Here is a 56,778-nt window from a genome sequence, read left to right on the forward strand (position 1 = left end):
CCTGATCGGGTACCGGGCGTACTACGGCTGCGGCATGGCCTTCCGCCGGGAGGCTGCCCGCTACTTCACCCCGATTCCCGCTTACGTCCGGGAATCACACGATCTCTGGCTGGCCATCTGCGGCAATGTAGCCGGATCGATAACCCACCTTGACGAGTCGACCATTTACCGCCGGATCCACGAATCGAACCAGACGCCTGCCGGCCTGCGGTCGCTGCCCAAGATCGTCGCGGCCCGCGTGATGCTGGTCCGGCTCATGGTCGAAGCCCTCCGGAGGACCCGCCGGCGGGTCTGAGCCGGCAACGGCCTTTCGGTAAGCTGGCCTCATGCAGAAACTCCTCGTCACCGGCGGCGCCGGCTTCATCGGCTCCAATTTCGTCCACTACGTACTGGAGAACACCGACCACCACGTCACGGTCCTCGACAAGCTCACCTACGCGGGCAATGTGGAGTCGCTGGCGGGCCTGCCTGCAGGCCGGTTCACGCTGGTGCAGGGCGACATCTGCGACGCCGCCGTGGTGGAGCGCCTGGTGGCCGGGTCCGACGTCGTGGTGCACTACGCCGCGGAATCCCATAACGACAACTCGCTGCACGATCCGCGCCCGTTCCTGGACACCAACATCATCGGGACCTACACCCTGATCGAGGCCGCGCGGAAGCACAACAAGCGCTTCCACCACATCTCCACCGACGAGGTCTACGGCGATCTCGAGCTCGATGACCCGGAGCGGTTCACCGAGAGCACGCCCTACAACCCCTCCAGCCCGTATTCCTCCACGAAAGCGGGCTCGGATCTGCTGGTCCGCGCCTGGGTGCGGTCCTTCGGCCTGCAGGCAACCATCAGCAACTGCTCCAACAACTACGGTCCGTACCAGCACGTGGAGAAGTTCATCCCGCGCCAGATCACCAACGTGATCGACGGCATCCGTCCCAAGCTGTACGGCAAGGGCGAGAACGTCCGTGACTGGATCCACGCCAACGACCACTCGTCCGCTGTCCTGGCGATCATCGCCGAGGGCCGGATCGGGGAGACCTACCTGATCGGCGCCGACGGCGAGAAGAACAACAAGGACGTCGTCGAACTGATCCTCAAGCACATGGGCCAGGCGCCGGACGCGTACGAGCACGTGGTGGACCGGCCCGGCCACGACATGCGGTATGCCATCGACTCCTCCAAGCTGCGCGAGGAACTCGGCTGGAAGCCGCAGTTCTCCAACTTCGAGGCCGGCATCGAAGACACCATCGCCTGGTACCGGAACAATGAGGACTGGTGGCGGCCCCAGAAGGCCGCCACGGAAGCGAAGTACAAGGAACAAGGCCAGTAGATTATGTCGATCGAGTTCTCGAAAAAGCTCACAGCGCACGAAACCCCGATCCCCGGCGTCGTCCTCTACGACCTTCCGGTCCACGGTGACAACCGGGGCTGGTTCAAGGAGAACTGGCAGCGGGAAAAGATGGTGGCGCTTGGCCTGCCCGACTTCCGTCCGGTGCAGAACAACATCTCGTTCAACGAATCCGCGGGCACCACCCGCGGCATCCATGCCGAGCCGTGGGACAAGTTCATCTCCGTGGCCACCGGCAGGATTTTCGGCGCCTGGGTGGACCTGCGCGAAGGCCCGACCTTCGGCGCCGTGTTCACCGCCGAGATGGACCCCAGCCAGGCCATCTTCATTCCCCGCGGGGTCGGGAACGCCTTCCAGACGCTGGAGGACAACACCGCCTACACCTACCTCGTCAACGACCACTGGTCCGCCGACGCCCAGGGCCAGTACACGTTCCTGAACCTCGCCGACGAGACCGCGGCCATCAGCTGGCCGGTGCCGCTGGGCCGGGCCGAGCTCTCGGACAAGGACAAGGCGCACCCGCGCCTGGCGGACGTCACGCCGATGCCGCCGAAGAAGGTCCTTGTGGTCGGCGCCAACGGCCAGCTCGGCAAGGCGCTGCGCCGGCAGTACGACGGCGACCCGTCCGTTGAGTTTGCCGGCCGGGACGATTTTGACCTCGGCAGCGAGGACGCCTTCGCCGGACGGAACTGGAAGAACTACTCCACGATCATCAACGCCGCGGCCTACACCGCCGTGGATGCCGCCGAGTTGGCCGAGGGCCGCGCGGCCGCCTGGGCAGTCAACGTCACGGCCGTGGCGCGGCTGGCCCGCACCGCCATCGAACACGACCTCACCCTGGTGCACGTGTCCTCGGACTATGTCTTCGACGGCACGCGCGCCACGCACGACGAATCCGAGCCGGTGGCGCCCCTGGGCGTCTACGGCCAGACCAAAGCCGCGGGCGACGCCGTCGTCAGCGTGGTGCCCCGGCACTACATTGTGCGCACCAGCTGGGTGATCGGCGAGGGCAACAACTTTGTCCGCACCATGGCCTCGCTGGCCGAGCGCGGCATCGAACCGTCGGTGGTTGATGACCAGATCGGGCGGCTGAGCTTCACCGAAGACATCGCCGCCGGCATCCGGCACCTGCTGGAATCGGGCGCCGAGTACGGCGTCTACAACCTCAGCAACGACGGCGAGCAGCAGTCCTGGGCGGATATCGCCGCGGACGTCTACGAACTCTCCGGCAAGCCGCGGGAGGCCGTGACCGGTGTGAGCACCGAGGAGTACTTCAAGGGCAAGGCCGTCTCGCCGCGGCCGCTGAACAGCGCCCTCAACCTGGACAAGATCAAAGCGACCGGGTTCACCGTTCCTTCCGCGGCGGAGCGGCTGAGCGACTACCTCGGTTCCTGATTCAACGGTCTTCAACGGTCTTCAACGGTCAGTCCCAGGCACCACAACGCAGACCGGCCCCCGCATGTGCGGGGGCCGGTCTGCGTTGTGCGTGGTGCGGCGTCAGCCAGGGCCACTAATAGGTGAGCGTTTGGCACCCCAGCAAGGAGTTGTTCAAGCTCAGCATCGAGACCGCGACGCCGTAGGCGCACACCCGGTACTGGCCGCGCTGGGTGATGGGGACCGATGACGTGAAGCCGTGGTTGCCGACCGTGTCGAGGGACCGGTTGACGTCCGGGCGCTTCTGGTCGGCCATGAAGGCGTACCCCTTCCGGATCCCGTCAGGCGAGGTCACGTAGACGTGGTCCGGGATCGATGAGGCCGGGAAGGACGGATCCAGGGTCCAGCCGGATGCCTTGATGGAGGCTTTGCCGCTGATGACCTGGATCGAGGCCGCATCCAGGTAACCCATGGTGGCGGGTGTCGGGGCCGCGCTGATGGACTTGCAGCCCAGCAGGGTGTTGCCGGCCGTGACCGGGGCGATGCCGATGGCATAGGCGCACACGGTGTATTTCCCGGCACTGGTCAGCGGGACCGAGACCTGGAAACCGTGGTCACCCACCGTCTGCAGCGCGGCGTTGACGTCCGGACGCGGGCGGTTCGCGGTGAAGGCGTAGCCGGGATTGGTTCCGTTGGGCGACTGGACGTAGACGTGCACGGGCACGCTCTTGCCTGGCTGCACCGGATCCAGTGCCCATCCGCTCACCTGGAAGTTCGCGGCGTTGGGCGCCTGGGTGAGGGACACCGAATCGTAGGAGCCGAAGGGTGCGGGGTTGGCCTCGACGTTTGTGGTTTTGCAGGACAGCAGCACGTTGGCGTTTCGCCCGATCCCGTAGACGCACGCACGGTACGATCCCGGAACGGTGGCTTTGACCTGGTAGTCGAAGCCATGGGCCAGCCCCAGGCCGGTCGCGTCCGCGACATCCTTCCGGGCGACGTTGGCGCTCATCCGGTACCCGGTGGTTTTCCCGGCCGGGTCGGTGACGTAGGCGTCGGCATAGCTGGAAGCCGAGGGGTTGGCGAGGTCGGCTGCCCAGCCCTTGAACTGCAGCGTGACCTTGTCGGCCGTGCGGACCTGGCCGAAGCTGTCGAAGGACCCCGTCGGTGCCTCCACCCCGGTGGCCCGGAGCGACTTGCAGTCCAGGAGTGTGTTGCCGAAGGACCCGATGGCGTAGGCACAGACCTTGTACATGCCCGACGCTGTGATCCGGACCGTGCCGTCGAAGCCGTGCAACGGACCGTAGCCGAGGGCCTGGTCAACATCGGGCCGGGGCTGGTTGGCCTGCCAGGCGTAGCCCTTGGTGGTCCCGGACGGATCAGTCACGTAAATGTGGGTCTGGATCGAGGACGATGTCCTGGCCAGGTCTGCCGACCAGCCCCGGGCGCGCAGGGAGACCGCGGCGCCGTCGCGGGTTACGGAGAGGTCGTCGAAGGACCCGGTGGGCAGCGGCGTCCCGGCGAAGCGCTGGAGTGAGGCATAGTCGCCGTTCCAGATATTGGAGTCACCCACGAACGGCCCGGTGCTGCTGTATTGCCACATGCTGAAAACGCTCCAGCTGGAGGGGACGGGCCCGGCGTTGTCCGTGGCGGAGAGCGGGTAGGACGCGACCCACAGCGGGTAGTCGCCGAAACCCGCCGCGTTGGCCGTGCACTGGTTCCACCACGACGTGTTGGTGTAGATGACGGGAAGGCGGCCCGTGAGGGCCCGCATGGTGTTCCCGAAGTCGCGCACCCAGGACGTCAGCTGCGAGGGGGACATGCCGTAGCAGGTGTTGCCGAAGTAGAAGCCGTTGATGGTGCGGCCGGCGTAGGGGTTGAACTCGAAGTCGAGGACCGGGGGCATGGTCCGGCCGTCGGCACTCCAGCCGCCGCCGTTCTGGACGAAGAAGCGTGCCTGGTCGGCTCCCGAGGACCAGTTCGGGATCGCGAAGTGGTAGGCGCCCCGGATCATCCCGACGCTGCGGGCGCCGTCGTACTGGGCGCCGAAGGAATCATTGGTGAAGTAGTTGCCTTCGCTGGCCTTGACGTAGGCGAAGCGGGCCCCCATGTTCCACTGGCTCTGCCAGTTCACGCTGGTCTGGTGGCCGCTGACGTCCAGGCCTTTGACCCCGTACGACGGCGACCACGTGCCCTGCGTGGTAAGCGATTCAATGGCGGCGGACTCGGTGGTCGCCTTCAGAAGTGGCGACGGAGCGCTGACCCGGGCGGAGCGCTGGCCCATCTCGGCGCCACCGGGGCCGACAGCCGCGGCCATGGCCGCCCGGTCCTTGACGCCGCCCGGCGCCGCCGCGGACTGTGCCGCTGCCTGCGTTGCGGTCGGTGCCGGTGACGGGGCCTGCGTTGGGGTCGGTGCCGGGGCGGCCGGGCGGGCCGTTGCGGATGGCGCCGCCGCGGTGCTCGTGACCGTCGGCGACGGGCTGGCAGACGGCGTGGCAGACGCCGGGGGCGTGGCCGGCTGCTCGACGGCGGTTGCCGGCGACGGAACGCCGGTGATGGCCAGCAGGGTGGCGGCGAGGAGAATGGCCCCTGCCCGACGGCATCGGTGGCTGGTGGGGGGATATAGGGTGCGCTTCATGTTCCGCTCCGGGGCAATGGCACGCTGTGGGAGCCGCGCCACACGGTCTCGCGCCCGAGGGGCTACGAAGAGAGCTGGCCGGGCTGAGAGAATGTCTGACTTAACGCGCTCACCCTAACATCGGCCGACATCTGAGACCAGTGATTCAAGTGTTACTAAAGTGAAAGTTGTCATGTTGAAACCAGGCGGTTATCCACATGCACCCACGGCACCCCTTGCCGGGCCGGTTGCCCGCCCTTAGTTTTAACCCCATCGCGCCGGCACAGGGGCGGCAGTCATATGGGGGTCCAGGTGGAGGCTGTACGCATCGTTGAGGATGAGGTCCGTGAGCTGATCCGCCGGCGGGGCCTTGACCCCCTGCGGGAGTCCGGCGAAGTCCGGCGCCTGGTCGAGGCGGCTGTCAGCGACTACGACGAACGGGCCCTCCTGGCGCCGCTGCCCCCGCTGGGCCCGTTGGAGTCAGCCCGGAGATTCGTCTTCGACGCTGTGGCGGGCTTTGGTGCGCTCCAGCCGCTCCTGGACGATCCGGGCATCGAGGAAATCTGGCTCAACGCGCCGAATGAAATCTACGTGGCGCGCAACGGCGAATCGGAACTGACCTCCGTTTCGCTGACGGACCAGCAGGTCCGGGACCTTGTGGAACGGATGCTGAAGAGCTCGGGCCGGCGCCTGGACATGTCCTCCCCGTTCGTGGATGCGGCGCTCCCGGACGGCTCCAGGCTGCACGTCGTGATCCCGGACGTCACCCGGCGTCACTGGGCCATCAATATCCGCAAGTTCGTCGTCAAAGCCAGCCGGCTCGAGCACCTGGTGGAGCTGGGAACCCTCACCCCGCAGGCGGCCAGGTTCCTCGGCGCGGCCGTCGCCAGCGGCCTCAACATCCTGGTCTCGGGCGCCACGCAGGCGGGCAAAACCACCATGCTCAACTGCCTCGCCGCCGGCATCGGCACCCGCGAACGGGTCATCACGGTGGAGGAAATCTTTGAACTGCAGCTGCCGCTCCGCGACGTCGTCGGCCTTCAGTGCCGTCAGCCGAACCTGGAGGGGCAGGGGGAGATTCCGCTGCGCCGCCTGGTCAAGGAGGCCCTGCGCATGCGGCCGGACCGGCTGGTGGTCGGGGAAGTCCGGGAGGCCGAGAGCCTGGACATGCTCATCGCTTTGAATTCCGGGCTCCCCGGGATGTGCACCGTGCATGCGAACTCCGCCCATGATGCCGTGACGAAAATCTGCACGCTGCCGCTGCTCGCCGGCGACAACATCTCCAGCGCGTTCGTGGTGCCCACCGTGGCGTCCTGCATCGATCTGGTGGTCCATTGCAGCAGGCACACCAGCGGGCGCCGACAGGTCACCGAGATCCTGTCCCTGGGCCGACGGGTGGAAAACGGGATCATCGAGTCATCCATGGTGTTCACGATGTCGGACGGGCAGCTTCTGCCCAAGGCCAACTCCATGCCCGCCGCGGAAAAGTTTGCCCGCTCCGGGTACGACGTCGCGGCGCTGCTGGAGCAGCGGTGATGGCGCCGCTGGTCGGGATGCTGGGCGGCGCCGGCCTCCTGCTGATCTGGTGGTCCGCGTGGGAGACGCCTGAGAGCGTGCGGCGCAGGCCCCGGACCAGCCGGCTTGAGGACCTCTTGCGGTCGGCGGGCATCGAAAAGGTCAGCGCGGCAGGGCTGCTCGCCTCGTGCCTTGGACTCGGGGCCTTCACAACGCTCGCGTTCTTCGCGGTTACCGGGTCTTGGCCGATATCGGCATGCTTTGGCCTCTTCGGCGGCTGGCTGCCGATGGCGATGGTCCGGTGGCGTGCCAGGAAGCGCACGGCTGTCCTCCGCCAGCTCTGGCCCGACGTCGTTGATCATTTGCGCTCAGCCATCAGGGCCGGCCTGTCGCTGCCGGAGGCCCTTATCCAGCTGGGCGACAAGGGCCCCGTGGAGCTTCGCCACGTGTTTGTGGACTTTGGCTCCGACTACCGGTCGGGAGGCCAATTCGATCCCTCACTCACCCGGCTCAAGGACCGTCTGGCCGATCCCGTGGCGGACCGGATCGTCGAGGCCCTCCGGCTCACCCGGGAGGTGGGTGGTTCGGACCTCGGGAGGCTGCTGGGCACCCTCGCGGAGTTCCTGCGGGAGAGTGCCAGGACCCGGAGTGAGCTGGAGGCAAGGCAATCCTGGACCGTCAACGCCGCACGCCTGGCCGTCGCTGCGCCCTGGATTGTCCTGGTGTTGCTGGCCAGCCGTCCTGAGGCTGTGATGGCGTACAACACCCCGCTCGGCGCTGCCGTCCTTTTGGGCGGCCTTGCCGTCTCCCTGCTGTCCTATGCCATCATGCTGCGTATCGGGGCGTTGCCGGAAGAACAGCGGGTCCTCCGATGACCGGCCTGATGGCCGGCGCCACGGTGTGCGGGGCCGTGCTCGGGGCGGGCCTGTGGCTGTTCCTCGTCCGGCTCCCCTTCATGCGCCCAACGACGTTCGTCGAACGTATCGAACCGCAGCTGAGAACCCACAGCCTCGAATCCCGGCTTTTGCGCACCACCCAGCGGAATGTCACACCGTTTGGGCCGCTCGAACGGATCCTCCGCCCGGCGTTCCGGGACGGTGCCAGGTCCCTGGGCCGGATCAACCTTGGCGCGACGGCGTTAAACCGCAGGCTCGCCCGCGCCGGCAGCGCCAAAACAGCCGTGGACTTCCGGGCTGAGCAACTCCTCTGGGCGGCCGGCGGTTTCGTCCTCGCCGTCGGCGGTGTGGCGCTCGCAGGCTCGATGGGCCGCTTCAGCCCGTTCGTCGCCGTCGTGGCCGTCGTGGGCAGCGCCGTCGGCGGGTTCCTGCTCCGGGACTACCTGTTGGGCGCGCACATCAAGAAACGGGAGACGCGGATGATGGCGGAGTTTCCGAGCATCGCCGAACTCATGGCCCTGGCCGTCAGCGCCGGCGAAAGTGCCACCGGTGCCCTGGACAGGGTCTGCCGCAGCGCGCGGGGTGAGCTCTCGCAGGAATTCGGCCGTGTCCTCGCCGAGACCAGGTCCGGCAAGCCCCTCGTGGAAGCCCTCCACGAGTTCTCGTCCAGGACCGATCAAGGGCCGCTGCTCCGTTTCGTGGACGGGATGATCGTGGCCGTGGAACGTGGAACACCCCTCGCCGACGTCCTCCGGGCGCAGGCACAGGATGTCCGGGACACAGCCAAGAGGGAGCTCATGGAGTCCGCCGGCAAGAAGGAAATCGGCATGATGGTGCCGCTTGTCTTTGGCGTCCTTCCGCTCACGGTCATCTTCGCCGTCTTCCCCGGCCTGGCCGCCATCAGTCTCGGACTCTAGGAACCTGGCGAACGACGACGGCGAACGACGACGACGGACAGCCGGCGGCCCGGGCAGGACTCAAGAAAAGTCATACGAGGAGGGAACAGGATACGAAGGACGCCCTGCAGCTGGCCGGCCAGCCTGGGGCACACGGTGCACGATCTGCCGGCGACACGTCACGAACCCTCAGATCCAAAAACAGGACTCCAGAAAAACAGAAAACCAGAAAACAGAAAACCAGAGAACCAGGAAAGAGGAAACGGTGAAGAACTTCGGAACCCGGGCGGCATTGGCGGCCTGCGCGCTCAGCATATTGACCTGGTGGTCTGCTCCGTCGCAAGCGCGGGCGGGGGAGCACGCTGACGTGGGAACCGCCCATCCCCAGCGCGGGGACGTCCCCGGCTGGGTCATGATCACCCTCATGTCGGCAGTCCTCGTGGCCGCCCTGCTCGCGCTCGCCGGTCCTGCGCTTGAGGGACTCTTCAACCAGGCCATGGACAAGGTCGGACAGTAGGAAGTGGCCACCCTGGACGGGGGGACCGGGCGCCAGATCGAAAGCGGGGAAAACCGCAAGGGCGTAGAGCGGGGCGCTGCAGTGGTGGACTTCGTGCTGATCGGTGCGTTGCTCACCTTGCTCTTCCTCGCGATCGTCCAGCTCACCCTGGTACTTCACGTCCGGAATACGCTGATCGACGCCGCCGCCTCGGGCGCCAGATACGGCACGTTGGCCGACCGCAACGACGCGGACGCCAAGGAACGGACTGTCCAGCTGATCACGGCGGCGCTCAACCCGGATTTCGCGCGGGACGTGGGGGCAAGCGAATCGACGTTCCAGGGCATCCGCACACTCGAGGTGACCGTCCGGGCACCCCTGCCGGTCATCGGCTTCATCGGTCCCCGGGCGCTCTTGGAGGTGAAGGGCCATGCGGCCATCCAGCGTTGAATGGCCGGAGCACGGCGCCTCACCGGAACAGGGGAGTGCCGTGGTCGAGTTCGTCTTCCTGTCCGCGCTGCTGATGGTGCCGCTGGTGTACTTCATCATCACCGTGGGCCAGATCCAGGGCGGCTCGTTCGCAGTCGTGGGCGCCGCCGACCAGGCCGCCAAGGTCTACGTTGCCCAGCCGGACGCAGCAAGCGGCCGGGCAGCGGCAGAGCAAGCCGTGCTGCTGGCGCTCGCCGATTACGGCCAGCCGGCGGGAAACGCCACCGTCGACACCCGTTGCGAACCTGCCGATTGTCTGGCTCCCGGCTCGGCGGTGACAGTCACCGTCCGCCTCACCGTGCCCCTGCCGTTTGTGCCGTTCAGCGACGCACTGCACCTGAATGCCAGCCAGCTCAGCGCGTCGGCAACCCAGCTGGTAGGCAGGTTCCGGTGAGGGGCCGGCCCGGACCCCGCCCGCAGGAGGGGCAGGTGCTGGTGCTGAGCATCGGCTTCGTGCTGATTGCCCTGCTGGTCGCCACCGTCGTGATGGCGGCCTCCAGCGTTTACCTGGAACACAAGAAGCTGCTCTCCGCCGCGGACGGTGCCTCGGTGGCCGCCGCGGACAGTTTCACCCTCGGCCAGCTGGGCAACTCCGGCGGCACACCGTCCGCCGTCCTCAGCGGGGCGAGGGTCCGCAGCGCCGCCCTCAACTATCTGGGCCGCAACGGCGCGTTCGACCGCTTCAGCGCCCTAAGCGTGGCGCCGGCGACGGGCAGCCCGGACGGCGCCACCGCCGTCGTCGTCCTGAGTGCAGCTGTCCACCCGCCGGTGGTGAACTTCCTGGTGCCGGACGGCATCCGAATCGAGGCGACGTCCACGGCCCGCTCCCGCCTCAGCCGGTGAGCTGCTGGCCCGCCACTCCGGTTGCCCTGTCAGTAGATGCTGCCAACCAGGCCGTCAGGCAACCCAAAGTGATAGGGCAACCAGCTATCGGGTAACCCAAAGTGACAGGGCAACCGGCAGGGTCAGGGGGCTAGGACACATAGCGTAGGCTTAAAAAACCATGGCAAACATTGATTTTCCCGCTGAAATCCGCGCGCTGCGGGCCACCTACACGTCCATCGAGAACGTCTCGAACGTCGAGGCGCTCAAGGAAGACATCGCCGAGCTCAGCGAGCGGGCCGGTGAACCCAATCTGTGGGACGACCCCGCCGCGGCGCAGGTCATCACCTCGAAGCTCTCGCACAAGCAGACCGAGCTTGAGCGGCTCAACAAGCTCGTGGCCAGGATCGACGACCTCGAGGTACTCGTGGAGCTCGGCCAGGACGAGGACGACGCCGACTCCATGGCCGACGCCGCCGCGGAACTCGAATCGGTCCGCAAGGCGCTGGCCGACCTTGAAGTCGTCACCCTGCTCTCCGGCGAGTTCGACGAGCGCGAAGCCGTGGTGACCATCCGCGCGGGCGCCGGTGGGGTGGACGCGGCGGACTTCGCCGAAATGTTGCTGCGCATGTACCTGCGCTGGGCCGAACGCCACGGCTACCCGACCACCATCATGGATACCTCCTATGCCGAAGAAGCCGGACTGAAGTCCGCCACCTTCGAGGTCAAGGCGCCGTACGCCTTCGGCACCCTCAGCGTCGAGGCCGGCACCCACCGCCTGGTCCGGATCAGCCCGTTCGACAACCAGGGCCGCCGCCAGACCTCATTCGCGGCCGTGGAAGTGATCCCGCTGATCGAGCAGACGGACTCGATCGACATCCCGGACAACGAGATCCGCGTGGACGTCTTCCGTTCCTCCGGCCCCGGCGGCCAGTCGGTCAACACCACCGACTCCGCGGTGCGCCTGACCCACATCCCCACCGGCACCGTGGTGTCGATGCAGAATGAAAAATCGCAGCTGCAGAACCGCGCCGCCGCCCTGCGCGTGCTGCAGTCCCGGCTCCTGCTGCTGAAGAAGGAACAGGAGGACGCCGAGAAGAAGGCGTTCGCCGGCGACGTCAAAGCCTCGTGGGGCGACCAGATGCGCTCCTACGTCCTGAACCCGTACCAGATGGTCAAGGACCTCCGCACCGAGCACGAGGTCGGCAACACCTCGGCCGTGTTCGACGGCGAAATCGACGACTTCATCGACGCCGGCATCCGCTGGCGGACGGACAACCGCAACGCCGAGAAGTAGGCCCGGCGCCGGGCCGGGCGCCTCCACTGGGAGGTCCCTGACAATCGCGCGACACGCCCCGCCGTTCCGGCGGTTCCGCCGTTACCCGTGCGTATAGTCGAGGGGCCGGAGCTCTACTTCCCCCAAACGAAAGCCCTTGCGCCGGCAGCAGAACCGGGCCCTCGCGGCCATGTCCTGCAGGGTACTAAGGGCCATGATCCGTTTCGAAAATGTCACCAAGGTCTATGACCAGAAGGCGCGGCCGGCGCTGGATTCGATCAACCTTGAGATCGACCGTGGCGAATTCGCCTTCCTCGTCGGCGCCTCCGGCTCCGGCAAATCGACCTTCCTGCGCCTGGTCCTCAAAGAGGACCGCGCCTCCTCCGGCGCCGTCTACGTGGCCGGCCAGAACGTCGCGAACATCTCCAGCTGGCGCGTGCCGCGCCTGCGCCGCGGGATCGGCGTCGTCTTCCAGGACTTCCGCCTGCTGCCGCAGAAGACCGTCTTCGCCAACGTCGCCTTCGCCATGCAGGTCATCGGCAAGAGCCGCAGCGTCATCCGCGACACGGTCCCCGAGGTCCTGAAGACCGTCGGCCTGGAAGGCAAAGAAAACCGTCTCCCGCACGAACTCTCCGGCGGCGAACAGCAGCGCGTGGCGATCGCCCGCGCCGTCGTGAACCGCCCCGGCATCCTGCTGGCCGACGAGCCGACCGGAAACCTGGACCCCACCACCTCGATGGGCATCATGGGCGTGCTGGACAAGATCAACCAGAACGGCACCACCGTGGTGATGGCCACGCACGACGACGACATCGTCAACGAAATGCGCAAACGGGTGGTGGAACTGAAGAACGGGGTCGTCATCCGCGACGAGGCCAAGGCCCTCTACACCTCCATGATTCCCGTCGTGGGCCAGTCGCGCCGCCTGCGCGACGCCAGCGGACGGGACGAACAGCCGCAAGTTATCCCGCCCCGGGCCGGCTCGCGCGCCGAAGCCCGCGCCGAGTTCCGCACCGCAGGGGAGGGCCAGGCGTGAGGCTTGCATTCGTCCTGGGCGAGATCGGCAGCGGCCTGCGCCGCAACCTGTCCATGGTGATCTCCGTGATCCTGGTGACCTTCGTGTCGCTGACCTTCGTCGGCGCCGCCGGCATGCTGCAGCTGCAGATCAACCAGATGAAGGGCTACTGGTACGACAAAGTCCAGGTGGCCATCTTCCTCTGCAGTGACGGTTCGACGGCGCCCGGCTGCGCCACCGGTCCGGCGACGCCGGAGCAGGAGGACAACCTGCGCACGCTGCTGAAATCGCCCGCGGTGGCGCAGTACGTCAACGACTTCCAGTACGAGTCCAAGGACGATGCCTACAAGCACTTCAAGGAACAGTTCTCCAATTCCCCGATCGTTGACTCCGTGACCCCGGACCAGCTGCCGGCGTCCTTCCGGATCAACATGAAGGACCCGGAGAAGTACGAAATCATCAGCGAGACCTTTTCATCCCAGGCCGGGGTGGAGACCGTGATCGACCAGCGGCAGCTGCTGGAGCGGCTGTTCTCGGCCATGAACGCCGCGTCCCTGGTGGCCGTGAGCATTGCCGGCGTCATGATCATCTGCGCCATCCTGCTGATCGCAACCACCATCCGGCTCTCCGCGTTCAGCCGCCGCCGGGAAACAGGCATCATGCGCCTGGTGGGCGCGTCCAAGATGGTCATCCAGCTCCCGTTCATCCTCGAAGGCGTGATCGCCGCGGTGATCGGTGCCGCCCTGGCCTCCGGCACCCTGTGGGCCGTGGCCCGTTTCTTCCTCGAAGGCGTCCTGTCCAAGCAGTATCCGGACACCGCGTTTATCTCGCCCGGGCAGACCCTGATCCTGGTACCTGCCCTGATTGGCCTGGGCGTTGTCCTGGCCGGAATTTCCTCCCTGCTGACCCTCCGCCGGTACTTGCGGGTCTAGCTTTGCGCAACGAAAAGGGAATGCTTATGACACCGATGGCCCGCCGCCCCCTCCGGCAATCCCTCCGGCTCCGCCTGGTGGGGCGCCGCAGCCGGATGATCAGCGCCACCCTGGCGCTGGTCCTGGCCGGGACCATGGGGGCCTCGAGTCCGGCGGCATTCGCCGACGACCTTGAGGACCAGCAGGCCGCGCTGCGCGAGGAGGCGGCCCGGGTCCAGCACTCCCTCGAATTCGTGGACGGCAAGATCGCCCAGGCCGCGGCAGACCTGGTCCTGTACCAGGGCCAGCTCCCCGGCGCCCAGCAGGCGCTCACGGACGCCCAGGGCCGGGTGGCCGGAGCGGTCCAGGAAGTGCAGGCCCTCGCGGCGCGTGTAGACCTGGCGCAGCAGAACAAGGCAAAAATCACGCAGCAGCTGGAAGCCGACAAACAGAAGATCGCGGACACCCGGAAACTGATCGGGCAGATCGCCACGCAGGCCTACAAGTCCGGCGGCGTCCCGTCCAACCTGTCCCTGTTCTTCGGCTCAAACCAGGGCAGCAGCCTGACGGACACCATCGACCTCGCGGACCAGGCCCTGCGCAGCCAGAACTCCGCGATGGACAAGCTCACCCAGCAGAGCGCCACCAACGTCAACGCGCAGGCCCGGCTGGCCGCCGTCGAGGCTGAAATCACCGACCTCAAGGCCAAAGCCGACGCCGCACTGGCCCGGGAAAAGGCCGCCCGGGACGAGGCCGCAGCCAAGAAGGCCGCCGTGGACAAGCTGATTGCCGACACCACCCGGCTCGACGCCCAACTCCAGGCCGCCAAGCCCGGCATCCAGAACCAGCTCGCCCAGGTCAAGGCCCAGCAGGACGCCGTCGCCGCCGAGATCGCCGAACGCGACCGGAAGCTGCGTGAGGCCTGGCTGGCCGAGCAGCGGCGCATTGCCGAGGCCGCGGCGGCCGCCGCCCGGGCGCAGGGACAGGCGGTCCAGCCGTATGTCCCGCCGGCCCAGGGCTCGCCGTCGGCCTTCGGGCTGCAGCACCCGTTCCCCGGCAATATTCCGATCACCTCCGGGTTCGGCTGGCGGGCGACGCCGCCGGGCACGATCGACTTCTACGGCCAGGGCGGCTACATGCACACCGGCATCGATTTCGGCGCCGCCTGCGGCACACCCGTCTACGCCGCGGCTGCCGGCACCGTCTTCTCGGCCGGCTGGGCCAACGACGGCGGCGGCAACAACGTGAAGATCTCCCACGGGGTGGTCCAGGGCAACTCGCTGACCACGATTTACTACCACAACACTTCCGTGGCGGTCTCGGTCGGCCAGCACGTCAACCAGGGGCAGCTGATCGCCTATTCAGGCACCACCGGCAACTCCACCGGCTGCCACTCGCACTTCGAGACCTGGCTCAACGGCCGGGCCGTGGACCCGATGAACCTGCTGTAGTCCGGCCCGGGCGGTCCGGCCCGGGCCATCCGCTGAGGCGGGCGCACTGCCGTAAACTGGAAAGACTCCGCACCACCTGGCCGGAGTGAACCACCAACAAACCGAGGAGTCCTACCGTGCCCAAAGAAAGTGGCCGTAAGGTAGTGGCCACCAACCGCAAGGCCCGGCACGACTATCACGTCCTTGACACCTATGAGGCCGGCATCGCGCTGATGGGCACGGAAGTGAAGTCCCTGCGCGAGGGCCATGCCTCGATGGTGGACGGCTTCTGCACGTTCTACAACGACGAGCTGTGGATGGAGGGCATCCACATCCCCGAGTATCACCAGGGGAGCTGGACGAACCACGCCGCACGCCGCCGCCGCAAGCTGCTGCTGCACCGCGAAGAGCTCACGAAGATCTCGCACAAAATCCGCGAGTCGGGCTTCACGATCGTGCCGCTGCAGCTGTACTTCGTGGACGGCCGCGCGAAGGTCGAAATCGGCGTCGCCCGCGGCAAGAAGGAATACGACAAGCGCCAGACGCTTCGCGAGCAGCAGGACAAGCGCGAGGCCCAGCGCGTCATGCGCGAACGCAACCGCCGCTAGCGCGCCGCAGGCTGTCACGGTCCCCGGGAATGTTTCCCGGAGGCGGTGCGTTATGATTGGTAGTCCGGGAAGGATCCGAAAGTATCCGGCCCGGGTTTGATAAAAAAATACGGGGATGATCGGTTTCGACGATGTTAGTCGCGACAGGTGAAGCGGGCCGAGGATGCAGAATTATCTCGTAAACGCTGTCTGCAAACCAATAAGTGCCGAATCAAAACGCACTGACTTCGCTCTCGCTGCCTAAGCAGTAAGACAGTCCGTCAGCCCGAGGTTGCTATTGCCCCGGATCCTGGCGTCATTTAGATAGCCACTGCTGTTTACCTCCGTCATCGGGGTAAACGGGACTCTTAGATGACTGGGCCCGGATCAGCCAGCTGTTTGCAGCATGGCTGGGGCCGAGAAAATCCAACGCAAACTGCGCCCGGAGAAGCCCTGACAACACGACATCGGACGGGGGTTCAATTCCCCCCATCTCCACATAGGGGCCCGGCAACGGCGCTCCACCCCGTATTGGGTTCACGAAACTCCCCGCCGGCTTCTGTCGGCGGGGAGTTTTGTGCTTAAGGCCAAAGAGGAGGGAAGCGTCTTCCGACACTTCCCTCCTCCTTCCAGTTGTTTGGCACTACATGCCGAGGATCTTCGCCTTCTGGACGCCAAACTCTTGTTCCGTGAGAATCCCTTGATCCTTCAGCGCCCCGAGCTGCTTGAGCTGTTCGAGGGCTTCGTTTGAGATGCCGCCGGCAGCCGGGGGAGGGGGTGGTGGCTGCTGGTAGACCGGCTGCTGGTAGGCCTGCGGCGGTGGTTCCTGCTGGGCCATCTGCGAATCGTAGGCCTCCTGCTGCTTGGCCGCGGTCGCGGCGTCCTTCTCGGCAAACTTGTTGGCCTGGCGGCGCTGGACCCGGCCGCTGACTGCACTGGCCGTTCCGGCAACGACTGCCGTCCGTGCCACACCCCTAAGAAGTCCCATAATTCTCTTCCTCTCACATCTCTTGTTCTGCGTCAGGTCTCAGGCGTCGGCAACCGGAGGTGCGGCGGCGTCAAGTGCATCAAGTGCTTCCATCACGTCCGGAGCAGGGATCCGCGTGCTCGCGATGAGTTCGCCCCCGCTGTCCCGAACGGCCGCCACGAACGGTGCCGCCCAGGTGTTCTCGTAGACGATCAGCGCGGCCACCGTCCCGGGGAGCAGCGCGGCCGAGGCCTCGGCGATGTCATCGTCGCCCAAAAGCCCGGTCCGGGCCCCCTCGAAGTAGGAGAACCCCGCCGCGGGACCGCCTGGGTCGGTGAGTTCGAGCACCTCGACAGATCCGTCGTCATTCTTCATGACGACGAGGAGATCGAAGAGGCGGATCACGCCCTGCTCGACGAGCTTAACGAGTTCCTCACTCGCCCGTCCCGTCAGTCCCGATACGGGGAACTCCAGGAGTACGAAGTCGACCGGCCCGTGGGCCTCAGTCTCCGGTGTGGTTGTCACTGGTATTCCTCCGGTCTGTGTCGAGCACGCTGTCTGGCGCACTGGTCTTAGTGTGGGCGGTCCCCGCCGGGCCGTCACCACCCGCGTCGAATGATTCCGATGGGCCCCGCGCCGCTCAACGGTTGGAACTGCCCCGCGGACATGGCCCCGGAACAGGACCTCTCGGTCGGATCCCAAGACCACTCAACCGCCAACGGGAGATTGTCACATCATCCATTTCGGGTGAGCCCCCAGCCCGACGGAACGTGTCAGGGCACCACGACAAGAGGCCGGAAGCAACGGCTTCCGGCCTCTCGATTATTCAGCGCTTCTTGATGTGTGCCACTGGGTCGGTGTGGGCATCAACGATGTGTTTCGCCTTTTTCTCTGCCCGTTTTTCCTTGATGGTTTTAACCGACTTCTTCGACACGCTCTGGTGCGGCGTCTTGTCAGGCATGGTGCTCTCCCTCACGGCAGGGGCCAGGGGTAGCCCCGTCTTTTAAGCTACGCCTCGGGAACGGCGGCGTCCACGATCCCTGCGAAACGGCTGCCGACGCCGTCGTACACACTGCGCACGAGCCCGGGCCCGAGCACCGGGATCTCGCGTGCCTCGTGGTGCGCGCAGCAGACGTAAGTGAACTCCGGCCACCATTTTTTGGGCCGGGCCGCTTCGGAGAATCCGCAGACGGCACAGGTGAGCTGGACCCAGACGGGCCGCTTGCCGGTGCGGTTTGCCCTGGACTGGACCAGCCACGCCGGCGGGTTGTCCAGCAGCTCGCCCAGCTCGGCCTCGGACAGCCGGGGCGGGATGCCGTGACGGTGCGCCATTTCCAGGGGAATGTCGAGGGTCTGGGCTGCTTCACGTCGGGTAACCATCCTTCAACGATACGGGAACGACGGCGGCCCGAAGCCACCAGGGCGCCCCGGTGTTACCCTCGACACACCGGCGGCGGGCTAAGGTTTTCAGCCCGCGAGGGCAAGCCCAAGCGCGGCGGCCGCGAGCCCCACGAGAAGGTTCGCGCCGATGTTGAGCGCCGCCGCCCGGTACCGCTCTTCGCTGACCAGGCGGACCGTCGCGGTGGTCCATGAGCTGAAGGTGGTCAGGCCGCCGGCGAGACCGGTTGCGATCGCGGCGTGCCAGTCGGTGCCCAGCTCCAGGTGGCCGGTCAGGCCGACGGACCAACCGATGATGAAGGATCCGGCGACGTTGACCGTGAACGTCGCCCAGGGCCAGTGCGGTCGGGAGCCCTGATGGTGCGCAAACCAGGAGTCGACGGCGAACCGCAGGAGTGCTCCCGCCACCCCGCACGCCCCGACCAGGAGCGCGGTCATCATTGGGCACCGCCGCGGAGGTCTGCAATCGCCTTGCCGGTTTTCCAGCCGGCCGCCGCCGCCCCGAGGCCCAGGACCAGCGAGAGCCCGAGGTAGGCCAGCCACGTGGCATGGAAGCCGCCGCGGATCTGCTGGTCAATGGCAATCACCAGCGCCGAAAAGGTGGTGAAGGAACCCAGGAGGCCGGGGCCGATGCCGGCCCGCAGCCAGAAAGCCGTCTGCGGCCGCGCGATCCAGAGGGTGGTCAGGGTGGCCAGAACGAAACTCCCGGAGACATTGATCGCCAACGTGGTCCACGGCACCGCGCCGGCGCTTTCGGGAAAAATCAGGCCGGCGCCGAAACGCAGCTCGGTTCCGATCAGCCCGCCGACGGCGACGGCGGACCAGGCCTTCCACCCCGGCACGCCGGGGCGCGGCACGGCCCGGCGCTCGTCCAGCGCACCCTTCACTCAGCTCTCCGTGACGCTGCAGCCGGCGTGCCCAGCATCGCTGTGGACCCAGAGGGCCGAGGCGACCTCGTCGGCGAAATCGAATTCGCGCGGTGCCGCGGCGGAACCGATCCGCACTACCATGGGGCCACCGAAGGGACGCCGGCCCACCACCTCCACTTCGGCGTCGAGGTCGATGTCCTCTGCGGCGAGATAGCGCAGGAGCTCCGGGTTCTCGTCGCTGATCCGGGTGATCCGGCCGGTGTGGCCGTCGTCGAGTTCGCTCAGGCGGTGGGCGGCGGGCATCAGCACCGAGCCGTCGGCTGCCGGAATGGGATCGCCGTGCGGGTCCCGGGTGGGGTTCCCCAGCTTGGCCGCCATGCGTTCAATAAAGGTGTCCGAGACGGCGTGTTCCAGGAGTTCGGCTTCGTCATGGACCTCGTCCCAGCGGTACCCCAGCTCGCGGACGAGGAAAGTCTCGATCAGCCGGTGCCGCCGGACCATGGACAGGGCGAGCCGGACTCCATCGCTGGTGAGCGTGACGGCGCTGTAGGGCTTGTGGTCCACGAGGCCCTGGTCCTTGAGCTTGCGGACCATTTCCGAAACCGAGGAGTTGGCGACGCCCAGGCGCTGCGCCAGCTGCGTGGAGGTGATGGGCTTGCGCTGCCACTCGGTGAACGAATAGATGACCTTGACGTAGTCCTCGATCGAGGAGGAGGGCGTACTGGTCTTCACAGACCTAAGCCTACCGTCAGCTGCTTCCGGAGAAAGTGAGCCACAGCAGCACCAGGTTGAGAGCCACTACGAGCACCACGCTGATGATGGCGGCGACTCGGAGGGCCGGGCCGTCGGCGAACCGGCCCATCAGGGCTTTGTTGCTGGTCAGCACCACCAGCGGGACCAGGACAAAGGGAATCCCGAAGCTGAGGACCACCTGGCTCAGGACGAGCGCCCAGGTGGGGTCGAAGCCCACCGCCAGCAGCACGACGGCGGGGATGAGGGTCACGACGCGCCGGGCCATGACGGGGATCCGGATCTTGAGCAGGCCCTGCATGATGGTGCCGCCGGCATAGCAGCCCACCGAGGTCGATGCCAGGCCTGAGGCGAGCAGCCCGACCGCGAAGATCACGCCGACGATCGGGCCGAGGTTGGCGGTGATGGCGGCGTGCGCGCCCTCGATCGTGTCCGTGCCTTCTTCGCCGCCGAGGGTGGAGGCGGCCAGGAGCAGCATGCCGATGTTGACCAGTCCGGCGATCGCGAGGGCGGCCACGACGTCGAACCGGGTGGCCCGGACCAGGCGCGCGATGGCCGCCGGGGGAACATGCAGGTGTTCGTCCGGCCGGTGCCGGTCCCGGGACAGGGCCGAGTGGACGTAGATGGCGTGCGGCATGACGGTGGCCCCGAGCATGCTGGCGGCCAACAGTACGGTGTCCGGTCCCTGGAAGCCGGGCATGAGCCCGGCCAGGGCGGCTCCCGGATCGGGCGGGCTGATGAACAGCCCGGCCAGGAAGCCGACTGTGATGATGCCGAGCAGGAACATGATGATGAATTCGAACGGCCGCTGTTTCTGCCGGGCCTGGACCGCGAGCAGGAGCATTGACACGGCGCCGACAATCAGGGCGCCAAGGGGGAGGGGCAGGCCGAAAAGCAGGTACAGGGCAATTGCGCCGCCCACCACCTCCGCGAGATCGGTGGCGGCGGCGACAACTTCGGCCTGCACCCAGAAGGCGCGGCGCCAGAACGGCTTGAGCCGTTCACCAAGGATCTCCGGAAGGCTCTTGCCCGTGACGATCCCGAGCTTGGCGGACTGGTACTGGACGAGCACGGCCATGACGTTGGCGGCCACGAGGACCCACACCAGCAGGTAGCCGTACTGCGCTCCGGCGGTCAGGTTGGCGGCCACGTTTCCGGGGTCCACGTAGGCGATCGACGCCACGAAGGCCGGTCCCAACAGGCCGATCAGCGCCCTCCGGGCACCCGGGTGTTTGTAAGTGGGGGCGTCCTGCGCCGGTTGCCCGTGTCCCGTTAGCTCCAGCACTGCCAGCTCCTGTGATTGGCGCGTCGGCGTTGACGCGATGATCGGCGCCGGCCGGAAAACAGCCGGTGTCAAAGTTTCGTGTGCCTATAAGAATTTATTAGGCATACCGAAACAATAAGCCCGGCGGGCGCTGCGTGCAATCCGGGGCAATCCGGGGTGAGCGTGCATCAGGCCCGGAAGGCCCGCCACGTCTGGGTCAGGTAGGGCAGCCGGAGCACCTCGCCTGGGGTGTGTCCCAGGTGTTCGTGCAGATACCAGGCGAGGTTGGCTGTGACCTTGGCCCGGGTGGAGTCCGATGCCGCGAGATAGTAGCTGCGGGACTTGGCCAGCTCCTGGATGTCCTCCGTCGTGACGGAATCCTCCCAGCGCGTCAGGTGGCTCTCCAGCCCGGCGAACTCGGGGCCCACGGCCGGACGGAAGTGCGGCTTGTGGACGTCCCCGGCGTGCATGATCCGGGAGAGCCGGTGCACCCAGGGCACGCTGGTGTCCAGCTGGTTCCAGATCAGGCCCAGCACGCCGTGCGGCCGCAGGATCCGGGCAATCTCGGCGCTGGCCAGGCCCGGGTCGCACCAGTGCCACGCCTGGGCAACCGTGACCAGGTCAAAGGACTCCGGCTCGAGACCGGTGTCCTCGGCGCTGCCCTCGATGGCGGTGACGTCCGGCAGGGTCCGGCGCAACTGCTCAAGCATGTCGGCAGAGGGGTCCACGGCCACCGCGGCCAGTCCGCGTTCTGCCAAAAGGGAAGTGAACTTCCCGGTGCCCGCGCCAATGTCCGCGGCGTCCCTGGCTCCCGCCGGGACCAGCCAGTCGGCCGACTCCTGCGGATAGCCGGGGCGGACGCGTTCATAGTGCTCGCCGCCGTCCTGGAAGCTTTGTCCGAGTTCCTGGCGCCGCTCGCTGTGCAGCTTCGGTCCGCTGTGGAGCCTAGCTCCGCTGTGCAGCCTGGGGCAGGCGCTTGCCACGTGCGATCTCCTTCGGGAAGGTCCTGCTGGTTTCAGATACCTTTCGAATTTACCGCACCCGCGCCGGGCCCTGATCCTGCGCTAGTCGAGGGTGCAGGGCGCAGCGCCGGCGGTGCCCGGGGTGTTCGGCGCCCAGTGGGGGTAGCTGCGGGTATCGTTGGCCGGCACCCAGCGGCCGGCATCCACCACGTAATCCCAGCCGAGTCCGTTCTGCCGCAGCTGCTGCAGGCCGGCCAGCAGGCGTTCGGCGTCCTCCAGCCGTGAGCCGAGGCCGAAGCTGGCCCGCAGGGAGCCGGCGGGCAGGCCGAGCCGCTTGAGCAGCGGGTGGGCACAGAAGCGGCCGTCGCGCAGGCCAATGCCGTGTTCGGCCGACAGGTAGGCGGCCACCAGTCCGGCGTCGTAGCCTTCCACGGAAAAGTTCACGACGCCGATCGTGCCGGTGTCCGGCTGATCGCCTCCAGTGGAAGAAGCGGAGGAAGAATCGGAAGCTGAATCGGCAAAGATCCGGTGCACGGTTACCCCTTCGATGCCCTGGAGGCCCTCGACGAGGAAGGACCGGATGGCGTCCTCGTGGGCCTGCCACTGCTCCGGGTCCAGGGCTGCAATGACCTGGGTGGCGCGGGCGAGGGCCGCCGCACCGAGGACGTTCGGCGAGCCGCCCTCGTGCCGGGCAGGTCCCGTGGTCCAGCTGACGGAGTCGAGCCGGGCATCGCGGACCGCGCCGCCGCCGGCCAGGTGCGGGGTGCCGGCGTCGAGCCAGTCCGTCCGCCCCACCAGCACGCCGGCGCCGAACGGGGCGTACAGCTTGTGCCCCGAGAAGGCGAGGTAATCGACGTCGTCCGCGGCGATATTGATCCGCCGGTGCGGGGCGAGCTGCGCGGCGTCGACAACGATCCTGGCGCCGTATTCGTGCGCCAGTGCGGCCAGGGTCCGGATCGGGAGGATCTCCCCGGTGACGTTGGAGGCGCCGGTGACGGCCAACAGACTGACGCCGCCGCGGGCGAGTTCGTCGCGCAGGCGGTCCACGGTGGCCGCGAGGGTGGCGGCGGCCACGACGCTGCGGTGCGGGACATTCTGCCAGGGCAGGAGGTTGGCGTGGTGTTCGATGTCGAGGTAGAGGACCTCGCCCGCGGGCCGCCCGTCGCGCAGCGGCAGGCAGCCGGCCAGCAGGTTCAGGGAATCGGTGGTGTTGCGCGTGAAGATCACGGAATCGCCGGGCCGGCCGCCCACGAAGTCCCGCACGATGTCCCGGGCGTTCTCGTAGACGGAGGTGCTGATCTGCGATGCGTAGCCGGCCCCGCGGTGCACGCTTGCGTAGTACGGCAGGATTTCGTTCAGGTAGGCCGAGACCACGGACAGGGCCGGGGCGGAGGCGCCGTAGTCGAGGTTGGCGTAGCGCGCGTGGCCGCCGGTGATCAGCGGGGCCTGGATTTCGGCCCCGGTGACGGCTGCCAGCGGGCGGGCCGCGAGGGCAAGCCGTGCATGGAATTCAGGGGCAACGGGGAAAATGGCAGTTGTCATGGGACCTCACTCGAACAGGACCCCACACCGTGGGAATCCGCGCTTGCCGGGTCCGTTCCGGACCGGCCAGGTCGTCACCCGGGGCACCCCACCGCGACTGGAGGGTTGCCGGCCAGCAAACCGGGGTTTAGCGCTGGCACTCGTGACCTGCATCGAGCGTAGGACATCGGCGCAGCCGGGGAAAAGGCGGCCGCCGATTGTGAAGCGGATTATTACGGGCGCGGATCAGTTGTTCGGGTGGGCCTGAAAGAGGTCGTCGAGTCCGGGGTTGAGCCGCTTGAGCACTTCCGAGTGCAGGATCGAATTGGTGGCCAGGGCGTTGCCGCCGAAGGGGCCGTCCTCGCCTTCGAGCGAGGTGAAGCGGCCGCCGGCCTCGGTCACGATCGGCACCAGGGCGGCCATGTCGTAGAGGTTCAGCTCGGGTTCGCAGGCGATGTCCACGGCGCCCTCGGCCACGAGGCAGTACGACCAGAAGTCACCGTAGGCGCGGGTCCGCCACACTTCCTCGGTCAGGCCCAGGAACTCGTCCAGGTTCCCGCGTTCCTTCCAGCCGCCAAGGCTGGAGTAGGACAGCGAGGCGTCCTCGAGATTGGAGACGTTGGATACCTTCAACCGTGTGGCGGCGGCGAGCGAGCGGCCCGTGTAGGCGCCTGCACCCTTGGCGGCCCACCAGCGCTTGCCCAGTGCCGGCGCGCTGACGAGGCCGACCACCGGCTCGCCCTCATCGACGAGGGCGATCAGGGTGGCCCAGACCGGGACGCCGCGGACAAAGTTCTTCGTGCCGTCGATCGGGTCGATGATCCACCGGCGGGAACCGTGGCCCGAGCTGCCGAACTCTTCGCCCAGGACCGCGTCACGCGGACGTGACCGGGAGAGCTGGCCGCGGATGGCCTCTTCCGCGGATTTGTCGGCATCGGTGACGGGTGTGAGGTCGGGCTTCGTCTCGATCCGAAGGTCGAGCGCCTTGAAGCGGCTCATGGTCTGGGAATCGACCGAATCTGCCAGTACATGGGCAAGGCGCAGGTCATCGTTGTAGCTCGAAGCGGGTTGGCTCATGGTTCCAAACTACCGTCAAACCGGGCCGCCGGGCGGGAGGCCGCGGCTCGGCGCCGCCGCCCCGCTGCCGGTCCGGCTAGGAGACGGTGCCCAGTTCCTTGGTTTCCTGCGCTTCCATCCGCGGGTCCGTGCCCAGCAGCCGGCGCAGGGACGCGAGCCTGGCCGGTCCCGAGGGCCCCGCGTGCCCGGCCGCAACCCACTTGTCGACGCCGCAGTTGACGGCGGTGGAGTCATGCTTGCAGCCGCGTTCGCAATCATCGGTGCCGGGTTCCAGGTCCGGGAAGGAACGCAGGATCCGGTCCGGGTCCACGTGGGCCAGGCCGAAGGACCGGATGCCGGGGGTGTCGATGATCCAGCTGCCGGCCGGGGCATCGTTGACTTTGAGCGCCAGTGCCGAGGAGGACGTGTGGCGGCCGCGGCCGGTTACCGCGTTCACGCCTCCTGTGGCCCGCTCGGCCCCGGTCAGGGCGTTGACCATGGTGGACTTGCCGACGCCGGAGTGGCCCAGCATCACGGTGACCTTGCCGTCGAGGTAGTCGCGCAGCTGGGATACCGCGTCCTTGTCGAGCCGGGCGGAGAGCCCGTCGTCGGAGCGGGCGTCGATGCCGGAAGCGGCGGAGTCGGCGGTCTTGGAGATGATGACGGGGAAGTCGAGGTGCTGGTAGTTGGACAGCAGCTCGGCGGGATCCTTGACGTCGGCCTTGGTGACGAGCAGCAGCGGCTCAATGCCGGCGTCGTACGCGGCCACCAGCGCGCGGTCGATGAAACCGGTCCGCGGCTCGGGGTTGGCAGCGGCGACCACCACCACCAGCTGGTCGGCGTTGGCCACGACGGCACGTTCGATCGGGTCCGTGTCGTCGGCGCTGCGGCGCAGCAGCGTCTTGCGGTCCTGGATCCTGACCAGCCGCGCCAGAGTGTCGGGCTCGCCGGTGACATCCCCGACCAGGGAGACGAAGTCGCCGGCAACCACCGGGTTGCGGCGCAGTTCCCGGGCCCGGGCCGCGATGATCTTGCGTTCGTCCGCGGTCCCCTCGCCGACGACGGCGGTGTAGCGGCCGCGGTCAACGGTGATGATGCGTCCGGTGACGGCGTCGTCGTAGCTGGGCCGGTCCTTGGTGCGGGGCCGTGTGCCCTTCTTGTTCGGCCGGATCCGGACGTCGGACTCGTCCCAGGAATCAGTGCTGCGTGCCACCGGCGGTGTCCTCATCTGCGGCGGGTCCCTGGGCCAGCATCGCTTCCCAGAGTTGCGGGAAATCGGGCATGGTCTTGGCCGTGGTTGCGATGTCCTCGACTTCCACGCCGGGTACGGCAAGGCCGAGGATGGCGCCGGCGGTTGCCATGCGGTGGTCCGCGTAGCTGTGCACGACGCCGCCGTGCAGCGCGGCCGGGCGGATGATGAGGCCGTCGGGGGTTTCTTCGGCGTCGCCGCCGAGGCGGTTGATTTCGGCGACGAGGGCGGCGAGCCGGTCCGTTTCATGGCCTCGGAGGTGGGCGATGCCTCCCAGCCGTGAGGGGCCGGTGGCGAGGGCGCACAGCGCGGCTACGGTGGGGGCGAGTTCGCTGGTTTCGTCGAAGTCGCCGCCCTTGATCTCCGGGCCCCCGCTGACGGTCAGGGTGCCGCCGTCAACCGTCACCGTGGCGCCCATAGCGGTCAGGATTCCGCGCCAGAGATCACCCACCTGGGTGGTTTCCGCGGGCCAGTTCGGGATCCGCACGGTGCCGCCGGTGGCCAGGGCCGCCGCGAGGAAGGGGCCGGCGTTCGAGAGGTCCTGCTCGATCCGGACGTCGAAGGCGCGGATCGGGCCGGGGGAGACAACCCAGTGGTTCGGCACCGAGTCGTCGACCGCCACGCCCACGCCGCGCAGCACGGCCACGGTCATGTTGATGTGGTCCAGGCTCGGCACGGGCTTGCCGACGTGCTCCAGGTGGAGTCCCTCGGTGAAGCGCGCCCCGGCCAGCAGCAGGGCGGAGACGAACTGGGACGAAGCGCTGGCATCAATGACCAGGTGGCCGCCGCGCACCTCGCCCGAGCCGTGCACCGTGAACGGCAACGACGACGCCGGACCGCCGTCGGGTGCGGTGACTGCCACACCCAGGCCGGCGAGGGCCTCGATAATGGTGCCCATGGGGCGTTTGCGGGCGTGCGGGTCGCCGTCGAAACGGGACTCACCGCGGCGCAGCGCGGCCACCGGCGGGACAAAGCGCATGACCGTGCCGGCCAGGCCGCAGTCGATCGCCGTGTCAGCCGCCGCGGTGTCCATGCTGATCGGGACGATTTCCAGGTCGGGGCCGAAGGCGCCGTCGCCGGGCACTTCCGTGACGGTGGCCCCCAACTGCCGCAGGGCCTCAATCATCAGCGCGGAATCCCGGGAGTGCAGGGGAGCCCGCAGCCGGGAAGGTCCGTCCGCGAGGGCGGCGAGCACGAGGTACCGGTTGGTCAGGGACTTGGATCCGGGAACGGTGACAGTGGCATCGACCGGCCGGGCGGCGAAGGGGGCGGGCCAGTGCGGACCGGCGTCGGCTGCATGGGGACCGGCTGCATGGGCGCCGGCAGGGTGGGACGGGGCAGCTGCAGAGGGGGTGGTGCCAGTCATTACCGTCTTAGGCCCCGGCAGAGTGGTCTACGGCCTTGCGGACGACTTTGTCGGCCTTCTTCAGCTGCTTGTTGGTGGTCTTGCGGGCATCGGCGGCGAGGTGTCCGGCGCTCTTCTTGGCATCGGCGGCCAGGTGTCCGGCGCGCCAGGCCAGGCTGGGCTTGCCGGCGGTATCGACCGCGGCGAGGAGCACGCCGCCGGTGAGGGAGACGTTTTTCAGGAGCTGTTTGCGGCGGGCGTCGCGGGCTTCCTTCGAGGAGATGTCCGCGCTGCGCCATTCGACGTAGCCGTTCAGGAGCGAAATGACGGCGAGCAGGGTGGCCGCCAGCCGGGCGGACTTGCCGAGGGCGAAGCAGACGCCGGCACCGATCTGGGTGCCGCCGATCACGCGTGCCACGACTTTTTCATTTGGCTGGAACGGCAAGGCGTCGGCCGCACGGCGCAACAGGGGGGACAGCTGGGCCGCAGTGTCATCCGCGTTCTTGAGCTTGTCCATGCCGGCGAGGACGAAACTGGAGGCGAGCATGGGCCGGGCGAGAAAGCGGACAAACGACATGAATTTCCTCCTGGATGGACGAACAGCGGCTTCACTGCGGGAGAACCGGTTCTAGTCTTGCACTTTTGCGGAATATTTGCCCGCAGGACGTGGTTGTGAAAGGCAGATCCCAGCAGGCTAACGAAGGCGGAGATTTGACTCTGGTCAAAGACAGGGCGGAACCGGAAGCCGGTTCCGGGCAATCATGGAGCCTCGCGCTTCCGGCGGTTCCGGGTGCCCGGCGGAAGGTGACAGTAGACTTGAACGCAATGAGCACCATGGACCCGGCCGTTGTGGCCATGCACGAGGTTGCCGGAAACGACGCCACGCCCACCAAGACACCTGATGCCGGCACGCCCGCCGCTTTGGAGACCGAGGTGGACGGGAAGCCCCTTGATGTCTCCACCGAGTCCGCGGAAGAGCGCCGGGCGCGCTTTGAGCGTGACGCCATGCAGTACGTGGACCAGCTGTATTCGGCGGCCATGAGGATGGCCCGGAACCCCTCCGACGCCGAGGACCTGGTCCAGGAGGCGTATACGAAGGCGTTTTCCGCGTTCCACCAGTACAAGCCCGGAACCAATCTGAAGGCCTGGCTGTACCGCATCCTCACCAACACGTACATCAACCTGTACCGGAAGCGTCAGCGCGAGCCGCTGCAGTCGAATTCGGACACGATTGAGGACTGGCAGCTGGCCCGCGCCGAGTCGCATACGTCCTCGGGACTGCGTTCGGCGGAGGCTGAGGCCCTGGACCACCTGCCCGATTCGGATGTGAAGCGCGCCCTCCAGTCGATTCCGGAGGAATTCCGGCTGGCCGTGTACTTCGCCGACGTCGAGGGGTTCGCGTACAAGGAAATTTCGGACATCATGAACACCCCCATCGGGACCGTCATGTCGCGGCTGCACCGCGGCCGGAAGATGCTGCGGGACATGCTGGGGGACTATGCCGCCGAACGAGGATTCAGGGCCGCCACCGAGTCAAGCGCCGCGGCCGACAGCAACAAACAGGAGAACAGGAAATGAGCGACTGCCAGGGACTGGGCGATTGCGATGACGCCCGGATGCAACGTATCTATGAATATCTGGATGGTGCGCTCACGCGTGCAGACATCGCAGAGATCAAGGACCATCTGGACAGTTGCCCGGAGTGCCTGGAGCAGTATGACCTCGAATGTGTCATCCGCGTGATGGTCAAGCGTTCGTGTACCGAAGCAGCTCCGGAAAACCTCAAGAACTCCATCCTGGACCGGATTCACTCGATCCGGACGGTGGAAGCCTGAGCCGACATAAACGAATGACCCCGGAATCCGTGAGGATTCCGGGGTCATTCGTTTAAAGCTGTCATTCCAAGCTTTGCTTAGGCGTTGGGGCGCTTACCGTGGTTCGCGCCGCCACGCTTACGGTCACGACGTTTGCGTGCACGTTTGCTCATAGCTGGCCTCCTTAATCTTGGTACTCAAAAGAGCTGCCCTCAAGTCTCCCACATCGCGGCACCCGCCGCGAACCGGAGGCCCGTGCTACGCGCCGCGGCCGGTCGGTCCCGGCCTCAGCCCTCCAACGAATTTCGGATCGAGATCCGGGCCTGGTCCAGCACGGTCCTGACCGTTTCGAGCGTGACGGCGGTGACCGGACGGCTCCCGGCATGACGCCGCAGTTCCACCCGCATGTCGTCGCGGAACGCCTGCACCAGCATTTCCGCCTCCTTCAGCCGCCGTTCGCCCTCCGGGGAGTACCGAGGGCTTCCCGCGGCGCCGGCAGTGCCCGTCCCGCCGGCAGAACCGGCGGCGCGGGCCGAGGTCCGGGCCGCCTCGGCCGTGGCCGCAAGGTCGGCCCGGAGGCCGCGCATGTTGACGCGGATGTCCTGGCGCAGGTTGTCGGCGAGCCGGCGGACCGACGCCGAGATGTCGTTCTCGACGCCGGCGAGTTCGTCCCGCCGGCGGTTCAGTTCCGTGAGGCCGGCCGGAGTGATGCTGTAGTTGGTGCGGCGGCCTTCCGTGCGGGTGGCGACGAGCCCTTCCTCTTCGAGCTTGCCCAGGCGCGGGTAGATGGTTCCGGCACTGGGGGAGTACGTTCCGCCGAAACGCTCGCTGAGCGCCTTGATCAGCTCGTAGCCGTGCTTGGGGCCCGATTCGAGCAGGGCGAGCAGGTACAGCCGCAGCGCCCCGTGGGCGAAGACGGGAGGCATCAGAGGGCCGTTTCGGTGTCCGGGCTGGGCTGGCCGTGGAAGAGCGACGTCTTTCCCGAGACCGAGTTGGTCCGGACCAGCATCAGCTTGGCGTCTGGTCCCGCGATGGTCTGCACCGTGCCGCCGGGCTGGACGTACCTCGTGTCATCGATGACCACCGCGCCGCTGGCGGACTTGGCAACGATGTCCACCCCGACGTCGTGCGGCAGCCGGATGGTGACGTCGCCGGAGACCGAATTGGCGCCAAAGTCATGGGTGAAGCCGTGCAGGTCGAAGTTCAGGTCGCCGCTGACGGTGTTCGCCCGGATGTTGCTGAATTCGCCCGAGGCCGTCACTTCGCCGGAGACGCTCTTGGCGGTCAGGACGCCGTGGTGGTTGCGGGCAATCACCTCGCCGCTGACCGTGTTGACGGACAGGTTCCCGGCGGTGCCGTCGGCCAGTACGGATCCCGAGACGGTGTTGAGCCGGGTGTGGCCGCTGAGCCCGGAAACCATGCCGTCGCCGCTCACCGTCCCGGCCTCGACCTCGACGCCGGCCGGCAGGGCGATGCTGATGACCACCGAGTTGCTGCTGCCGTTGTTGACGGTGCTCATCAGGTTCTTGAACCAGCCCTGCGGGCCGTGCAGCTGGTGGCGGACTTCCAGGCGGCCGTTGACGATCGAAACCGACAGCGGGTCGCCTTCGATTTCCGAGACCTCGATCCTGGCAACGTCCTCGTCATGGGTGACGATGTCGAAGCGGCCGCGGACAATCCCGAGTTTGAGGGAGTGGACGCCGTCGACGTCGATGGTCTGCGGGCCGGTCACGGTCCACGTGTTCTCTGACATGGTTCCTCCGGAAAAGGCGAAAGGGCTGGGGCAACTAACGATATATCGCGACTATGAAGTCACGATATATCGCGCTTGACGGCAGGTCAAGATATATCGCGAAATCCCTGGAGGGTGGGGTCCCGGCGCGGCCGGTTGCCTGCTTGCCCGCCTATTCCGGGGTGTCCAGGCCCAGCCACTGGAACCAGCCGCGGTGCAGCACGAGCCAGGCCATGAGGCCATAGCCGGCCTGGCCGGGCGTGCCGCCGTTGGCCGCGAGGTCCTGGCGCCACTGCTCGTGGTTCAGCAGCGGCGAGAACGTGTCGACATAGAGGTGCTTCCGGCGCGTCGTGACGTCGGCGAAGGCGGTGTTGAGCTCGCCGAGCCTGCGGTTCTGTGCGGGGTCAAGCGTGGGCGGCGGGCCCACGACGAAGACCTCGATCTTGTTCTGGGAGGCGGAGTCCAGGATGTTGGCCAGGTTCAGGCGGCTGCGGGCCGTGGACAGGCCGAACTCAATGTCGCGTCCTGACAGGCCGATCACCAGGCGGTTTTCGTGGTGGTTGCCGAATCGTCGGCCCGCCTCCTCGAGCCAGCGGGCCGCAATGCCTTCGGTGCCCTCTTCAGGGCATGGCAGGGAGTAGCACTCCAGGGCGACGCTGTCCTGCGGCGTGCGGGCCAGGACCCGGCCCAGCCAGCCCAAGGCGCGCGGATCACCAAGCCCAGCCAACAGCTCGTCCCCAACGGCTGCGATCCGCAGCTTCCGATCTTCCACGACTACCTCTTCACTTCAACGCTGTCCATCAAGCTGACCACTAATAGTCCATTAAACAGAACCGCCCGGCCGGAGTGTTGTTGTTTCAGTCTCCGGCCGGGCAGCAATGCCGCTATTTACGAGCGAATGCCTGCTTGAGCAGGGCGTCCTGTTCTGCCGCGTGGCGCTTCATCGACCCTGCCGCGGTGGAGGCCGAGGCGGGGCGGGAGATGAGGCGGACCCGGCGGTCCAGGGCGTCCGGCAGGTTCAGGCCGATGAACGGCCACGGACCCTGGTTGGCCGGTTCGTCCTGCGCCCAGACCACTTCGGCGTTCGGGTATTTGGCCAGCTCCGCGGCGATCTCGTCGGCCGGCAGCGGGTACAGCTGCTCGACGCGGACAATCGCCGTGGTCTTGTTCTCGGTCTTCTGCCGGGTGGACAGCAGATCGTAGTACAGGCGCCCGGAGACCAGCAGCACGCGTTCGACGGCGTCGGCCTGCAGCTGCGCGTGTTCCGGAATGACCGGGCGGAACGAGCCGGTGGTGAAGTCCTCCACGGAGGACGCTGCGGCCTTGAGGCGGAGCAGCTGCTTGGGCGTGAAGATGATGAGCGGCTTGCGCGGCCTGCTGTACGCCTGGCGGCGCAGCAGGTGGAAGTGCGAGGCCGACGTCGTGGGGTTGGCGACGATCATGTTCTCTTCGGCGCACATCTGCAGGAAGCGCTCGATGCGGGCGGAGGAGTGGTCCGGACCCTGGCCCTCGTAGCCGTGCGGCAGCATGAGGACCAGCGAGGACCGCTGGCCCCATTTCTGCTCGGCCGAGGAGATGAACTCATCGATGATGGTCTGCGCGCCGTTGACGAAGTCACCGAACTGCGCTTCCCAGAGCACCAACGCATCCGGGCGTTCCACCGAGTACCCGTATTCGAAGCCCATGGCGGCGTATTCGGAGAGCAGTGAATCGTAGATCCACAGCTTCGCCTGGTCATCCGAGAGGTGGGACAGCGGAAGCCACTCGTCGCCGTTGGCGCGGTCGTGGAAGACGGCGTGGCGCTGCACGAAGGTGCCGCGGCGCGAGTCCTGGCCGGCGAGCCGGACGGGGACGCCTTCCATGATGAGCGAACCGAACGCGGCCAGTTCACCGAAGCCCCAGTCGATGCCGCCTTCACGGGACATCGCCTCACGCTTCTCCAGCAGCTGCTTGAGCTTGGCGTGGACGGTGAAGCCGTCCGGGATATCGGTGTGGGCCTTGCCGATGCGGGCCAGGGTCTCCGCGGAGATCGCGGTGGATACCGGCGCGCTGACGCCGGAATCGGACTGCTGGGCCATCGGGCGTTCCAGGTCCGACACCGCGGCCGAATCGGCCGTGATGATCGGGATCGGGGACGTCTGGGCCGCGTGGGTTTCCGCGAAGACGCGTTCCAGGCGTTCCTGGTAGTCCCGCAGCAGCTGCTCGGCTTCTTCCTCGGTGATGTCACCGCGGCCGATCAGTGATTCGGTGTACAGCTTGCGGACCGAGCGCTTGGCCTCGATCAGGTTGTACATCAGCGGCTGGGTCATCGAGGGGTCATCGCCCTCGTTGTGGCCGCGACGGCGGTAGCAGACCATGTCGATGACAACGTCCTTGTGGAAACGCTGACGGAACTCGTAGGCAAGCTGCCCGATGCGGACCACGGCCTCCGGGTCGTCGCCGTTCACGTGGAACACCGGTGCCTGGATCATCTTGGCGACGTCCGTGGAGTACGTGGAGGAACGCGAGGACGACGGTGCGGTGGTGAAGCCGACCTGGTTGTTGACCACGATGTGGATGGTGCCGCCGGTGCGGTACCCGCGCAGCTGGGAGAGGTTCAGCGTTTCCGCGACCACACCCTGGCCCGCGAAGGCGGCGTCGCCGTGCACCATGATCGGCAGCACGGGGAACGCCTCGCCCTGGTCCAGGCGGTCCTGCTTGGCACGGACGATTCCTTCGAGGACGGAATCGACGGCCTCGAGGTGGGACGGGTTCGCGGCGAGGTAGACCTTGGTCTCCTTGCCGTTGTCCGAGGTGAAGGTGCCCTCGGTGCCCAGGTGGTACTTGACGTCGCCGGAGCCCTGCACGGAGCGCGGGTCCTGGGTGCCTTCGAATTCGCGGAAGACCTGCGCGTAGGTCTTGCCCGCGATGTTGGTCAGCACGTTGAGCCGGCCACGGTGCGCCATGCCGATCGCCACTTCGTCGAGTTCGTCGTCGGCGGCGTCGGAGATGATCGCGTCCAGCAGCGGGATCAGGGACTCGCCGCCCTCGAGCGAGAAGCGCTTCTGGCCGACGAACTTCGTCTGCAGGAAGGTCTCGAAGGCCTCGGCGGCGTTGAGCTTGGAGACGATGCGCAGCTGCTCGTCGCGGCTCGGCTTCGAGTACGGGTGCTCCAGCTGGTCCTGGAACCACTTGCGCTCGGCCGGGTCCTGGATGTGCATGTATTCGATGCCGGCGGTGCGGCAGTAGGCATCACGGAGGACGCCGAGGATGTCGCGGAACTTGAGCATCGGCCTGCCGCCGAAGCCGCCGGTGGGCCACTCGCGGTCCAGGTCCCACAGGGTCAGGCCGTAGGTCAGGACGTCGAGGTCCGGGTGCTTGCGCTGGACGTACTCGAGCGGATCGGTGTCCGCCATGAGGTGGCCGCGCACGCGGTAGGCGTGGATCAGCTGCTGGATCCGGGCGACCTTGTTGATCTCGTCGGCCGGGTCCACCTGCAGGTCGGGGCTCCAGCGCACGGGCTCGTAGGGGATACGCAGGGACTCGAAGATCTCGTCGTAGAAGTTCTGCGCGCCCAGCAGCAGCTGGTGCACGAGCTTGAGGAACTCGCCGCTGCCGGCACCCTGGATGACGCGGTGGTCATAGGTGGAGGTCAGCGTGAGGACCTTGCTGATCGCGTTCTGCGCGATGATCTTCTCGCTGGCACCCTGGAACTCGGCCGGGTAGTCCAGTGCGCCGACGCCGATGATGGCGGCCTGGCCCTTGGACAGACGCGGGACCGAGTGGACGGTGCCGATGCCGCCGGGGTTGGTCAGGGACACGGTGGTGCCGGAGTGGTCGTCCGCGGTCAGCTTGCCGTTGCGGGCACGCTTGATCAGGTCCTCGTAGGTGTGCCAGAACTCGGAGAAGTTGAGGGTCTCCGCCTTCTTGATGTTCGGGACCATGAGCAGGCGGGTGCCGTCGGGCTTGGGCATGTCGATCGCGATGCCGAAGTTCACGTGCGCCGGCTGGACAGCCACCGGCTTGCCGTCGATCTCGTCGTAGTAGACGTTCATCGACGGGAACTGGGACAGGGCGCGGATGACGGCGTAGCCGATCAGGTGCGTGAAGGAGACCTTGCCGCCGCGGGCGCGGGCCAGGTTGGAGTTGATGACCACGCGGTTGTCGATCAGGAGCTTCGCCGGGATGGCGCGGACGCTCGTGGCTGTCGGCACTTCCAGGCTGGTGACCATGTTCGAGGCGATCGCCTTGGCCGGGCCGCGCAGGACCGAGACGACGTCTTCTTCGGGAGCCGTCGGGGCCTTGAGGTTCTTGGGCAGCTGCGCCGGGATCGGCGCGGTGCCGGGGCCGGCGTCGGAAGTCTTGGAGCCGTCCCGGGCGACGGTGGCCGGGGCTTTCTTGGCGGCGGGCGCAGTCGGTGCGGGCGCAGCCGTGGCGGCGGGAGCTGCGGGGGCGGCGGGCGCAGGTGCTGCCGGAGCGGCGGCGGGCGCTACAACGGGAAGTTCACGGGTGGCAGGATGCACAGCTGTCGCGGTGCCGGACGTTCCGTTGGCGGGAGAGGCGTCACTAGCTTCAAAGGATTCGAACAGGGGCCACCACTTGGAGTCGACCGTGTTCTTGTCCTGCTGGTAACGCTCATACAGTTCGTCAACGAGCCACTCGTTTCCGCCAAATTCCTCTGGTAGACGGTGGCTAGGCTGCTCTGGCACTTGAAATACGCCTCTTCCGTGAGTTTGATTCCCTCTGGCTTCCACGGTGCCTCGGCACAACGATTGAGCCAGTCTCTGCGTCCAGTGAACCCAGACCCATGCCAGTCTAGTGAGGATTCTTGCCAAACCGCCAATAAGCGTGACCCAAATCATGATCCGCCCCGGCAGCCGCCGAATTGCGGTGAAGAAGAGTTGCAGAATCGGCCCCGGATGCGGCCCACATGCGGTGCCCTGCGCGAGGCCGGACGCGGTGCTGGACGGGGTGCCGGCCCTGCCGGAAACCGCCCTAGAATGCAGTGAGAACCCGTTTGTCGCCGACGGTGCCAGCTGCGGGTGCCAGCAAAGGAGCAGCAGTGCGTTTCCTGAATGAGCCCACCACCGATCTGACCTACTCGGACCTCTTCCTGGTCCCGTCCCGGTCCGATGTCACCTCCCGCCTGGACGTCGACCTCGCGGCCGACGACGGGACCGGCTCCGCGATCCCGCTGGTGGCGGCGAACATGACGGCGGTCACGGGGAAGCGGATGGCCGAGACCATGGCCCGCCGCGGCGGCCTTGGAGTCCTGCCGCAGGACGTCCCGCTCGACGTCATCCGTGACGTCACGGCCTGGATCAAGGGACGCCACCCGGTCCTGGAAACCCCCGTCACGCTCGCGCCCACGGACACCGTCATTGATGCCCTCCACCTGATGGGCAAGCGGCCGCACGGGGCCGTTGTGGTGGTGGACGACTCCGGCGCGGTCACCGGTGTTGTCCGGGCCGCCGACTGCGAGGGCCAGGACCGTTTCGCGTCACTGGCCTCCGTCATCCGCCACCAGCCGCTGGTGCTCGACGCCGGACCGCTCGCCGGTGGATTGTTTGGGGGCGGGTCGGCGGCCGATGCTGCGCAGGCCCTCCGCCGCGCCTTTGAAGCGATGGACGCCGCCGGAACCGACTACGCGCCGGTGCAGCAGGGCGGGGTCCTGGCCGGCGTGCTCACCCGTAAGGGCGCCCTGCGCTCCACGCTCTACAGGCCGTCCCTGGACGACGACGGCAGGCTGAAGGTCGCTGCCGCCGTCGGAATCAACGGTGACGTGGCCGGGCGGGCCGCCGAATTGCTGGCGGCCGGCGTCAACGTGCTGGTCCTCGACACCGCGCACGGGCACCAGCAGAAAATGTTCGACGCCCTCGCCGCCGTGAAGGGTCTCAACCCCGGCGTGCCGGTGGTCGCCGGCAACGTCGTCACCGGCGATGCCACACGTGAGCTCATCGAGGCCGGGGCGGACATCGTCAAGGTCGGGGTGGGCCCCGGCGCCATGTGCACGACGCGCATGATGACGGCCGTGGGCCGCCCCCAGTTCAGTGCCGTCCTCGAATGCTCCGCCGCGGCCCGGGAAGCCGGCGGCCGGGTATGGGCCGACGGCGGGGTCCGCTACCCGCGCGACGTCGCCCTGGCCCTGGCCGCCGGGGCCAGCCAGGTCATGATCGGCTCCTGGTTTGCCGGTACGCACGAGAGCCCCGGGGACCTGCAGCTCGACGCCTCGGGCCGGCAGTACAAGGAGAGCTTCGGCATGGCGTCCGCCCGGGCGGTGCAAAACCGCAACCAACGCGAGGGCGCCTTCGAAAAGGACCGCAAGGCCCTCTTCGAGGAGGGCATCTCCACCTCCCGCATGTACGTCGATGCGGCCCGGCCCGGCGTTGAGGACCTGCTGGACATGATCACCGCGGGCCTGCGCAGTTCCATGAGCTACGCCGGCGCTGCCGATCTCGCCGCTTTCCGGGAACGCGCCGTGGCAGGCATCCAGTCGGCGGCCGGGTACGAGGAGGGCCGGCCCGTCCCGCAGAGCTGGTGAACCCGGCGCGGCCGGTGACGCGGGCGGTCCGGGGCTGGCAGCGGTTGCTCCTGTAGACTGAAATTCTTATGGACAGTAAATCTAGGTGCCGGCCTGGGGGCTGTCAGCGGAGTACGGAAACCGTTCCCGCCCAGTCCACCCGCAGAGCCGGCAAACCCCGTTCACGCGCCCATCACTCTCCGGCCGCACGCCATTCCGGAGCTATCCAGGAAACAGGGTCGGCCGCCGCCGACCATCCTCCGCCAGGCCGGGCCTTCCCGCATTTGCGTCCCCTGACGCGGCACGTGCCATGCGCTGCTGCGGAAGCAGGCCGCTGACATGGAATGGCTACTCCTCGCAGCAGGTCTCCTGCTCATCCTCGGCACCGGCTTCTTTGTCGCCGTGGAATTTTCCCTGGTCGCCCTGGACCAGGCCACCGTGCAGCGCGCCGTTGACACCGGCGACACCGCCGCCGAGCCGTTGCTCAGATGTCTCAAGTCACTCTCCACCCAGCTTTCCAGCTGCCAGCTGGGCATCACCATGACCACGCTGCTGACCGGCTATGTCATGGAACCGTCCGTGGGCAAGCTGCTCGAAGGCCCGCTCACCGCGCTCGGTGTCCCGCCGGCGGCGGCTGCCTCGCTGTCCCTGGTCCTGGCAATGGCGGTGGCCACCCTGCTCTCCATGGTGATCGGCGAACTGGTGCCCAAGAACATGGCCATCGCGCTGTCGTTCCCGATCGGCAAGGCCGTGGCCCGGCCCCAGCTGGTGTTCACCGCCATCTTCAAGCCCGCCATCGTGGTGCTCAACGGCTTCTCCAACAAGGTCCTCAACGTTTTCGGCCTGGAGGCCAAGGAAGAAATCTCCGGCGCCCGCACCCCGGCCGAGCTGGCCTCGCTTGTGCGCCGCTCCGCGGCCATGGGCACCCTCGACGCCGGAACGGCCAACTTCATCGCCCGAACCCTGAAGTTCTCCGGGCGGACCGCCGCGGACGTCATGACCCCCCGCATCCGCGTGGAGACCATCGACGCCGACCAGCCGGTCTCGGATATCGTCGAGGCCGCCAAGCGCACCGGATACTCCCGGTTCCCCGTGATCGGCGAGTCCTCCGATGACATCCGCGGCGTGGTCCACATCAAGAAGGCCATTGCCGTGCCCGCGGACCGCCGCGCCAAGCTGCAGGCGGGGGCCATCATGACCGACGTGCTCCGGGTCCCCGAAACCATCCACCTGGACGCCCTCCTCGCCGAACTGCGCGAGGGCAACCTGCAACTGGCCGTGGTCCTGGATGAATACGGTGGAACCGCCGGCATCACCACGCTGGAGGACCTCGTGGAGGAAATCGTCGGGGAAGTGGCCGATGAGCATGACAAGGTCCGGCCCGGCCTGCTCCAAAGCGCCTCGGGGGACTGGTACTTCCCGGGCCTGCTCCGGCCCGATGAACTCTCCGAACAGATCCCGGGCCTGACCGTGCCCGACGAGGCTGCCTACGAAACGGTGGGAGGCTACGTCATGAGCCAGCTCGGCCGCATCGCGGCAGTCGGCGACACGGTCGACGTCGTCGGCGGGACACTCAGCGTGACCCGCATGGACGGCCGCCGGATCGACCGGATCTGTTTCCGGCCCATCCGCGTGTCCGGCGACGGCCAGCCCGCCAGCCAGGCAGGTGCCGCATGAGCGACTGGGCCGGAATCCTCTGGCTTGCGTTCCTCCTGGTGGGCAACGCCTTCTTCGTGGCCGCCGAATTCGCCGTCATGTCGGCCCGCCGGAGCCAGATCGAGCCGCTGGCCGAGGCAGGTTCGAAGCGCGCGCAGACCACCCTGCGGGCGATGGAAAACGTTTCCCTCATGCTCGCCTGCGCCCAGCTCGGCATCACCGTCTGCTCGCTGCTGATCCTGCAGGTGGCCGAGCCCGCGATCCACCACCTCCTGGCCGTGCCGCTGGAAGCGGCGGGCGTCCCCGTGGAGGTCGCGAACATTGTGGCCTTCGCCGTCGCCCTGCTGTTGGTGACGTTCCTGCACGTCACGTTCGGCGAAATGGTGCCCAAGAACATTTCCGTGTCCGTCGCGGACAAGGCTGCGCTGCTGCTGGCGCCGCCGCTGATGTTCATCGGGCGGCTCGTCAAGCCCGTCATTGCGGCGCTTAACTGGTCCGCGAACCACATCCTGAAGCTGATGCGGATTGAGCCGAAGGACGAGGTGACCTCAACCTTCACCCTTGAAGAAGTGCAGTCGATCGTGCAGGAATCCACGCGCCACGGACTCGTGGACGACGACGCCGGACTTATCACCGGAGCGCTCGAGTTCTCCGAACACACCGCGTCGCGTGTGATGGTTCCGCTGGGCAAGCTCGTCATGCTCAAGGCGGCCACCACGCCGGTCGAATTCGAAAAGGCCGTGAGCCGGACCGGGTTCTCGCGCTTCCCGATGCTCGACGACGACGGCATGCTGGCCGGCTACCTCCATATCAAGGACGTGCTGTCCATTCCGGACGCCGGGTACCACCAGCCGATTGCGGAAAGCCGCATCCGGTCGCTGGCGAACCTCGCCATGGACGACGAAATCGAGCAGGCCATGTCCGTCATGCAGCGCACGGGTTCGCACCTGGCGCGCGTGATCGGACCCGATGGGCTGACTCAGGGAGTGCTGTTCCTCGAAGACGTGATCGAGCAGCTCGTCGGCGAAATCCGGGACGCGACGCAGGCCACCGGCTACCGCAGGCTGGGCCAGGACCAGTAGGGGCGGCCCAGTAACGGGCAGCCAAGTAACAGCCGGTCCAGTAACGGGCAGCCCAGCTGCGGCCGGGCACCGGCGGGGCACGCCGTGTATCCCTAAATAGGAATGATTCCTATTTAGGGATACACTCGGGCTGTTGCTATTGCTCCTGATTCTCAATAACAGATCCGAGGTTTTCCGTGCGTCGTCCCGCTGCCCGAGTCCTGCTGGCTGGTCTTGCCGGCCTGGGCCTCCTGCTCACCGCGTGCAGTCCGACGTCCGGCAGCCCGCGGGGGACCGCGGGGGACGGTGTGGTCAACGTCGTCGCATCCACCAGCGTGTACGGCGACATCGTCTCCAGCATCGGCGGCGACAAGGTCCGGGTCAGCTCGATCATCAACCGCACCAGCCAGGACCCGCACTCCTACGAGGCCACCACGCAGGACAAGCTGGCTGTCTCCAAGGCCGAGCTGGTGGTGGAGAACGGCGGGGGATACGACGCCTTCATGGACACGCTGGCGACCGACACCGGCCTGGACCGCGGCAGCGTCATCAGCGCCGTGGATGTTTCAGGCCTTGTCTCCGAAAGCGCTGCCAGCGAAAGCCCGGCAGCGGCGAGCCCCGACTCCGCCGGCCACACCCACGGGTCCACGGGGCTGAACGAACACGTCTGGTACAGCCTGCCTGCCATGTCCCGCCTCGCGGACGCCGTGGCCGAGAAGCTGGGCTCGCTGGAACCGGCCTCGGCGCAGACGTTCCGGAGCAACGCGGCGGCCTTCAAGGACTCGCTCGGCGGCCTGGAAACGAAGCTCGCCGCCATCAAGTCCTCGGCGGGCCACGCGCCCGTGGCCGTCACCGAGCCTGTACCGCTGTACCTGCTCGAGGACGCCGGACTGGAGAACGAGACCCCGGCCGAGTACACGGCGGCGATCGAGGAGGACGCCGACGTCCCGCCCGCCGTGCTCAAGACCACCGTCGATCTCGTGGCATCCCGGGGCGTAAGGCTGCTGGCCTACAATACCCAGACCGAGGGACCGCAGACGGCGGCGGTGAAAAAAGCCGCCGAGAACGCCGGCGTCCCGGTCGTGAACTTCAGCGAGACCCTCCCGGACGGCCAGTCCTACCTGCAGTGGATGACCGGAAACGTGGAGAGCATCGGCAAGGCCCTAGGATGATCGCAACAGCGGGAGCAGCCATCTCCGCGGAAAATCGAGGAAACCCCTTTTGACACCGGTAGTGAGCCTGCGCGGCGCCTCCCTGGCGTTCGGCCAACGGACTCTCTGGGAGGGCCTGGACCTGGACATCAACCCGGGTGAATTCTTTGCCGTGCTCGGGCCCAACGGCAGCGGCAAGACCACCTTCCTGAAGGTCCTGCTGGGATTGCAGGAACTGAGCACGGGAACGGCCGTGCTCGACGGCCACCCCGTTGAGCGGGGAAGCCGCCGGATCGGCTACGTGCCCCAGCAGAAATCATTTGACCCCGATACGCCCCTGCGCGCCCGCGACCTCGTGGCCCTCGGCGTCGACGGCCACCGCTGGGGCATCCGCCTCGGTGGTGCCAAGGTGAACCGTAAAGTCGATGAACTCCTGGAGCTTGTGGGCGCTACCGACTACGCCAAGGTGCCGGTGGGGCAGCTTTCCGGCGGTGAGCAGCAGCGCCTGCGCGTGGCGCAGGCCCTCGCGACCGATCCCAAGGTGCTGCTGTGCGACGAGCCGCTGCTCTCCCTTGACCTTCAGCACCAGCAGGGCGTCAGCGCGCTGATCAACAGGCAATGCCGCGACGCGGACAGTGCCGTGGTGTTCGTGACCCACGAGATCAACCCGATCATGGACTACGTGGACCGGGTCCTGTACCTGGCCGGCGGAAAGTTCCGGGTGGGCACACCCGCGGAGGTCATGACCACCGAGGTGCTCTCCGATTTGTATGACAGCCGTGTTGAGGTCATCCAGGCCAACGGCCGGCTGATCGTCGTCGGGCTGCCGGACGCCGCGACGCACCACCATCTGGACGCGCACTCAGTCGCGGGCGAGGTGGGCTAAGTGGATCTGGGCGACCTGCTGCACTCAATCTTCAACTTCGAAAACTACGGCGAGCTGCTGGTCCTGGTGCAGAACTCCATCTGGGCCGGCGCCGTCCTCGGGCTGCTCGGCGGAATCATGGGCACCTTCGTGATGAAACGCGACCTCGCCTTCGCCGTCCACGGGATCTCGGAGCTCTCCTTTGCCGGCGCGGCGTTCGCGCTGTTGATCGGCGCCGACATCATCCTCGGCTCGCTGGCAGGATCCGTGCTGGCAGCCCTGGTGCTGGGCGTGATGGGGGTCCGCGCACGGGACAAGAACTCGATCATCGGCGTCATCATGCCCTTCGGGCTTGGCCTGGGCATCCTCTTCCTGTCCCTGTACGAGGGCCGGGCGGCCAACAAGTTCGGCCTGCTCACCGGGCAGATCGTGTCGGTCGGGACCGTCCAGCTGCAGGTCCTGGCGGTCGCCGCCGTCGTGGTGATGCTGGCGCTGGCCGCCATCTGGCGGCCGTTGACCTTTGCCAGTGTCGACCCCGACGTCGCCACCGCCCGCGGCGTGCCGGTGCGGGCCCTCGCCCTTGGTTTCATGGTGCTGCTGGGGATCAGCGTGGCGCTGTCCATCCAGATTGTGGGCGCGCTGCTGGTGCTGGCCCTGCTGATCACGCCCGCGGCCGCCGCCATGCGCGTCACGTCCTCGCCCCGGCTGGTTGTCACGCTGAGCATCGTCTTTGCGATGACGGCGACAGTCGGAGGCATCCTGCTGGCCCTCGGCGGCCGGCTGCCGATCAGCCCCTATGTGACCACGTTGTCCTTCCTGATCTACGTGGCCTGCCGGATGATCGGTGGCGCACGGGCCAGACGGGGACTCAACGGCCGGGTGGTGCGGAGCGCCGCTGCGTCGGCTTAACGCTCTCACGCCACAGTGGCGGAATTTCCCCAGGTTTGCCGTCGGCCGCCGGCGGGTCCCTGCGCCCCGCCGGTGATTTCCGGGGTCACGAGGTCAAAGGTGGGGAATTTCAGCAGCTCCGGCTATTCGCCGGGCTGACTGGCTGTGCATTCGGGGCACAGGCCGAAGATTTCCACGGTGTGCTCCACCGCGGTGAAGCCGTGCTCATTCGCGATCCGCGCGGCCCAGGCCTCGACCGCCGGTGCTTCCACTTCCACGGCCTTGCCGCAGTTCCGGCACAGCAGGTGATGGTGGTGCCCGGTGACGGCGCAGCGCCGGTACACCGCTTCGCCGTCGGCGTTGCGCAGGACATCCACCAGCCCGTCGTCGGCGAGGGACTGCAGGATCCGGTAGGAGGTCGCGAGGGACACCGCGGTGCCGCGCTCCTGGAGGATGCGGTGCAGTTCCTGGGTGCTGACGAAGTCCGCCAGGTCGTCCAGGGCGGCACTGACGGCGAGGCGCTGCTTGGTGACGCGCTGTTCCTTGCCCTGCACGGGTGCCGAGGCCGGAGTCCGGCTGCTGCCGGTGGTAGCGCCTTGGGACATCGTGGAACTCGCTTCGTCAAAAGAATTCGCGGGTGGGACTCGCTGAGTGTGGCAATGTCCAAGATTACCAGCGCCCAAGATTGCCAGCGGCGCTTCGTGGACACTGTGACGGCTGGTGCCTAGGCTGGCCGGATGAAGCTGACCAAATTTACTCACGCCTGTGTCCGCCTCGAACAGGACGGCCGGGTGCTGGTGTTTGACCCGGGCACCTTTTCGGAGACGGACCAGGCCCTGGCCGGAGCACATGCTGTGCTCATTACCCACGAGCACGCGGACCATGTGGACGTCGACGCCGTCGCCGCGGCGTTGCAGTCGAACACCACCCTTGAGCTTTTCGCCCCGGAGGCCGTGGCCGCGACGCTCCGCGGCAAGGCGCCCGACGCCGGAAGCCGCATCCATGCGGCGGGTGCAGGCGAGGAATTTGAAACGTCGGGCTTCGCCATCAGGACCTTTGGCGGCCAGCACGCCCTCATCCATCCGCAGATCCCCGTGGTGGCCAACGTCGGCTACCTCGTCGACGGCAATGTCTACCACCCGGGGGACTCCTTCGCGATCCCCGACGGCGTCGACGTCAAGACGCTGCTTGTACCCATCCACGCCCCGTGGAACAAGGTGGGCGAAGTAGTGGATTTTGTCATCGGTGTCCGCGCACCACGGGCCTTGCCGATCCACGACGCGCTCCTGAACGAGCTGGGCCGCGGCCTGGTGGAGGGGCACGTGACCAGGATCGGCGCCAAGTACGGCACCGAGTACCGGCACCTTTCCAGCGGCGATACAGCGGAGGTTTAGCCGCCGCTGGCGCCTTGGCGGGCTTAGGCCGGCCTGCTGACGGGCGGGCTGGCCGGCTGGTTTAGGCCGGCCAGGCGCCGGTCCGGAAGAACTCGCGCAGCACGGCCTCGTGGGGTTCGGGATCCAGGCCGTGGGCCTCCAGCCACTCCGGGTTGTAGTAATTTCCGGCGTAGCGGTCCCCGGCGTCGCACATCAGGGTCACAACACTGCCCCGGCGGCCCTCCGCGATCATCCCGGCGATGAGCTGCCACGCGCCCCAGAGGTTGGTCCCGGTGGACGGACCCGCGTGCAGACCGGCGTGGTCCCTCAGATGCCGCATGGCCGCCACCGACGCGGCGTCGGGAACCTGGATCATGTGGTCGATCACGGCGGGCACAAAACTCGGCTCCATCCGCGGCCGGCCGATGCCCTCGATGCGGGAGGGCAATCCCGCCGCGGGTGCGGCAGCTGCAGTCCCCCCGCCAGCTGTCCCGCCGTCGGGCCGGCTGTTCCGCCAGCCCGGATAGAACGCGGAATTTTCCGGGTCGACGACGGCGAGGCCCGTCTCGTAGCGGTGGTAGCGCAGGTACCGGCCAATCGTGGCGCTGGTCCCGCCGGTGCCGGCCCCGACCACCACCCAGCGGGGGACCGGGTGCTCCTCCAGCGCCAGCTGGCCGAAGATCGATTCGGCGATGTTGTTGTTCCCGCGCCAGTCCGTGGCCCGTTCGGCGTACGTGAATTGGTCCATGTAGTGCCCGCCCGTGCTGCTGGCCAGATCCGCGGCGGCCTCGTAGACCTCGGAGGCGTGGTCCACCAGATGGCAGGAGCCGCCGAACTGTTCGATCAGGGCGATTTTCTCGCGGCTGGTGGTCCGGGTCATCACGGCGATAAAGGGCAGCCCCAGCAGCTGCGCAAAATAGGCTTCGGAGACGGCGGTGCTGCCGCTGGATGCCTCCACGATCGTGGTGCCTTCCCGGATCCAGCCGTTGACGAGGCCGAAGAGGAACAGGGACCGCGCCAGCCGGTGCTTGAGGCTGCCGGTGCGGTGGGTGGATTCATCCTTCAGGTACAGCTGCACGCCCCAGTGCTCCGGGAGCGGCACCGAGTACAGGTGGGTGTCGGCTGAGCGGTTGTTTTCGGCGTTGATCCGGCGGACGGCCTCGTCGGCCCAGGCCCGGTCCTGCAGGTGCGCTGTGTTCACCGCTACAGCCTACCGGGGGCGGCGGGACGCCAAAGATAGAGTGGGGAAATGGACACCCTTTTCGATGCTGCCGCCCTCAAGGACCGGATGGACGACGCCGGCGCAGCCGGCCAGCGCACAGTACTCCTCGACGTTCGCTGGGCGCTGGGGGATCCCCACGGTCACGATCACTACCTGCGCGGACACATCCCCGGGGCCGTCTTCGTGGATCTCGCCACTGAACTTGCCGGACCGGCGGAACCGGAACGCGGCAGGCATCCGTTGCCGCCGTCGGAGCAGTTCCAGGAGTCCGCGCGCCGCTGGGGCATCAACGACGGCGATGTGGTCGTAGCGTACGACGACAGCGGCAACATGGCTGCGGCCCGGCTGTGGTGGATGCTGCGCAACGCCGGCTTCAGTTCTGTGTACCTGCTCGACGGCGGCCTGGCCGCGTGGCGGGCTGCCGGGTTCGGGCTGGCGGCCGGACCCGAACAGCCCGCACCCGGAAACGTCACCCTGTCCGACGGCGCCATGCCCGCGATCGACGCCGGACAAGCCGCCAGTTGGGGCCGGCGGGGGTTGCTGTTGGACGCCCGGGCGGGGGAGCGGTACCGCGGCGAAATCGAGCCCGTGGATCCCCGCGCTGGCCATATTCCGGGGGCCGTCAGTGCCCCTACCACCGGGAACCTGCGCGCTGACGGGCGCTTCCTTGCCCCGGCGGAGCTGCGGGAGCGCTTCGAACAGCTCGGTTACCGGGACGGCGTTCCCACTGCCGTGTACTGCGGGTCCGGAGTGACAGCGGCCCATGAAATCGCCGCCCTCGAGATTGCCGGCTTTTCCGCTGCCCTCTATCCGGGGTCCTTTTCGGAGTGGTGCCACGGTCCCGCGAACGATGTTGTCACCGGGCCGGAACCGTACGGCGAGGACGCAGCTTCACACTAAGGGCCAGCCCGAGCGCCGGACGGCCCGCGCAGGCTGCTCAGAGCGCCTCCAGTTCATCCCCAGGCAGACAATGATTCCTATGCTGCGGCTGCCACTTTGGGCTTTCCACGCCTGAGCGTTTTGGCTTGGTGCCGGAGCTGGCGCCGGCGGCGGGAGCCCGGCTGGGCGCCTGGCTGGTCTGTGGCTGATGGCCGAAGCGGTGTTCCGGGCAGGGGCGGCGCTGTGGAACGGTACGTGTGGCCGGTGGGGGTGGTGAGTTCGAGGGTGTGCCTCGCGCCGATGCTCGAGGCGGATCCGGGTGCGGCTTCGGGGCTGGGGCGTGCTTTCCAGCCGGGGGTTTCTTTGGTGTGGTTGCAGGCTTCGCAGAGGCCGGCGGCGTTGTCCGTGGTGGTCGGGCCGCCGGTGTGCCAGGGAATGATGTGGTCCAGGTGGCGGATGGGCGCGTCGCCGTACGGGGTGCGGCAGGTGTCGTCGCGGGCCCGGATGAAGCGGCGGTGCCCGGGCGGGAAGAGCCGGGCGCGGGAGTCCATGGCGATGAGCTCGCCGGCGCCGGGGTGGGTGTAGACCCGGCGGAGCCAGAGGTTGAAGTTCCGGTCCTCGGCGTTCGTCCCGGCGCCGATGCGTTCCCGGGCCCAGCCGGCGGGGACGGTGCCGTAGCCGGGCAGGACGGCGGGTTCGGCGTTGCCCTGGAAGAGGGTGCGGTCGGTGATGACGAGCTGGATTTCGACGCCGGTGATCCCGCCGGGGGTGCCGGTGGTGCGTTCGACCAGGGCATCGGCCATCAGCTGCCCGCGGCCCCTCGGGTCCCCGGCGGCGCGGAGGGTGTCGGCGTGCCCGGTGAGGGCCTTGTAGACGGCGACGCCGGCGGTCACGGGCAGCAGGGCGGTGAGGTGGCACATGGTGTCGGGGGCCGGGCGGAGGCTGACGTGCCGCTCGGTGGCGGCGTGCGCGGCGCGTTCGGTCACGGAGCGGGGGTCACGCCGGTACGCGGCGGCCCGGGCAGCGGCGACCAAGGACCGGTCACCGGCCCCGGCGAACGTCCCGGCATCGGCGGCGAGTTCGGCGTCGACGGCGGCCCGGTCGGCCGGGGTCAGGCACGCGGTTTCGCGCACGAGCAGGGTGGCGCGCCATTCGTTCAGCTGCCCGGTTTCGAGCGCGGTGAGGGTGTGCGGCATCTCGGTCATCAGGGCTTTGGCCAGGCCCAGCAGCCGGCCGCCCCTGGCGGGGGATTCGTGCCGGGCCAGGGCGATCTGCGCGCCGATCCCGGCGCCGAGCTTCTCGGCCGGGACCCCGAGCCGGCCTTGTTCGCGGCGCTGGAGCAGGTCGAAGGCCACGGCGAGCCGGGCCTGTTCCGCGGACGCGGCGGTCTTCCAGTCTTCCAGTTCCCGGATCCGGTCAATGATCCCGGCACTGTCCGTGGGCGGACAGCCTAAGCCCATCGGCCCGGCGTCCAGCCGGCCCGCCACCTCCGCGGAGGCTGCCTCCGCGGTGCCCGGAATGGTGGCCGCGCCGCTCCCGGCGCGACTCGGGCCATCGTCGCCGTATCCTGCCGGAGCCACTTCGGGCCCCTGATTGCCGTCCAAGAATCCAGTGTTTCAGGGACCCCCGACAATGATGGCCGCAGGGGTCCGCCCCGGGTGCCAACTGCCCGGCGGCGGCCAATTCGTTAGCGAATGATGGCGGCTGTCGGTGCGGAAGTCTTGGACGCAGTTGAGTATCCGGCCTTCCGTCCAGTTGCTCGTACGGCGTCCCCAGGGTGCCCCCGGTTCGTTGACGCACGACCAGTTGGGCAACGTGCCCGACCTGAGCGACGAGCCGTCGCCAGCGAGCCACCCCAAAGTGGAATAGATGCCGGGACCGGGGGTAGCGTCAACGTATGACACCTGGACGTCCCGTACCCCCGCCCCTTGCCAAGCCGTTGCCGGATTTGGACACCACAAACACCAAATCTGCCACCGCGGACAGCGCCGCGCAGAACGCCGGCCCCACACTCGCTGCTGCGTACGGTGCCACCTCACCGGACAGCGGGCTTGTTCCCTTGACCGTGTCCCGACGGGCGCCGAAGGCGGACGACGTCGAGATCGCCGTCGAATTCTGCGGACTGTGCCACTCGGACGTGCACGCCACCCGGGGCGAATGGGGCGGCGACACCTACCCGTTGATCCCGGGCCACGAGATCGTCGGCCGGGTCACCCGGCTCGGTTCCGCCGTCGACGACTTCACGGTGGGTGAGCGCGTGGGCGTGGGCTGCATCGTGGACTCCTGCCGCGAGTGCGACAGCTGCCTGGACGGCCTCGAGCAGTACTGCGAAAACGCCGCGGTGGGAACCTACGGGGCGAAGGATGCCCGCAACGACGGCGCCATCACCCAGGGCGGGTATGCGACGTCGATCGTGGTGGACCGCCACTATGTCCTGCGGGTGCCGGAAGCACTGGACCCCGCCGCCGCGGCGCCCCTGCTGTGCGCCGGCATCACCACGTATTCGCCCCTGAACCACTTCGAGGTCGAGGAAGGCGACGTCGTCGGCGTCGTCGGACTGGGCGGTCTCGGCCATATGGCCGTCAAAATCGCCAAGGCCATGGGCGCCGAGGTCAAGGTCTTCACGACGTCGGAGAACAAATTCGCCGCAGCGCGCGAGCTGGGCGCCGACGACGTCATCCTCTCCACCGACCCGGCCGCGATGGAAGCCGCGAACCGCAGTATCGACGTCATTATCGACACTGTCGCCGCACCGCACGACCTCAACCCCTACTTCCGCACGCTGGGCCTGGACGGTGTGCTGTTCCAGCTGGGCCTGCCCGCCGAAGTGATGCCGCCCGTCAACCCCGGGGTGCTGATCCGGCGCAGGATCGCCTATGCGGGTTCGCTGATCGGCGGCATCGCCGAGACGCAGGAGATGCTGGACTTCTGCGCCGAGCACGGCGTGGTGTCCGACGTTGAGGTGGTCGGCGCGGACCAGCTCAACGAAGCCTACGACCGCATGGTGGCAGGCGACGTCAAGTACCGTTTTGTCCTGGACGTCAGTACCCTGGGGTCCCCGGCAGAAAAGGCGGACGCATGAGCACTCTCTTCACCAAAATCATCAACGGCGAGATCCCGGGCCGCTTCGTCTGGCGCGAGGACGACGTCGTGGCGTTCCTGACCATGGGCCCGCTGGCCGACGGCCACACCCTCGTGGTGCCCACCGAGGAAGTGGACCGCTGGACGGATGCCTCGCCCGAGGTCCTCGGCCGGGTCATGGAGGTTGCCCGCAAGATCGGCGCGGTCCAGGTGGAGGTGTTCGACGCCGCCCGGGCCGGGCTGATCGTGGCCGGCTACGAAATCAACCACATGCACGTCCACGTGTGGCCATCGAACTCAATGGCGGACTTTGATTTCGGCTCCGTGGACCAGCACCCGGATCCGGCCAGGCTGGACGCCAACGCGGAGAAGCTCCGCCAAGGCCTCCGCACGGCCGGCCACGCGGAGCACGTCCCGGCCGCCTAGGTCCCGCCCGGACAGGCCCGGCCGCCAGTGCTGGCGCCGGCGCAGCACCCTCAGGGGTCTACGCCGGCGCCAGCACTTTGTTAAGGGCGGCCCGGATACGCTTTTCGGACACCGAATAGGCGGTCCCGAGTTCGACGGCGAAGAGGCTCACCCGCAGTTCCTCGATCATCCAGCGCACGTGGGTTAACTCCGCGCCCGCCCGCCGCCCGGGCAGCAGCGCGGACACGGCGTCGTCGTAGTCGTCCTCCAGGGCCTGGACCGCGGCCATGTGCTGGGCGTCCCGCTGCACGTTGCCCGGCAGCTTCTCGAGGCGCTTTTCGATGGCCGTGAGGTAGCGGGGCAGCTGGCTGAGCTGGGCGTAGCCCGTGCGTGCCACGAAACCCGGATACACCAGCTGCTCGAGCTGGCTCTTGACGTCGTTGAGCGCGCTGATCAGGGCCAGGCTCGTGGTGCCCTTGAGCTGCTTTTCGATCCGCCGGGTGCTGGCCAGGATGCGCTCGACGACGGCGGTGACAGTGAAGACGGTGTCGATCAGCTCCGCCCGGACGCCCTCGTAGAGCGCCTTGAACGATCCCTCGTCCCACGGCAGCGGGGCCGGCGTGAGTTTGTCGATGGCGGCCAGGGCGCAGTCGGCGATCAGCGCGGCCACGGAACCATGCGGGTTCTGGCTGAACGTCAGTTTCTCGGTGTTGTTCAGGTGCTCCAGGACATAGCGGTCCGGCGGCGGCACTTTCAGGGCCAGGAGCCGGATGACCCCGCCGCGCATGGCTTCCTGCTGTTCCGACGGCGTCTGGAACAGCCGCAGCGCCACGGACGTTCCCTCGTCCACCAGGGCCGGATAGCCGGTGACGGTGTGCCCGCTAACGGTTCCCTGGACCTGGCGTTGGACGGTTCCAAAGGTCCAGTCCTTGAGCCCGGACATTTCGGTGAACCCGCCCGGCGCCGCGGCTGCGGCAGCGGCCAGGGCGGCCGACGGGGACGTGCCGGCCCGTGATGAACGCGCGCCATCCTTGCCGTTCGCGCCGGCTTTCGCCTTCGCCGCGGCATTTCCCTTGGATTGGGGTGCCGTGGTGCCCGGGGTGGCACCGAGGGATTCCGCGATGGCCCGGCGGGTGGCCGGGGCCAGCCGCTCCTGCAGCGCGTTCAGGTCCTTGCCCTCATCCAGCAACTTGCCGCGGGAATCCAGCACGCGGAAGCTGACCCGCAAATGCGACGGGACGGCGTCCCAGTTCCAGGAGCCCGGCGGAATGACCTGTCCGCGGATCCGGCGCAGCACCAGTTCCAGCGACGGTTCGAGCTCGTCCGTGGCGGGATCGAAGTCCGCTTCCAGTGCCGCGACGGCCTGGCGGGCCACGTCCGGGGCAGGAACGAAGTTCTTGCGGATCTGCTTGGGCAGCGACTTGATGAGCGCCGTGACGAGTTCCACGCGCTGCCCGGGGATCAGCCAGCGGAACGCGGCGTCGTCGAGCTGGTTCAGGAACAGCACCGGGACCTCGGCGGTGACGCCGTCGGACGGATTTGGCGGCGAACCGGGCGTCACGGGGTGGAACTCGTAGCTCAGCGGCAGCTCGAAGCCTTTGTGCAACAAGGTCTTGGGATAGGCCGAATCGTCCAGGGCCGCGGCGTCCTCGCTGATCAGCAGGGACTGGTCGAAGTCGAGCAGCGTGGGATCCTGCTGCCGTGCGTCCTTCCACCACTTGTCGAAGTGCCGCTCCGAGACGACCTCCGCGCCGATCCGGGCGTCGTAGAACTCGAACAGTGTCTCGTCGTCCACCAGGATGTCGCGGCGCCGCATCCGGGCCTCGAGCTCCTCGACTTCGTGCAGCAGCGCGCGGTTGCGGTGGAAGAACTTGTGGTGGGTCTGCCAGTCGCCTTCAACCAGGGCATGGCGGATGAAGAGCTCGCGGCAGAGCTCCGGATCCACCTTGCCGTAGTTGATCCGCCGGCTCGGGATGATGGGCACGCCGTACAGCGTGACCTTTTCGTGGGCCATCACCGCGCCCATCTTCTTTGACCAGTGCGGCTCGCTGTAGCTGCGCTTGACCAGGTCGGGGGCCACCTGTTCGGCCCAGAGCGGATCGAACTTCGCCGCGACGCGGGCCCAGAGCCGGCTCGTCTCCACGAGCTCGGCGGCCATCACGAACGTGGGTGACTTCTTGAACAGTGCCGAACCCGGGAAGATCGCGAAGCGGCTGCCGCGGGCGCCGGCGTACTCGCGCTTGCGCTCGTCGAGGATGCCGACGTGGCTCAGCAGCCCCGAGAGCAGGCTGATGTGGATGCCGTCGTGGTTGCCCACCGGATCGGCAAGGCGCTTGTTGTCCAGGCTGATGCCCAGCGGGCGGGCCAGCTGGCGGAGCTGGGCGAACAGGTCCTGCCACTCCCTGACCCGCAGGTAGTTGATGAATTCGTTGCGGCAGAGCCGGCGGAACGCCGTTGAGGACAGTTCTTGCTGCTTCTCCTGCAGGTAGTTCCACAGGTTCAGGTAACCGGTGAAATCCGAGTTCTCGTCCCGGAAGCGGGCGTGCTTCTCCGCGGCGAGCTGCTGCTTGTCTGTTGGACGCTCGCGCGGGTCCTGGATGGTCAGCGCTGCGGCCAGGATCATGACCTCCCGGACGCAGCCCCGCTTTCCGGACTCCACGATCATCCGGCCGAGCCTGGGGTCCACCGGCAGCTGGGCCAGCTGCTGCCCGACGGCGGTGAGCCCGCTTCCGGGACGGCCGGAACCGCGGCGCTGCCCGCCGTCGCGTTGCCCGCCGTCGTCCGTTGGCTCCTGCCGCGCGGCGGTCAGGGCGCCGAGCTCGCGCAGGAGACTGACGCCGTCGTTGATGGCGCGCGAATCCGGCGGCTCGACGAACGGGAAGTTCTCCACGTCCTTCGGTCCGCGGGCCACGCCCATGGCGGTCATCTGCAGGATGACGGCCGCGAGGTTGGTGCGCAGGATCTCCGGATCCGTGAACAGCGGCCGCGACTCGAAGTCCTCCTCGGAGTACAGCCGGATCGCGATACCGTCGGAAACGCGGCCGCAGCGGCCCGAGCGCTGGTTGGCCGAAGCCTGGGAGACGCGCTCAATCGGCAGGCGCTGGACCTTGGTCCGGTGCGAGTAGCGCGAGATCCGGGCCGTGCCGGTGTCGATCACGTACTTGATGCCGGGGACCGTCAGCGAGGTTTCGGCGACGTTGGTGGCAAGTACGATCCGGCGCTTGCTGCCGGGGTGGAAAACCTTGTGCTGCTCCTGCAGGCTCAACCGGGCGAAGAGGGGAAGGACCTCGGTGCCCGCGAGGCGCCGGTTGGACTGGATGCGGGCGTTGAGGGCCTCCGCCGCGTCGCGGATTTCGCGCTCGCCGGAGAAGAAGATCAGGATGTCGCCGTGGGCTTCCAAGGCGAGCTCGTCGACGGCGTCGCACACCGCATCGAGCGGGTCGCGGTCCTCCTCGAGTTCGTCGTCCGCCGCGGCACCTTCTCCGGCTCCATCTTCTGCGCCGCCGGCCGGCTGGGAAAGCGGCCGGTAGCGGATTTCCACCGGAAAGGTCCGGCCCGACACCTCGATGATGGGGGAGGGCTCCTCGTCGCTGCCGAAGTGCTTGGCGAAGCGCTCCGGATCGATGGTGGCCGAGGTGATGATGATCTTCAGGTCCGGGCGCTGCGGCAGGATGCGCTTGAGGTAGCCGAGGATGAAGTCGATGTTGAGGCTGCGCTCGTGCGCCTCGTCAATGATGATGGCGTTGTACTTGCGCAGCAGCCTGTCGCGCTGGATCTCCGCCAGCAGGATGCCGTCGGTCATGAGTTTGACCTTGGTGGACCGGCTGACCTCACCGGTGAAGCGGACCTGGAAACCGACTTCCTGGCCGATTTCGACGCCGAGTTCCTCCGCGATGCGCTCGGCCACGGTGCGGGCCGCGAGACGGCGGGGCTGGGTGTGGCCGATCAGCCCGTTCTCGCCCAGGCCGAGCTCAAGGCACATCTTGGGGATCTGGGTGGTCTTACCCGAGCCGGTCTCGCCGGCGATGATGGTCACCTGGTTGGCCGCGATGGCGGCCATAAGATCTTCGCGGCGCTCGGAGACCGGCAGCTCGGCGGGGTAGGAAATATGCAATGTCATGGCTGGAGACAGTCTACTGGGGTGGACTGTCCGCTGGGGTGGCGGCGGCTGTGCGGTCCTATTATCGGGTCCGGTTGCTGCAGCCGGGCTGTTCCGTTGCTGCTTCCGGCCCGGCGCATAGTGAGGGCCCGGCTTGATGAGCCGGGCCCGATGGGCGTGTGGGCAAAACGTGCGCGGACTTAGAAGTTCCGCAGGGTGTAGTTGACGCTCGGCAGGTCCCGGGCCATCCAGTACTCGTCCGAGCGGACGGGCGGGGTGTGACCGAGGCCGTCCTTCCGCAGGGCGGAGATGGTGGCTGCGAGGCCGGCGATGATCAGGACGATGACGGCGATTCCGAGGAGTTCCATACCTCTATGGTTCTCCGGTCCAAGAACTAAAAGAAGTGGCAGAAATGCCCAAAAAGCTATAATTTCTGCCACTGTTCTGTCAGGATGAAGTCATGATCAAATCAGTGGCAATGATCGTGGTTCCCAACTTCTCGATCTTCGAGTTCGCGACGGCTTTCGAGGTCTTCGGCATCGACCGCTCGGACCGCGGAAACGGCGTGCCCGCGTTCGATTTCCGCGTCTGCGCGCCCGAGCCGGGCGACGTCCCGCTCAAGTCCGGCCTGTCCATGCACGTCGGCCTCGGGCTGGAAGCAACTGCGGACGCCGACCTGGTGGTGATGGCGCCGTACGGCCGGGACGAGGACGTTCCCGAATCCGTCCTGGAGGCGCTGCGGGCGGCCCATGCCCGGGGCGCCTGGGTGATGTCCATTTGTTCCGGTGCCTTTGCCCTGGCCCGGGCAGGCCTGCTCGATGGCCGCCGATGCACCACGCACTGGCATTACTCCCAGGAACTGGCCAGCCGATACCCGGCCGTGCTGGTGGATGAAAATGTCCTCTACGTCGAGGACGGCCGGATCATCACGAGTGCCGGCACCGCCGCGGGGATCGATGCCTGCCTGCACCTGGTCCGCGTGGAGTTCGGCGCCAAGGTGGCCGCCGCCATCGCCCGGGACATGGTGGTCCCTCCGCACCGGGACGGCGGCCAGGCCCAATACATCGACCGGCCCATTCCGCAGTGCGGCTCGGAACCCATGGAGCAGCTGCTGCAGTGGATGGTCCGGCACCTGGACGAGGAACACGCAGTCAACGAGCTGGCGGCCAGGGTCCATATGTCGCCGCGGACATTTGCGCGGCGCTTCCGTGCGGAAACGGGGGCCACCCCGGCGGCCTGGCTCAATTCCCAACGGGTGCTCCGTGCCCAGGAGCTGCTGGAAACCACGGAGCTCAATATCGACGAAATCGCGAGGGAATCCGGCTTCGGACATTCGGTCCTGTTGCGGCACCACTTTACGAAGGCGCTGGACACCAGCCCGCAGTCCTACCGGCGCACGTTCCGCGGGCACCTGGCCACGGCGTAGCGGGCCCCGGCCCGGCAGGAGCGTCTAGGCAAAGCCCGGCGGCGCCGATTCCTCGGCCGCGGCCCGTGCGCATTCGACGAGGTCGCGCCACGGGCCCGTCAGTTCACGCTCGGGCAGGACCGCCCGCCGTTGATCGGCCCGGATGCTGTACATGAACCGGTCCGGCTGGCCGGATGTCCCGCTGGTCCCGGCGACGTCGTCCCAGGGGCAGGCCTCAATCAGCGGCTGCCACCGGTCGGTGTCCTCGGGCGGCTCGGGCCGGACGGTCCACGTCCTTTTCATTCCGGCCACGCCGCCACTGCGCTGGACAGTTATCTTCATCGGACTCGGACCTTCATCGGACTCGGATCTGCAGGGGCCTGGGCTTATCGTCGGGCTCCCGGGAGCTTGACCTTCACAGTTTCCCACGCGGAGCGCACGGCGTCATGTTCCTTGGAATCCTCGCCGAAAAGCTCCTTGGCAGAGGCGGCTGTGGCCTTGGCGAAGGCACCGAACGTGGCGGTGGGGGACAGCTTGCCGCCCGTCAGGGTCTCGTACCAGATCTGTGCCGGTGCGTCCCAGGCATTGCCGCCGAGGGCGGTGGCCACCAGGCAGAACGCGCGGTTGGGGATGCCGGAGTTGATGTGCACGCCGCCGTTGTCCGCGCTTGTGCGCACGTAGCCGTCCATCGAGTCCGGCTGCGGGTCCTTGCCGAGCACGTCGTCGTCGTATGCCGTTCCCGGAGCCTTCATGGAACGCAAGGCGGCCCCCTGCACCTGGTCGGTGAAGAGACCTTCGCCGATCAGCCAGCTGGCCTCCGCCGTCGACTGCTTCCGCACATACTGCTCAACGAGGGCCCCGAAGACATCGGACATCGATTCGTTCAGGGCGCCGGCCTGGTTGCGGTAGACCAGCCCGGCCGAGTACTGGGTCACGCCGTGGGTGAGCTCGTGGCCAATGACGCTCAGGGATTTCGTGAACCGCCCGAAGACCTGGCCGTCACCGTCGCCGAAGACCATTTGCTGGCCGTCCCAGAAAGCGTTGTCGTACAGGCGGCCGTAGTGGACCGTGGCATCGAGGTGCAGGCCTTTGCCGTCGATCGAATTGCGTCCGAAGGCCTCGGCGTAGAGGCGGTGGGTGTGCCCCAGTCCGTCATAGGCCTCGTCGGCGGCGGGATCGCCGGTGGGCGGTTCGCCTTCTTTGCGGACCACGCTTCCGGGCAGCTTCTCGGTGGACTTGGCGTCGTAGACCGTCCGTTCCGGCGGGGACGGCTTGAGTTCCCGCAGGCCCGGACGGCTGCCGGGCCCGGGCACTGCGCGGGAGGCCTGGAACCCCGGGACGTGTTGCAGGGCCTGCTTTGCCCCGTGGGCGGCCCTGGAGAGCTCCGGCTTTTGCTGTGCGGCCAGCCTGCGGAGCAAATAGGGCGGAACGATGGAACAGTACACAGTTGAGAAGAACATTTGAGACCCCCTTCATGCTTCGGAGCCGGCAGGGTAGCCCGCCACCGATGAAAACAGCCTACGAGGGAGCACCGACAATCGGCAGGGGCAAAGCCGCTGGATTTCCGCGGTCTTTTGGCGGGATTCAGGGCACAAAAAACCCC

At 67.5% G+C, this 56,778-nt stretch carries 55 protein-coding genes, 1 other RNA gene and 1 riboswitch (1 of these 57 running past the window's edge); of the genes, 29 read left to right on the top strand and 27 right to left on the bottom strand.

Annotated elements, in window-relative coordinates:
- The 3 genes in view from AC1DDH_RS07835 to AC1DDH_RS07845 are tightly spaced (at most 31 nt apart) and all read left to right on the top strand, a layout consistent with a single transcriptional unit that may run on beyond the window.
- A protein-coding gene (locus AC1DDH_RS07835) for a glycosyltransferase family 2 protein (protein WP_476856699.1) crosses the window boundary here: on the top strand, positions 1–295 show its end. Its footprint begins 461 nt before the window's first position; the window shows 295 of its 756 coding nt (coding positions 462–756); its start codon lies beyond the left edge, outside the window; it ends in the stop codon at positions 293–295.
- Positions 296–326: 31 nt separating this feature from the next.
- On the top strand, positions 327–1,325 hold the full coding sequence (gene rfbB / locus AC1DDH_RS07840; protein ID WP_476856700.1) for a dTDP-glucose 4,6-dehydratase: 999 nt from the start codon (positions 327–329) through the stop codon (positions 1,323–1,325).
- Between the two features lie 3 nt (positions 1,326–1,328).
- Complete coding sequence (locus AC1DDH_RS07845; RefSeq protein ID WP_476955187.1) at positions 1,329–2,738, top strand: sugar nucleotide-binding protein; 1,410 nt, start codon at positions 1,329–1,331, stop codon at positions 2,736–2,738.
- A gap of 115 nt (positions 2,739–2,853) precedes the next feature.
- Here AC1DDH_RS07845 and AC1DDH_RS07850 read toward each other — a convergent pair whose 3' ends face one another.
- Positions 2,854–5,352, bottom strand: a complete 2,499-nt coding sequence (locus AC1DDH_RS07850; RefSeq protein WP_476955188.1) for a lysozyme — start codon at positions 5,350–5,352, stop codon at positions 2,854–2,856.
- A 291-nt stretch (positions 5,353–5,643) separates the two neighbouring features.
- Here AC1DDH_RS07850 and AC1DDH_RS07855 point away from each other — a divergent pair, with 291 nt between their 5' ends.
- The 13 genes from AC1DDH_RS07855 to ssrA all read left to right on the top strand — a co-directional run bounded on the left by AC1DDH_RS07855 (position 5,644) and on the right by ssrA (position 16,165).
- Positions 5,644–6,867, top strand: a complete 1,224-nt coding sequence (locus tag AC1DDH_RS07855; protein WP_476955189.1) for a CpaF family protein — start codon at positions 5,644–5,646, stop codon at positions 6,865–6,867.
- Entirely contained in the window at positions 6,867–7,721 is an 855-nt protein-coding gene (locus AC1DDH_RS07860; protein ID WP_476947062.1) for a type II secretion system F family protein, read from the top strand. The genes AC1DDH_RS07855 and AC1DDH_RS07860 overlap by 1 nt, the downstream gene beginning before the upstream one ends.
- Positions 7,718–8,659, top strand: a complete 942-nt coding sequence (locus AC1DDH_RS07865; RefSeq protein ID WP_476955190.1) for a type II secretion system F family protein — start codon at positions 7,718–7,720, stop codon at positions 8,657–8,659. Before AC1DDH_RS07860 ends, AC1DDH_RS07865 begins: the two co-directional genes overlap by 4 nt.
- Positions 8,660–8,951: 292 nt before the next feature.
- Positions 8,952–9,155: a hypothetical protein gene (locus tag AC1DDH_RS07870; RefSeq protein WP_476947063.1), complete on the top strand. Its 204-nt coding sequence runs from the start codon at positions 8,952–8,954 to the stop codon at positions 9,153–9,155.
- Positions 9,156–9,167: 12 nt separating this feature from the next.
- Positions 9,168–9,584 (top strand): TadE family protein, encoded by a 417-nt coding sequence (locus AC1DDH_RS07875; RefSeq protein WP_476955249.1) that lies wholly within the window; start codon positions 9,168–9,170, stop codon positions 9,582–9,584.
- A complete protein-coding gene (locus AC1DDH_RS07880; protein WP_476887402.1) occupies positions 9,565–10,017 on the top strand; it encodes a hypothetical protein in 453 nt (150 codons plus the stop codon). Before AC1DDH_RS07875 ends, AC1DDH_RS07880 begins: the two co-directional genes overlap by 20 nt.
- Positions 10,018–10,052: 35 nt before the next feature.
- Entirely contained in the window at positions 10,053–10,466 is a 414-nt protein-coding gene (locus AC1DDH_RS07885) for a pilus assembly protein TadG-related protein (RefSeq protein WP_476955191.1), read from the top strand.
- A 160-nt stretch (positions 10,467–10,626) separates the two neighbouring features.
- A complete protein-coding gene (gene prfB / locus AC1DDH_RS07890) occupies positions 10,627–11,742 on the top strand; it encodes a peptide chain release factor 2 (RefSeq protein ID WP_223916104.1) in 1,116 nt (371 codons plus the stop codon).
- Between the two features lie 193 nt (positions 11,743–11,935).
- A complete protein-coding gene (gene ftsE, locus AC1DDH_RS07895; protein ID WP_043435207.1) occupies positions 11,936–12,757 on the top strand; it encodes a cell division ATP-binding protein FtsE in 822 nt (273 codons plus the stop codon).
- Entirely contained in the window at positions 12,754–13,668 is a 915-nt protein-coding gene (gene ftsX / locus AC1DDH_RS07900; protein ID WP_028276034.1) for a permease-like cell division protein FtsX, read from the top strand. The genes ftsE and ftsX overlap by 4 nt, the downstream gene beginning before the upstream one ends.
- Positions 13,669–13,694: 26 nt before the next feature.
- The gene (locus tag AC1DDH_RS07905; protein ID WP_243181320.1) at positions 13,695–15,098 is read left to right on the top strand and encodes a M23 family metallopeptidase; all 1,404 of its coding nucleotides are present in this window, start codon (positions 13,695–13,697) and stop codon (positions 15,096–15,098) included.
- Positions 15,099–15,214: 116 nt separating this feature from the next.
- On the top strand, positions 15,215–15,685 hold the full coding sequence (gene smpB, locus AC1DDH_RS07910; RefSeq protein WP_026266743.1) for an SsrA-binding protein SmpB: 471 nt from the start codon (positions 15,215–15,217) through the stop codon (positions 15,683–15,685).
- A 111-nt stretch (positions 15,686–15,796) separates the two neighbouring features.
- Positions 15,797–16,165: a transfer-messenger RNA gene (ssrA, locus tag AC1DDH_RS07915) on the top strand.
- 142 nt (positions 16,166–16,307) lie between these two features.
- On the opposite strand, the gene AC1DDH_RS07920 is transcribed toward ssrA, so the two are convergent.
- The 14 genes from AC1DDH_RS07920 to AC1DDH_RS07985 form a co-directional block, all read right to left on the bottom strand.
- A complete protein-coding gene (locus AC1DDH_RS07920; protein ID WP_230007703.1) occupies positions 16,308–16,652 on the bottom strand; it encodes an SHOCT domain-containing protein in 345 nt (114 codons plus the stop codon).
- Between the two features lie 39 nt (positions 16,653–16,691).
- Positions 16,692–17,156, bottom strand: coding sequence for a DUF6325 family protein (locus tag AC1DDH_RS07925; protein ID WP_223916098.1), 465 nt, complete (start codon positions 17,154–17,156; stop codon positions 16,692–16,694).
- A 301-nt stretch (positions 17,157–17,457) separates the two neighbouring features.
- Entirely contained in the window at positions 17,458–17,592 is a 135-nt protein-coding gene (locus AC1DDH_RS07930) for a hypothetical protein (RefSeq protein ID WP_018775274.1), read from the bottom strand.
- A 47-nt stretch (positions 17,593–17,639) separates the two neighbouring features.
- On the bottom strand, positions 17,640–18,011 hold the full coding sequence (locus tag AC1DDH_RS07935; protein WP_230007704.1) for a hypothetical protein: 372 nt from the start codon (positions 18,009–18,011) through the stop codon (positions 17,640–17,642).
- Positions 18,012–18,098: 87 nt separating this feature from the next.
- On the bottom strand, positions 18,099–18,467 hold the full coding sequence (locus AC1DDH_RS07940) for a fluoride efflux transporter FluC (protein ID WP_476856730.1): 369 nt from the start codon (positions 18,465–18,467) through the stop codon (positions 18,099–18,101).
- Complete coding sequence (locus AC1DDH_RS07945; RefSeq protein ID WP_476858860.1) at positions 18,467–18,916, bottom strand: fluoride efflux transporter FluC; 450 nt, start codon at positions 18,914–18,916, stop codon at positions 18,467–18,469. Before AC1DDH_RS07945 ends, AC1DDH_RS07940 begins: the two co-directional genes overlap by 1 nt.
- Positions 18,917–19,630, bottom strand: coding sequence for a metal-dependent transcriptional regulator (locus tag AC1DDH_RS07950; RefSeq protein ID WP_079553023.1), 714 nt, complete (start codon positions 19,628–19,630; stop codon positions 18,917–18,919). It lies immediately after the preceding gene.
- Positions 19,631–19,646: 16 nt separating this feature from the next.
- On the bottom strand, positions 19,647–20,933 hold the full coding sequence (locus AC1DDH_RS07955) for an Nramp family divalent metal transporter (protein WP_476856711.1): 1,287 nt from the start codon (positions 20,931–20,933) through the stop codon (positions 19,647–19,649).
- Positions 20,934–21,100: 167 nt separating this feature from the next.
- A complete protein-coding gene (locus tag AC1DDH_RS07960; protein WP_476955192.1) occupies positions 21,101–21,895 on the bottom strand; it encodes a class I SAM-dependent methyltransferase in 795 nt (264 codons plus the stop codon).
- Positions 21,896–21,976: 81 nt separating this feature from the next.
- Positions 21,977–23,416, bottom strand: a complete 1,440-nt coding sequence (locus AC1DDH_RS07965) for an aminotransferase class V-fold PLP-dependent enzyme (RefSeq protein ID WP_476858858.1) — start codon at positions 23,414–23,416, stop codon at positions 21,977–21,979.
- 34 nt (positions 23,417–23,450) lie between these two features.
- Positions 23,451–23,564, bottom strand: a riboswitch (SAM riboswitch).
- A 77-nt stretch (positions 23,565–23,641) separates the two neighbouring features.
- Entirely contained in the window at positions 23,642–24,472 is an 831-nt protein-coding gene (gene hisN, locus AC1DDH_RS07970) for a histidinol-phosphatase (protein WP_476955193.1), read from the bottom strand.
- A gap of 76 nt (positions 24,473–24,548) precedes the next feature.
- Positions 24,549–25,664 (bottom strand): ribosome small subunit-dependent GTPase A, encoded by a 1,116-nt coding sequence (gene rsgA / locus AC1DDH_RS07975; RefSeq protein WP_223916089.1) that lies wholly within the window; start codon positions 25,662–25,664, stop codon positions 24,549–24,551.
- On the bottom strand, positions 25,648–27,066 hold the full coding sequence (aroA, locus tag AC1DDH_RS07980) for a 3-phosphoshikimate 1-carboxyvinyltransferase (RefSeq protein WP_476955194.1): 1,419 nt from the start codon (positions 27,064–27,066) through the stop codon (positions 25,648–25,650). Before aroA ends, rsgA begins: the two co-directional genes overlap by 17 nt.
- Positions 27,067–27,073: 7 nt before the next feature.
- Entirely contained in the window at positions 27,074–27,622 is a 549-nt protein-coding gene (locus AC1DDH_RS07985; protein WP_028277492.1) for a DoxX family protein, read from the bottom strand.
- 248 nt (positions 27,623–27,870) lie between these two features.
- On the opposite strand from AC1DDH_RS07985, the gene AC1DDH_RS07990 reads away from it, so the two are divergent.
- Together AC1DDH_RS07990 and rsrA are read left to right on the top strand one after the other, a co-directional pair.
- Positions 27,871–28,623, top strand: a complete 753-nt coding sequence (locus tag AC1DDH_RS07990) for a sigma-70 family RNA polymerase sigma factor (protein ID WP_476955195.1) — start codon at positions 27,871–27,873, stop codon at positions 28,621–28,623.
- The gene (gene rsrA, locus AC1DDH_RS07995; RefSeq protein WP_018775287.1) at positions 28,620–28,880 is read left to right on the top strand and encodes a mycothiol system anti-sigma-R factor; all 261 of its coding nucleotides are present in this window, start codon (positions 28,620–28,622) and stop codon (positions 28,878–28,880) included. Before AC1DDH_RS07990 ends, rsrA begins: the two co-directional genes overlap by 4 nt.
- A gap of 77 nt (positions 28,881–28,957) precedes the next feature.
- On the opposite strand, the gene AC1DDH_RS08000 is transcribed toward rsrA, so the two are convergent.
- The 5 genes from AC1DDH_RS08000 to AC1DDH_RS08020 all read right to left on the bottom strand — a co-directional run bounded on the left by AC1DDH_RS08000 (position 28,958) and on the right by AC1DDH_RS08020 (position 35,279).
- Positions 28,958–29,032, bottom strand: coding sequence for a 50S ribosomal protein bL37 (locus AC1DDH_RS08000; RefSeq protein ID WP_104061284.1), 75 nt, complete (start codon positions 29,030–29,032; stop codon positions 28,958–28,960).
- 114 nt (positions 29,033–29,146) lie between these two features.
- Positions 29,147–29,785, bottom strand: coding sequence for a PadR family transcriptional regulator (locus tag AC1DDH_RS08005; RefSeq protein WP_476955196.1), 639 nt, complete (start codon positions 29,783–29,785; stop codon positions 29,147–29,149).
- A complete protein-coding gene (locus AC1DDH_RS08010) occupies positions 29,785–30,612 on the bottom strand; it encodes a DUF4097 family beta strand repeat-containing protein (protein WP_476858855.1) in 828 nt (275 codons plus the stop codon). The genes AC1DDH_RS08005 and AC1DDH_RS08010 overlap by 1 nt, the downstream gene beginning before the upstream one ends.
- Positions 30,613–30,763: 151 nt before the next feature.
- Positions 30,764–31,363 (bottom strand): GDSL-type esterase/lipase family protein, encoded by a 600-nt coding sequence (locus tag AC1DDH_RS08015; protein ID WP_079553040.1) that lies wholly within the window; start codon positions 31,361–31,363, stop codon positions 30,764–30,766.
- Positions 31,364–31,475: 112 nt separating this feature from the next.
- Positions 31,476–35,279 (bottom strand): multifunctional oxoglutarate decarboxylase/oxoglutarate dehydrogenase thiamine pyrophosphate-binding subunit/dihydrolipoyllysine-residue succinyltransferase subunit, encoded by a 3,804-nt coding sequence (locus tag AC1DDH_RS08020; RefSeq protein ID WP_476955197.1) that lies wholly within the window; start codon positions 35,277–35,279, stop codon positions 31,476–31,478.
- A gap of 353 nt (positions 35,280–35,632) precedes the next feature.
- Between AC1DDH_RS08020 and AC1DDH_RS08025 the strand changes: the two genes are divergently transcribed.
- The 6 genes from AC1DDH_RS08025 (at position 35,633) to AC1DDH_RS08050 (ending at position 42,732) form a co-directional block, all read left to right on the top strand.
- Positions 35,633–37,111 carry a GuaB1 family IMP dehydrogenase-related protein gene (locus tag AC1DDH_RS08025; protein WP_476931226.1) on the top strand — a complete coding sequence of 493 codons (1,479 nt, stop codon included), beginning with the start codon at positions 35,633–35,635 and terminating at the stop codon, positions 37,109–37,111.
- A gap of 318 nt (positions 37,112–37,429) precedes the next feature.
- A complete protein-coding gene (locus tag AC1DDH_RS08030; RefSeq protein ID WP_028277498.1) occupies positions 37,430–38,767 on the top strand; it encodes a hemolysin family protein in 1,338 nt (445 codons plus the stop codon).
- Positions 38,764–39,828, top strand: a complete 1,065-nt coding sequence (locus tag AC1DDH_RS08035) for a hemolysin family protein (RefSeq protein WP_476946911.1) — start codon at positions 38,764–38,766, stop codon at positions 39,826–39,828. The genes AC1DDH_RS08030 and AC1DDH_RS08035 overlap by 4 nt, the downstream gene beginning before the upstream one ends.
- A 176-nt stretch (positions 39,829–40,004) precedes the next feature.
- Positions 40,005–40,979, top strand: coding sequence for a metal ABC transporter solute-binding protein, Zn/Mn family (locus AC1DDH_RS08040; protein ID WP_476955198.1), 975 nt, complete (start codon positions 40,005–40,007; stop codon positions 40,977–40,979).
- Between the two features lie 49 nt (positions 40,980–41,028).
- On the top strand, positions 41,029–41,844 hold the full coding sequence (locus tag AC1DDH_RS08045; protein WP_223916075.1) for a metal ABC transporter ATP-binding protein: 816 nt from the start codon (positions 41,029–41,031) through the stop codon (positions 41,842–41,844).
- On the top strand, positions 41,845–42,732 hold the full coding sequence (locus AC1DDH_RS08050; RefSeq protein WP_476848826.1) for a metal ABC transporter permease: 888 nt from the start codon (positions 41,845–41,847) through the stop codon (positions 42,730–42,732). It begins immediately after the preceding gene.
- Positions 42,733–42,854: 122 nt separating this feature from the next.
- Here AC1DDH_RS08050 and AC1DDH_RS08055 read toward each other — a convergent pair whose 3' ends face one another.
- Positions 42,855–43,316 carry a Fur family transcriptional regulator gene (locus tag AC1DDH_RS08055; protein ID WP_028277503.1) on the bottom strand — a complete coding sequence of 154 codons (462 nt, stop codon included), beginning with the start codon at positions 43,314–43,316 and terminating at the stop codon, positions 42,855–42,857.
- 132 nt (positions 43,317–43,448) lie between these two features.
- On the opposite strand from AC1DDH_RS08055, the gene AC1DDH_RS08060 reads away from it, so the two are divergent.
- Positions 43,449–44,105 carry an MBL fold metallo-hydrolase gene (locus AC1DDH_RS08060; RefSeq protein ID WP_476955199.1) on the top strand — a complete coding sequence of 219 codons (657 nt, stop codon included), beginning with the start codon at positions 43,449–43,451 and terminating at the stop codon, positions 44,103–44,105.
- Positions 44,106–44,166: 61 nt separating this feature from the next.
- On the opposite strand, the gene AC1DDH_RS08065 is transcribed toward AC1DDH_RS08060, so the two are convergent.
- Positions 44,167–45,285, bottom strand: a complete 1,119-nt coding sequence (locus AC1DDH_RS08065) for a PLP-dependent cysteine synthase family protein (protein ID WP_476955200.1) — start codon at positions 45,283–45,285, stop codon at positions 44,167–44,169.
- Between the two features lie 48 nt (positions 45,286–45,333).
- Between AC1DDH_RS08065 and AC1DDH_RS08070 the strand changes: the two genes are divergently transcribed.
- Entirely contained in the window at positions 45,334–46,206 is an 873-nt protein-coding gene (locus AC1DDH_RS08070; protein ID WP_476955201.1) for a sulfurtransferase, read from the top strand.
- Between the two features lie 77 nt (positions 46,207–46,283).
- On the opposite strand, the gene AC1DDH_RS08075 is transcribed toward AC1DDH_RS08070, so the two are convergent.
- Positions 46,284–47,789: an HNH endonuclease gene (locus AC1DDH_RS08075; protein WP_476955202.1), complete on the bottom strand. Its 1,506-nt coding sequence runs from the start codon at positions 47,787–47,789 to the stop codon at positions 46,284–46,286.
- Positions 47,790–48,082: 293 nt separating this feature from the next.
- On the opposite strand from AC1DDH_RS08075, the gene AC1DDH_RS08080 reads away from it, so the two are divergent.
- Positions 48,083–49,267 carry an NAD(P)-dependent alcohol dehydrogenase gene (locus AC1DDH_RS08080; protein WP_476955203.1) on the top strand — a complete coding sequence of 395 codons (1,185 nt, stop codon included), beginning with the start codon at positions 48,083–48,085 and terminating at the stop codon, positions 49,265–49,267.
- A complete protein-coding gene (locus AC1DDH_RS08085; protein ID WP_476955204.1) occupies positions 49,264–49,692 on the top strand; it encodes an HIT family protein in 429 nt (142 codons plus the stop codon). Before AC1DDH_RS08080 ends, AC1DDH_RS08085 begins: the two co-directional genes overlap by 4 nt.
- Positions 49,693–49,750: 58 nt before the next feature.
- Here AC1DDH_RS08085 and hrpA read toward each other — a convergent pair whose 3' ends face one another.
- A complete protein-coding gene (gene hrpA, locus AC1DDH_RS08090) occupies positions 49,751–53,791 on the bottom strand; it encodes an ATP-dependent RNA helicase HrpA (RefSeq protein ID WP_476955205.1) in 4,041 nt (1,346 codons plus the stop codon).
- A 179-nt stretch (positions 53,792–53,970) separates the two neighbouring features.
- Positions 53,971–54,138, bottom strand: a complete 168-nt coding sequence (locus AC1DDH_RS08095) for a hypothetical protein (RefSeq protein WP_476955206.1) — start codon at positions 54,136–54,138, stop codon at positions 53,971–53,973.
- A gap of 92 nt (positions 54,139–54,230) precedes the next feature.
- On the opposite strand from AC1DDH_RS08095, the gene AC1DDH_RS08100 reads away from it, so the two are divergent.
- The gene (locus AC1DDH_RS08100) at positions 54,231–55,196 is read left to right on the top strand and encodes a GlxA family transcriptional regulator (RefSeq protein WP_079554497.1); all 966 of its coding nucleotides are present in this window, start codon (positions 54,231–54,233) and stop codon (positions 55,194–55,196) included.
- Between the two features lie 24 nt (positions 55,197–55,220).
- Here AC1DDH_RS08100 and AC1DDH_RS08105 read toward each other — a convergent pair whose 3' ends face one another.
- Together AC1DDH_RS08105 and AC1DDH_RS08110 are read right to left on the bottom strand one after the other, a co-directional pair.
- The gene (locus tag AC1DDH_RS08105; RefSeq protein ID WP_230007827.1) at positions 55,221–55,517 is read right to left on the bottom strand and encodes a protealysin inhibitor emfourin; all 297 of its coding nucleotides are present in this window, start codon (positions 55,515–55,517) and stop codon (positions 55,221–55,223) included.
- 44 nt (positions 55,518–55,561) lie between these two features.
- A complete protein-coding gene (locus tag AC1DDH_RS08110; RefSeq protein ID WP_476858842.1) occupies positions 55,562–56,635 on the bottom strand; it encodes a M4 family metallopeptidase in 1,074 nt (357 codons plus the stop codon).
- Between the last annotated feature and the right edge of the window lie 143 nt (positions 56,636–56,778).

This window comes from Arthrobacter sp. 10T425, from assembly GCF_056393985.1.

Bases quoted from the DNA above. Each gene is read 5' to 3' on its own strand.
- AC1DDH_RS07920 (WP_230007703.1), bottom strand. From the start codon at position 16,652: ATGGGACTTCTTAGGGGTGTGGCACGGACGGCAGTCGTTGCCGGAACG.
- AC1DDH_RS08110 (WP_476858842.1), bottom strand. From the start codon at position 56,635: ATGTTCTTCTCAACTGTGTACTGTTCCATCGTTCCGCCCTATTTGCTC.
- hisN (WP_476955193.1), bottom strand. From the start codon at position 24,472: ATGAGCCAACCCGCTTCGAGCTACAACGATGACCTGCGCCTTGCCCAT.
- AC1DDH_RS07880 (WP_476887402.1), top strand. From the start codon at position 9,565: ATGCGGCCATCCAGCGTTGAATGGCCGGAGCACGGCGCCTCACCGGAA.
- AC1DDH_RS07985 (WP_028277492.1), bottom strand. From the start codon at position 27,622: ATGTCGTTTGTCCGCTTTCTCGCCCGGCCCATGCTCGCCTCCAGTTTC.
- AC1DDH_RS08010 (WP_476858855.1), bottom strand. From the start codon at position 30,612: ATGTCAGAGAACACGTGGACCGTGACCGGCCCGCAGACCATCGACGTC.
- AC1DDH_RS07905 (WP_243181320.1), top strand. From the start codon at position 13,695: ATGACACCGATGGCCCGCCGCCCCCTCCGGCAATCCCTCCGGCTCCGC.
- AC1DDH_RS07865 (WP_476955190.1), top strand. From the start codon at position 7,718: ATGACCGGCCTGATGGCCGGCGCCACGGTGTGCGGGGCCGTGCTCGGG.
- aroA (WP_476955194.1), bottom strand. From the start codon at position 27,066: ATGACTGGCACCACCCCCTCTGCAGCTGCCCCGTCCCACCCTGCCGGC.
- AC1DDH_RS07845 (WP_476955187.1), top strand. From the start codon at position 1,329: ATGTCGATCGAGTTCTCGAAAAAGCTCACAGCGCACGAAACCCCGATC.
- ftsE (WP_043435207.1), top strand. From the start codon at position 11,936: ATGATCCGTTTCGAAAATGTCACCAAGGTCTATGACCAGAAGGCGCGG.
- AC1DDH_RS08060 (WP_476955199.1), top strand. From the start codon at position 43,449: ATGAAGCTGACCAAATTTACTCACGCCTGTGTCCGCCTCGAACAGGAC.
- AC1DDH_RS07935 (WP_230007704.1), bottom strand. From the start codon at position 18,011: ATGGTTACCCGACGTGAAGCAGCCCAGACCCTCGACATTCCCCTGGAA.
- rfbB (WP_476856700.1), top strand. From the start codon at position 327: ATGCAGAAACTCCTCGTCACCGGCGGCGCCGGCTTCATCGGCTCCAAT.
- hrpA (WP_476955205.1), bottom strand. From the start codon at position 53,791: ATGACATTGCATATTTCCTACCCCGCCGAGCTGCCGGTCTCCGAGCGC.
- AC1DDH_RS08105 (WP_230007827.1), bottom strand. From the start codon at position 55,517: ATGAAGATAACTGTCCAGCGCAGTGGCGGCGTGGCCGGAATGAAAAGG.
- AC1DDH_RS08100 (WP_079554497.1), top strand. From the start codon at position 54,231: ATGATCAAATCAGTGGCAATGATCGTGGTTCCCAACTTCTCGATCTTC.
- AC1DDH_RS07860 (WP_476947062.1), top strand. From the start codon at position 6,867: ATGGCGCCGCTGGTCGGGATGCTGGGCGGCGCCGGCCTCCTGCTGATC.
- AC1DDH_RS08095 (WP_476955206.1), bottom strand. From the start codon at position 54,138: ATGGAACTCCTCGGAATCGCCGTCATCGTCCTGATCATCGCCGGCCTC.
- AC1DDH_RS08030 (WP_028277498.1), top strand. From the start codon at position 37,430: ATGGAATGGCTACTCCTCGCAGCAGGTCTCCTGCTCATCCTCGGCACC.
- AC1DDH_RS08055 (WP_028277503.1), bottom strand. From the start codon at position 43,316: ATGTCCCAAGGCGCTACCACCGGCAGCAGCCGGACTCCGGCCTCGGCA.
- AC1DDH_RS07850 (WP_476955188.1), bottom strand. From the start codon at position 5,352: ATGAAGCGCACCCTATATCCCCCCACCAGCCACCGATGCCGTCGGGCA.
- prfB (WP_223916104.1), top strand. From the start codon at position 10,627: ATGGCAAACATTGATTTTCCCGCTGAAATCCGCGCGCTGCGGGCCACC.
- AC1DDH_RS08085 (WP_476955204.1), top strand. From the start codon at position 49,264: ATGAGCACTCTCTTCACCAAAATCATCAACGGCGAGATCCCGGGCCGC.
- AC1DDH_RS07990 (WP_476955195.1), top strand. From the start codon at position 27,871: ATGAGCACCATGGACCCGGCCGTTGTGGCCATGCACGAGGTTGCCGGA.
- AC1DDH_RS07940 (WP_476856730.1), bottom strand. From the start codon at position 18,467: ATGACCGCGCTCCTGGTCGGGGCGTGCGGGGTGGCGGGAGCACTCCTG.
- AC1DDH_RS08080 (WP_476955203.1), top strand. From the start codon at position 48,083: ATGACACCTGGACGTCCCGTACCCCCGCCCCTTGCCAAGCCGTTGCCG.
- AC1DDH_RS07965 (WP_476858858.1), bottom strand. From the start codon at position 23,416: ATGACAACTGCCATTTTCCCCGTTGCCCCTGAATTCCATGCACGGCTT.
- AC1DDH_RS07930 (WP_018775274.1), bottom strand. From the start codon at position 17,592: ATGCCTGACAAGACGCCGCACCAGAGCGTGTCGAAGAAGTCGGTTAAA.
- rsrA (WP_018775287.1), top strand. From the start codon at position 28,620: ATGAGCGACTGCCAGGGACTGGGCGATTGCGATGACGCCCGGATGCAA.
- AC1DDH_RS08035 (WP_476946911.1), top strand. From the start codon at position 38,764: ATGAGCGACTGGGCCGGAATCCTCTGGCTTGCGTTCCTCCTGGTGGGC.
- AC1DDH_RS08070 (WP_476955201.1), top strand. From the start codon at position 45,334: ATGGACACCCTTTTCGATGCTGCCGCCCTCAAGGACCGGATGGACGAC.
- AC1DDH_RS08005 (WP_476955196.1), bottom strand. From the start codon at position 29,785: ATGCCTCCCGTCTTCGCCCACGGGGCGCTGCGGCTGTACCTGCTCGCC.